This is a genomic window from Microbacterium sp. BG28, from assembly GCF_034044005.1.
In the GTDB taxonomy this organism is placed as follows: Bacteria; Actinomycetota; Actinomycetes; order Actinomycetales; family Microbacteriaceae; genus Microbacterium.
Genome location: NZ_JAXCHA010000003.1, coordinates 338,326 through 395,996 on the forward strand (window position 1 = coordinate 338,326; position 57,671 = coordinate 395,996).

At 69.5% G+C, this 57,671-nt stretch carries 47 protein-coding genes and 2 tRNA genes (2 of these 49 only partly in view); 25 read left to right on the forward strand and 24 right to left on the reverse strand.

What is annotated here, in order from left to right; genetic code table 11:
* The 4 genes from SK224_RS12745 to SK224_RS12760 all read right to left on the reverse strand — a co-directional run.
* Positions 1-574: the 5' portion of an alpha-N-arabinofuranosidase gene (locus SK224_RS12745; protein WP_320435044.1), read on the reverse strand. 944 nt of this gene lie to the left of the window's left edge; the window shows 574 of its 1,518 coding nt (coding positions 1-574); its start codon is at positions 572-574; the stop codon falls past the left edge of the window.
* Between the two features lie 75 nt (positions 575-649).
* Positions 650-1,999: a sugar ABC transporter substrate-binding protein gene (locus tag SK224_RS12750; RefSeq protein WP_320435045.1), complete on the reverse strand. Its 1,350-nt coding sequence runs from the start codon at positions 1,997-1,999 to the stop codon at positions 650-652.
* A gap of 87 nt (positions 2,000-2,086) precedes the next feature.
* Positions 2,087-2,965 (reverse strand): carbohydrate ABC transporter permease, encoded by an 879-nt coding sequence (locus SK224_RS12755; protein WP_192900654.1) that lies wholly within the window; start codon positions 2,963-2,965, stop codon positions 2,087-2,089.
* Positions 2,962-3,882 carry a sugar ABC transporter permease gene (locus SK224_RS12760; RefSeq protein ID WP_320435046.1) on the reverse strand — a complete coding sequence of 307 codons (921 nt, stop codon included), beginning with the start codon at positions 3,880-3,882 and terminating at the stop codon, positions 2,962-2,964. The genes SK224_RS12755 and SK224_RS12760 overlap by 4 nt, the downstream gene beginning before the upstream one ends.
* A gap of 120 nt (positions 3,883-4,002) precedes the next feature.
* Here SK224_RS12760 and SK224_RS12765 point away from each other — a divergent pair, with 120 nt between their 5' ends.
* Both SK224_RS12765 and SK224_RS12770 read left to right on the forward strand, forming a co-directional pair.
* Entirely contained in the window at positions 4,003-5,046 is a 1,044-nt protein-coding gene (locus tag SK224_RS12765; RefSeq protein ID WP_320435047.1) for a LacI family DNA-binding transcriptional regulator, read from the forward strand.
* A gap of 147 nt (positions 5,047-5,193) precedes the next feature.
* Complete coding sequence (locus SK224_RS12770; RefSeq protein WP_320435048.1) at positions 5,194-9,252, forward strand: glycoside hydrolase; 4,059 nt, start codon at positions 5,194-5,196, stop codon at positions 9,250-9,252.
* Positions 9,253-9,439: 187 nt separating this feature from the next.
* On the opposite strand, the gene pgm is transcribed toward SK224_RS12770, so the two are convergent.
* The gene (gene pgm, locus SK224_RS12775) at positions 9,440-11,083 is read right to left on the reverse strand and encodes a phosphoglucomutase (alpha-D-glucose-1,6-bisphosphate-dependent) (protein WP_320435049.1); all 1,644 of its coding nucleotides are present in this window, start codon (positions 11,081-11,083) and stop codon (positions 9,440-9,442) included.
* A 97-nt stretch (positions 11,084-11,180) separates the two neighbouring features.
* Between pgm and SK224_RS12780 the strand changes: the two genes are divergently transcribed.
* Positions 11,181-11,828, forward strand: a complete 648-nt coding sequence (locus tag SK224_RS12780) for a response regulator transcription factor (RefSeq protein ID WP_320435050.1) — start codon at positions 11,181-11,183, stop codon at positions 11,826-11,828.
* On the forward strand, positions 11,821-13,965 hold the full coding sequence (locus tag SK224_RS12785) for a sensor histidine kinase (protein ID WP_320435051.1): 2,145 nt from the start codon (positions 11,821-11,823) through the stop codon (positions 13,963-13,965). Before SK224_RS12780 ends, SK224_RS12785 begins: the two co-directional genes overlap by 8 nt.
* On the opposite strand, the gene SK224_RS12790 is transcribed toward SK224_RS12785, so the two are convergent.
* Together SK224_RS12790 and SK224_RS12795 are read right to left on the reverse strand one after the other, a co-directional pair.
* On the reverse strand, positions 13,929-15,473 hold the full coding sequence (locus tag SK224_RS12790; RefSeq protein ID WP_320435052.1) for a chitinase: 1,545 nt from the start codon (positions 15,471-15,473) through the stop codon (positions 13,929-13,931). The two genes, SK224_RS12785 and SK224_RS12790, sit on opposite strands and share 37 nt — an antisense overlap.
* Positions 15,470-17,701 carry a glycosyltransferase family 2 protein gene (locus SK224_RS12795; protein ID WP_320435053.1) on the reverse strand — a complete coding sequence of 744 codons (2,232 nt, stop codon included), beginning with the start codon at positions 17,699-17,701 and terminating at the stop codon, positions 15,470-15,472. The genes SK224_RS12790 and SK224_RS12795 overlap by 4 nt, the downstream gene beginning before the upstream one ends.
* Positions 17,702-17,907: 206 nt before the next feature.
* Here SK224_RS12795 and pheA point away from each other — a divergent pair, with 206 nt between their 5' ends.
* Positions 17,908-18,861, forward strand: coding sequence for a prephenate dehydratase (pheA, locus tag SK224_RS12800; protein ID WP_320435054.1), 954 nt, complete (start codon positions 17,908-17,910; stop codon positions 18,859-18,861).
* A 10-nt stretch (positions 18,862-18,871) separates the two neighbouring features.
* Here the strand turns inward: pheA and SK224_RS12805 are convergent, their stop codons facing one another.
* From SK224_RS12805 to SK224_RS12820, 4 genes are read right to left on the reverse strand one after another with little or no spacing between them, the layout of a single operon-like run.
* Entirely contained in the window at positions 18,872-19,951 is a 1,080-nt protein-coding gene (locus SK224_RS12805) for an LLM class flavin-dependent oxidoreductase (protein ID WP_413816791.1), read from the reverse strand.
* A gap of 27 nt (positions 19,952-19,978) precedes the next feature.
* Positions 19,979-20,596 (reverse strand): hypothetical protein, encoded by a 618-nt coding sequence (locus SK224_RS12810; protein WP_320435056.1) that lies wholly within the window; start codon positions 20,594-20,596, stop codon positions 19,979-19,981.
* A 22-nt stretch (positions 20,597-20,618) separates the two neighbouring features.
* Positions 20,619-21,965: a deoxyribodipyrimidine photo-lyase gene (locus SK224_RS12815; RefSeq protein WP_320435057.1), complete on the reverse strand. Its 1,347-nt coding sequence runs from the start codon at positions 21,963-21,965 to the stop codon at positions 20,619-20,621.
* Positions 21,966-22,013: 48 nt separating this feature from the next.
* Positions 22,014-23,012: a diacylglycerol/lipid kinase family protein gene (locus SK224_RS12820; protein WP_320435058.1), complete on the reverse strand. Its 999-nt coding sequence runs from the start codon at positions 23,010-23,012 to the stop codon at positions 22,014-22,016.
* Between the two features lie 213 nt (positions 23,013-23,225).
* Between SK224_RS12820 and serS the strand changes: the two genes are divergently transcribed.
* The 3 genes from serS (at position 23,226) to SK224_RS12835 (ending at position 25,527) form a co-directional block, all read left to right on the forward strand.
* Positions 23,226-24,491 (forward strand): serine--tRNA ligase, encoded by a 1,266-nt coding sequence (gene serS / locus SK224_RS12825; protein ID WP_320435059.1) that lies wholly within the window; start codon positions 23,226-23,228, stop codon positions 24,489-24,491.
* Complete coding sequence (locus tag SK224_RS12830) at positions 24,488-25,387, forward strand: HAD-IIB family hydrolase (protein WP_320435060.1); 900 nt, start codon at positions 24,488-24,490, stop codon at positions 25,385-25,387. The genes serS and SK224_RS12830 overlap by 4 nt, the downstream gene beginning before the upstream one ends.
* 55 nt (positions 25,388-25,442) lie before the next feature.
* Positions 25,443-25,527: transfer RNA gene (locus SK224_RS12835), tRNA-Ser, on the forward strand.
* 382 nt (positions 25,528-25,909) lie between these two features.
* Here SK224_RS12835 and SK224_RS12840 read toward each other — a convergent pair.
* On the reverse strand, positions 25,910-26,809 hold the full coding sequence (locus SK224_RS12840; RefSeq protein ID WP_320435061.1) for an esterase/lipase family protein: 900 nt from the start codon (positions 26,807-26,809) through the stop codon (positions 25,910-25,912).
* Entirely contained in the window at positions 26,802-27,005 is a 204-nt protein-coding gene (locus SK224_RS12845) for a hypothetical protein (protein WP_320435062.1), read from the reverse strand. Before SK224_RS12845 ends, SK224_RS12840 begins: the two co-directional genes overlap by 8 nt.
* A 120-nt stretch (positions 27,006-27,125) precedes the next feature.
* Here SK224_RS12845 and SK224_RS12850 point away from each other — a divergent pair, with 120 nt between their 5' ends.
* From SK224_RS12850 to SK224_RS12860, 3 genes are all read left to right on the forward strand, one after another.
* On the forward strand, positions 27,126-27,599 hold the full coding sequence (locus tag SK224_RS12850) for an Lsr2 family protein (protein WP_320435063.1): 474 nt from the start codon (positions 27,126-27,128) through the stop codon (positions 27,597-27,599).
* Between the two features lie 190 nt (positions 27,600-27,789).
* Positions 27,790-27,972, forward strand: a complete 183-nt coding sequence (locus tag SK224_RS12855) for a hypothetical protein (protein WP_320435064.1) — start codon at positions 27,790-27,792, stop codon at positions 27,970-27,972.
* Positions 27,973-28,016: 44 nt separating this feature from the next.
* On the forward strand, positions 28,017-28,376 hold the full coding sequence (locus tag SK224_RS12860; protein WP_320435065.1) for a hypothetical protein: 360 nt from the start codon (positions 28,017-28,019) through the stop codon (positions 28,374-28,376).
* A 308-nt stretch (positions 28,377-28,684) separates the two neighbouring features.
* Here the strand turns inward: SK224_RS12860 and SK224_RS12865 are convergent, their stop codons facing one another.
* The 5 genes from SK224_RS12865 to SK224_RS12885 form a co-directional block, all read right to left on the reverse strand.
* Positions 28,685-29,080, reverse strand: coding sequence for a nuclear transport factor 2 family protein (locus tag SK224_RS12865; protein WP_320435066.1), 396 nt, complete (start codon positions 29,078-29,080; stop codon positions 28,685-28,687).
* The gene (locus SK224_RS12870) at positions 29,077-30,066 is read right to left on the reverse strand and encodes an acetamidase/formamidase family protein (protein ID WP_320435067.1); all 990 of its coding nucleotides are present in this window, start codon (positions 30,064-30,066) and stop codon (positions 29,077-29,079) included. The genes SK224_RS12865 and SK224_RS12870 overlap by 4 nt, the downstream gene beginning before the upstream one ends.
* A gap of 287 nt (positions 30,067-30,353) precedes the next feature.
* Entirely contained in the window at positions 30,354-33,626 is a 3,273-nt protein-coding gene (locus SK224_RS12875) for a glycoside hydrolase family 9 protein (protein WP_320435068.1), read from the reverse strand.
* 100 nt (positions 33,627-33,726) lie between these two features.
* Positions 33,727-35,094, reverse strand: a complete 1,368-nt coding sequence (locus SK224_RS12880) for an FtsX-like permease family protein (protein WP_320435069.1) — start codon at positions 35,092-35,094, stop codon at positions 33,727-33,729.
* Positions 35,091-35,807 carry an ABC transporter ATP-binding protein gene (locus SK224_RS12885; protein ID WP_320435639.1) on the reverse strand — a complete coding sequence of 239 codons (717 nt, stop codon included), beginning with the start codon at positions 35,805-35,807 and terminating at the stop codon, positions 35,091-35,093. Before SK224_RS12885 ends, SK224_RS12880 begins: the two co-directional genes overlap by 4 nt.
* A gap of 153 nt (positions 35,808-35,960) precedes the next feature.
* Between SK224_RS12885 and SK224_RS12890 the strand changes: the two genes are divergently transcribed.
* The 7 genes from SK224_RS12890 (at position 35,961) to SK224_RS12920 (ending at position 42,212) form a co-directional block, all read left to right on the forward strand.
* Positions 35,961-37,133 carry an OmpA family protein gene (locus SK224_RS12890; protein ID WP_320435070.1) on the forward strand — a complete coding sequence of 391 codons (1,173 nt, stop codon included), beginning with the start codon at positions 35,961-35,963 and terminating at the stop codon, positions 37,131-37,133.
* Positions 37,134-37,145: 12 nt separating this feature from the next.
* On the forward strand, positions 37,146-37,649 hold the full coding sequence (locus SK224_RS12895) for a DUF3060 domain-containing protein (RefSeq protein ID WP_320435071.1): 504 nt from the start codon (positions 37,146-37,148) through the stop codon (positions 37,647-37,649).
* A 5-nt stretch (positions 37,650-37,654) separates the two neighbouring features.
* Entirely contained in the window at positions 37,655-37,921 is a 267-nt protein-coding gene (locus SK224_RS12900) for a DUF4190 domain-containing protein (protein ID WP_320435072.1), read from the forward strand.
* Positions 37,918-38,637, forward strand: a complete 720-nt coding sequence (locus tag SK224_RS12905) for a response regulator transcription factor (RefSeq protein ID WP_320435073.1) — start codon at positions 37,918-37,920, stop codon at positions 38,635-38,637. Before SK224_RS12900 ends, SK224_RS12905 begins: the two co-directional genes overlap by 4 nt.
* Complete coding sequence (locus SK224_RS12910; RefSeq protein WP_320435074.1) at positions 38,634-39,551, forward strand: HAMP domain-containing sensor histidine kinase; 918 nt, start codon at positions 38,634-38,636, stop codon at positions 39,549-39,551. The genes SK224_RS12905 and SK224_RS12910 overlap by 4 nt, the downstream gene beginning before the upstream one ends.
* A gap of 121 nt (positions 39,552-39,672) precedes the next feature.
* On the forward strand, positions 39,673-40,938 hold the full coding sequence (locus SK224_RS12915; protein ID WP_320435075.1) for an LCP family protein: 1,266 nt from the start codon (positions 39,673-39,675) through the stop codon (positions 40,936-40,938).
* A 29-nt stretch (positions 40,939-40,967) separates the two neighbouring features.
* Entirely contained in the window at positions 40,968-42,212 is a 1,245-nt protein-coding gene (locus tag SK224_RS12920; protein WP_320435076.1) for an LCP family protein, read from the forward strand.
* An 8-nt stretch (positions 42,213-42,220) separates the two neighbouring features.
* Here the strand turns inward: SK224_RS12920 and SK224_RS12925 are convergent, their stop codons facing one another.
* Positions 42,221-42,400 (reverse strand): hypothetical protein, encoded by a 180-nt coding sequence (locus SK224_RS12925; protein WP_320435077.1) that lies wholly within the window; start codon positions 42,398-42,400, stop codon positions 42,221-42,223.
* Between the two features lie 16 nt (positions 42,401-42,416).
* Positions 42,417-43,058, reverse strand: a complete 642-nt coding sequence (locus tag SK224_RS12930) for a YoaK family protein (protein ID WP_320435078.1) — start codon at positions 43,056-43,058, stop codon at positions 42,417-42,419.
* A 117-nt stretch (positions 43,059-43,175) separates the two neighbouring features.
* Between SK224_RS12930 and SK224_RS12935 the strand changes: the two genes are divergently transcribed.
* Positions 43,176-43,267, forward strand: a tRNA-Ser gene (locus SK224_RS12935).
* 67 nt (positions 43,268-43,334) lie between these two features.
* Here SK224_RS12935 and SK224_RS12940 read toward each other — a convergent pair.
* Complete coding sequence (locus tag SK224_RS12940; protein WP_320435079.1) at positions 43,335-44,909, reverse strand: MFS transporter; 1,575 nt, start codon at positions 44,907-44,909, stop codon at positions 43,335-43,337.
* A 64-nt stretch (positions 44,910-44,973) separates the two neighbouring features.
* On the opposite strand from SK224_RS12940, the gene SK224_RS12945 reads away from it, so the two are divergent.
* From SK224_RS12945 to SK224_RS12955, 3 genes are all read left to right on the forward strand, one after another.
* Positions 44,974-45,561, forward strand: coding sequence for a CGNR zinc finger domain-containing protein (locus tag SK224_RS12945; protein ID WP_320435080.1), 588 nt, complete (start codon positions 44,974-44,976; stop codon positions 45,559-45,561).
* A 272-nt stretch (positions 45,562-45,833) separates the two neighbouring features.
* On the forward strand, positions 45,834-47,135 hold the full coding sequence (locus tag SK224_RS12950; protein WP_320435081.1) for a sugar ABC transporter substrate-binding protein: 1,302 nt from the start codon (positions 45,834-45,836) through the stop codon (positions 47,133-47,135).
* Positions 47,136-47,275: 140 nt separating this feature from the next.
* A complete protein-coding gene (locus tag SK224_RS12955; RefSeq protein ID WP_320435082.1) occupies positions 47,276-51,829 on the forward strand; it encodes a discoidin domain-containing protein in 4,554 nt (1,517 codons plus the stop codon).
* A 226-nt stretch (positions 51,830-52,055) separates the two neighbouring features.
* On the opposite strand, the gene SK224_RS12960 is transcribed toward SK224_RS12955, so the two are convergent.
* The 3 genes from SK224_RS12960 to SK224_RS12970 are packed head-to-tail and all read right to left on the reverse strand — an operon-like array spanning position 52,056 to position 55,010.
* Complete coding sequence (locus tag SK224_RS12960) at positions 52,056-53,144, reverse strand: glycosidase (RefSeq protein ID WP_320435083.1); 1,089 nt, start codon at positions 53,142-53,144, stop codon at positions 52,056-52,058.
* Between the two features lie 49 nt (positions 53,145-53,193).
* Positions 53,194-54,084 (reverse strand): carbohydrate ABC transporter permease, encoded by an 891-nt coding sequence (locus tag SK224_RS12965; RefSeq protein ID WP_320435084.1) that lies wholly within the window; start codon positions 54,082-54,084, stop codon positions 53,194-53,196.
* On the reverse strand, positions 54,084-55,010 hold the full coding sequence (locus tag SK224_RS12970; RefSeq protein WP_320435085.1) for a sugar ABC transporter permease: 927 nt from the start codon (positions 55,008-55,010) through the stop codon (positions 54,084-54,086). Before SK224_RS12970 ends, SK224_RS12965 begins: the two co-directional genes overlap by 1 nt.
* A gap of 226 nt (positions 55,011-55,236) precedes the next feature.
* On the opposite strand from SK224_RS12970, the gene SK224_RS12975 reads away from it, so the two are divergent.
* From SK224_RS12975 to SK224_RS12985, 3 genes are all read left to right on the forward strand, one after another.
* Entirely contained in the window at positions 55,237-56,337 is a 1,101-nt protein-coding gene (locus SK224_RS12975) for a LacI family DNA-binding transcriptional regulator (RefSeq protein ID WP_320435086.1), read from the forward strand.
* Between the two features lie 117 nt (positions 56,338-56,454).
* Positions 56,455-57,351 (forward strand): DUF808 domain-containing protein, encoded by an 897-nt coding sequence (locus SK224_RS12980; RefSeq protein ID WP_320435087.1) that lies wholly within the window; start codon positions 56,455-56,457, stop codon positions 57,349-57,351.
* 6 nt (positions 57,352-57,357) lie between these two features.
* Positions 57,358-57,671, forward strand: the 5' portion of a protein-coding gene (locus tag SK224_RS12985; RefSeq protein ID WP_320435088.1) for a hypothetical protein. It continues 142 nt past the right edge of the window; the window shows 314 of its 456 coding nt (coding positions 1-314); it begins with the start codon at positions 57,358-57,360; its stop codon lies beyond the right edge, outside the window.

Genomic DNA, 57,671 nt, shown 5'->3' on the forward strand with positions numbered 1-57,671 from the left:
GGCGGCCGTATTCTTCGGCCGTCTTGTGGCCGATCTGCCACGGACCGTCCATCTCGTTGCCGAGGCACCACAGGCGGATGTCGAAGGGCTCGTCGCGGCCGTTGGCGCGGCGCCGCTCGCTGAGAGCGGTGCCGCCGGGGTGGTTGGTGTACTCGAGCAGGTCGGCGGCCTCGGCGACGCCGCGGGTGCCGAGGTTCACCGCCTCCATGAGTTCGAGGCCCGCGGACTCGGCCCAGTCGGCGAACTCGTGCAGGCCGACCTGGTTGGTCTCGGTGGAGTGCCAGGCCGCATCCAGGCGCACGGGACGCTCCTCGCGGGGCCCGACGCCGTCCTCCCAGCGGTAGCCCGACACGAAGTTGCCGCCCGGGTAGCGCACGACGGTCGCACCGAGTTCGCGCACGAGCTCGAGCACGTCGGCGCGGAAGCCGTTCGCATCGGCGGTGGGGTGTGCACTCTCGTGGATGCCGTCGTACACGCAGCGGCCCATGTGCTCGACGAAGGTGCCGAAGACGCGGCGGGGGACGGCAGGGCCGTCGGCGTTCGTCGCGACGGCGATGCGGGTGGCGGAGGTCATGATCGCTTTCCGGTCGGGGATGCGGCAAGGGGTGGGTCGGATCGGCAAGCGATGCGACCCACCCCTCGTCGGTGATTACTTGTTGACGCTGAAGCCCTGCTCGTTGCCGTAGCTGACGAGCTGGTCCTGCCAGGTCATGAGGCCCTCGTTGAGGTCGCTCTTGTTGGCGTAGGACTGGCCGACGGTGTCGCTGAAGATGCTGTTCGCGTAGACCTGGAAGGGCAGGTACTGCCATCCCTTACGCACGTCGGATGCGGCCTGCACGAGCACCTGGTTGATCTGCTGTCCGCCGAAGTAGTCGCTCTTGGCGTTCAGGAAGGCGTCCGACTGCAGGTCGGCCGTGGTGGAGGGGAAGCCGCCCGACTTCGCGAAGATGTCGATGCTCTCCTGGTCGTTGTTCAGCCACTTGAGGAAGGCCGCGGCCAGCGCCGGGTTCTTGCTCTGCTTGGTGACCGCCTGGCCGCCGCCGCCGTTCTCGGCCGACACGGGGGTGCCGTCGTAGGTCGGCATGGGCGCGACGCGCCAGTTGCCGGCGGCGCTGGGCACCGAGGACTCGAGGTTGCCGGGCATCCACGCGCCGATGATGAGCGTCGCGATCGAGCCGTCACCGAGGCCCTTGAACCACTCGTCGCTCCAGCTGGAGGCGTCCGAGAGCAGGTTCTGGTCGACGAGCTGGTTCCAGGTGTCGGCCCACAGCTTCGAGCCCTTGTCGGAGAGGTCGATCTTGACGTCGGTGCCGTCGACCTTGAACGGCTGACCGCCGGCCTGCCAGATCATCGAGGTCGCGAAGCCGGCGTCGCCGGTGTCGTTCGTGATCTTCTTGGTCGGGTCGGCGGCGGTGAGCTTCTTCGCGGTCTCGATGTACTCGTCCCAGGTGGTGGGAACGGTCAGGCCGTACTGGTCGAAGACGGCCTTGTTGTAGAACATGGCCATGGGGCCGGAGTCCTGCGGCAGACCGTAGATCTTGCCGTCGAAGTCGACCGAGCCCCACGTCGAGGCGGTGTAGTCGTTCTCGAGGTCGCCGAAGCCGTACGACGAGAGGTCGAGCAGGCCGTCGGTGAGGGCGAACTGCGGCATGGCGTAGTACTCGATCTGCACGACGTCGGGGGCGCCGGAGCCGGCCTTGATCGCGTTCTGCAGCTTGGTGTACTCGTCCTTGTTGGTGCCCGCGTTGACGACGTTCACCTTGACGTTCGGGTACTTCTTCATGAACGCGGCCGCCTGGTCCTCGGCGGAGGGCGTCCACGACCAGTACGTGATCTCGCCGCCGGCCTCGAGGGCCTTGTCGAGGTCGGCGGCGCTTCCGCCGCCGGAGGCTGCACCGCCGCCGCCGGCGCAGGCAGCCAGCGCGATGCCCGCGATGGTGGTCATGGCCACGACGGATGCGGCGCGACGCAGCACCGAACCCTTGCGCATGTGTGACATGGGACTTTCCTTCACTTCGTTGTTGTGGATGCCGGAGCAGGACGCGCCGGTGGTGAGGGGGAATCGGGTGTCAGACAGTGCCCCTCGTCACTGCTTGACGCTTCCGGCGCTCAGCCCCGACTGCCAGAACCGCTGCAGCATGAGGAAGGCGACGACGATGGGGATGATCGACAGGAGCGAGCCCGTGATCACCAGGTTGTAGATCGGCTCGGCGGCGGCGCCCGTCGCCTGTGCGTTCCACTGGTTGAGACCGACCGTGAGCGGGTACCAGGCGGGGTCGCTCAGCATGATCAGGGGCAGGAAGTAGTTGTTCCAGGTGGCGACGACCGTGAAGAGCACGACCGTGACGATGCCGGGGGTGAGCAGCTTCACCGAGATCGTGAAGAAGGTGCGGAACTCGCCCGCGCCGTCCATGCGGGCCGCCTCCAACAGCTCGGTGGGCACCGCGTCGCTGGCGAAGACCCACATGAGGTAGAGGCCGAACGGGCTGATGAGCGAGGGGATGATGATCGACCATGGGGTGTTGGTGAGCCCCATCTGGCTGAACATGAGGAACGTGGGGACGGCGAGGGCGGTGCCGGGCACGGCGACCGCGCCGATGACGACCGCGAACACCGCCTTGCGACCGCGGAAGTTGTACTTCGCCAGGCCGTATCCGGCGAGGGTCGCGAGCAGCGTCGCGCCGCCGGCGCCGACCACGACGTAGAGCAGGGTGTTGCCCAGCCACCGCAGGAAGATCCCGTCACGGTAGGTGAAGGTCTCCACGATGTTGTCCCACAGGTGGAATCCATTGCCGAACCACAGACCGAAGGTCGTGAACAGGTCGCCCTGCTCTTTCGTGGCGTTGATCAGCAGCCAGAACAGCGGCAGCAACGTGTAGAGGATGAACAGGCTCATCACGATGGTGAGGATGAGCGACTTCCGCCGCATGAACGGCGAGGTACGGGCGAAGGCGGGGGCGGTCATCGCATCTCCTGACGGGATCCGCGCAGCTGCACGACGTAGGCGACGATCGCGGTGATGAGGCCCATGATGATCGCGACGGTGGCGGCGTAGTTGTACTGCTGGCCGGCGAACGACAGGTTGTACGCGTACATGTTGGGCGTGTAGAACGTCGTGATCGTGTTGGGGGCCAGCGGCTTGAGGATGTTCGGCTCGTTGAAGAGCTGGAAGCTGCCGATGATCGAGAAGATCGTGGCGATGACGATCGAGCCGCGCAGCGCCGGCAGCTTGATCGAGAAGATCGTGCGCCAGGTTCCGGCGCCGTCGAGGGATGCGGCCTCGTACAGCTCGCCCGGGATGGTCTTGAGTGACGAGTAGAAGATCAGCATGTTGTACCCGACGAACTGCCAGGTCACGATGTTGCCGATCGAGACCATCATCCATTCGGGCACGAAGGGCGTGATCACCTGGGCGCCGAACAGGTCGTTGATGTTGCCCGCGAGACCGAACTGGTCGCCGTAGATGTAGCCCCACATGAGGACCGCGACGACGGCAGGCACCGCGTAGGGCAGGAAGATCACGATCCGGTAGAGGCCGGAGGCGTGCAGTCGGGCGCTGTCGATCGCCAGGGCCGCGGCGAGTGCCAGCACGAGCATGATCGGCACCTGGATGATCAGGAACAGCAGGACGCGCAGGAAGCCGTCCCACAGCTTGGTGTCGGTGAACGCGGTGAAGTAGTTGTCGAGTCCGACGAACGCGTTGCCGCCCACGATCTGCTCGCGGAAGAAGCTGAGGTACAGCGAGTAGGCGAGCGGCGCCAGGAACACGAGTGCGAACACGATCGCGAAGGGGGCGACGAACAACCAGCCCTTCTGGTCGACCGCGAAGCGCCGCCGCTTGGGGGTGCGGAGCGCGGGTGGGGGAGCCGCTGTGGTCGTCATCGTCCGATGCCTCTTCTGTGAACGCAATGCTCCGCAGAATTCGGGTTCCGCGGTATGTTGACGTAAACATAACTCCGCTCTCGCTAACATGTCAACGTCAACATCGAGGAGGATCCGGGCATGAGCCACGTCACGGCAGCAACACCGGGCGAACCTCGTGCGCGCCGACGCGAAACCTCGATGGCGGACGTGGCGGCTCTCGCCGGTGTCTCCGGCCAGACCGTGTCACGTGTCGCGAACGGGCGAGCCAACGTCGATCCCGACACCCGGGCCCGCGTCCTGGCCGCCATGGACGAGCTGGGCTACCGGCCCAACAGCGCCGCGCGCGCTCTGCGCTCGGGCAAGTTCCGCTCCATTGGCGTGATCATGTTCTCGCTCTCCAGCTACGGCAACACCCGGACCCTGGATGCGGTCGCTTCCGTCGCGGCATCCGCCGGGTACTCGCTGACGCTCATCACGGTCGAGACGGCGTCGCAGTCCGACGTCTCCGGCGCCTTCGTGCGGCTGCGCGAGCACGCGGTCGACGGCGTCATCATCCTGATCGAGTCGCACCGTCTCGACGAGTCGGAGATCGCACTGCCCACGGGACTGCCGGTCGTGGTCCTCGACTCGCACGCGGCCTACGCCTACCCGGTCGTCGACAACGATCAGGCGCAGGGCGCCCGCCTGGCCACGGAGCACCTGCTGGATCTCGGGCACGAGACCGTGTGGCACGTGTCGGGTCCGCTCGAGTCGTATGCGGCCGAGCGTCGGCGTGACGCCTGGCGCGAGACCCTCGAGCGTCGGGGCGCATCCGTGCCCGCGGTGGAGGTCGGCGACTGGACGGCCGATTCGGGGTACGAGATCGGCACGCGGCTCGCGCAGGACGCGTCGGTCACCGCGGTGTTCGTCTCCAACGACCAGATGGCACTCGGGCTCGTGCGCGCCCTGCACGAGGCCGGTCGTGCCGTTCCCGGAGACGTCAGCGTCGTGGGTTTCGACGACATGCCCGACTCCGCCAACTACTGGCCCCCGCTCACGACGGTGCGGCAGCACTTCGATCGCCTCGGCTCCGGCGCGATCCGAGCGCTGCTCGCCGAGATCGAGGGTGAGAGCGTCGACGACCGCACGCTCGTGCCGACCGAACTCGTCGTGCGCCAGAGCTCCGGTCCCCGCATCCGCTGACCCGCCGGCCTCCTCGGCCCGACCCGCGCCGGCGGCGTTGTGCGGGCGACTGGGAATCCGCTATGTTTCGTGTTGACGTCAACATGTTTACGTCAACACGAAACACCATCCCCCAGGGCTGCGAGGACGCGGCCGGAAGGATCGACGATGAAGTCCCTCAGATTCCTGTCGCTGTTGTGCGTCGGAACCCTCAGCGCCGGTGCGCTCGTCGCGGGAGCCGCGGTCTCACCACCGCAGGCCCAGGCCGCGAGCAGCGTGCGCATCACGCCGAATCCCGCGATCGCATCGGACCCGTTCGAAGGATGGGGCACGAGCCTCGTCTGGTTCGCCAACGCGACCGGCGGCTACCCCACGGAGGTGCGGCAGAAGCTGTTCGACGCCGTCTTCGGCGAGGACGGCCTGAACCTCAACATCGCGCGCTACAACATCGGCGGCGGCAACGCGACGGATGTTCCGTCGTACCTGCGTCCCGGCGGCGCGGTGCCCGGATGGTGGAATCCCGAGCTCGGCGAGAGCGACGACGACGGCGAGATCACCTCCACCTATGCCGACCGTGACCGCTACGCGGCCGCATGGGACGGCGAGAACCCCGACCACTACAACTGGGATGCGGACCAGGGACAGCGCTGGTGGCTCGACGCGCTGAAGGACAAGATCACCCACTGGGAGGCCTTCAGCAACTCCCCGCCGTACTTCCTCACGCAGAGCGGCTACGTCTCGGGCGGCATCAACAACGCCACGAGCGAGCAGCTCGCCCCCGAGGACATGGCGGCGTTCTCGAGCTATCTCGTGAACGTGGTCGAAGAGCTCGAGAAGGCCCACGGCATCACCTTCGACACCCTCGACCCGTTCAACGAGCCCAACACGGACTACTGGCAGACCCGCATCCCGAACGGCGCCACGTGGCCCACGAGCGCCAGCCGTCAGGAGGGCGCCCACATCGGTCCGACGCGGCAGGACCAGATGATCAAGGCGCTCGCCGCCCGTCTGGCCGAGCCCGGCACGACCACCGACGTGAGCATCTCGGCGATGGACGAGACGAACCCGTCGAAGTTCGTGCAGAACTGGAACGGGTGGAGCGCCGAGTCCAAGGGGCTCGTCGACCAGCTCAACGTGCACACCTACGGCACCGGCGACCGGCTCATCGTGCGCGACATCGCCAAGGCCTCCGACAAACCGCTGTGGATGAGCGAGGTCGAGGGTGACTGGAACGGCGGCAGCGGCTTCAACCAGACCAACATCGAGAACGGCATCGGCATGGCGACGCGCATCGTCGACGACCTGCGCGAGCTCGAGCCGACCGCCTGGGTGTTCTGGCAGCCCGTCGAGGACCTCTACAACATGGAGAAAGTCGAGAAGCTGAACTGGGGCAGCGTCTTCATCGACTTCGACTGCAACGCCGACGGCAACTCGGAGCGACGCATCGCCGACGGCGACGCGGACCCGTCCTGCCAGGTGCTGACGAACTCGAAGTTCAACACGGTGCGCAACTTCACGCACTACATCGAGCCGGGCGACCGACTCATCCCCACCGACGACACGCAGACCACCGCGGCCCTGACGGCCGAGGGCGACGGCGTGACCCTCGTGCACATCAACTCCGAGGCGTCCGAGCGCACGGTGCAGGTCGACCTGTCCCGCTTCGCGACCATCGCGCCCGGTGCCTCGGTGACCCCCATCGTGACGACCGAGTCGTCTGCCGGCGATGTCACCGACCACGCGCTCGTGACGGGCACGGCCGTCCCCGTCGACGCGGCATCCAAGTCGGCGACGGTGACGCTGCCGGCGAAGTCGGTGACCACGCTCGTCGTCTCGGGTGTCTCGGGCGTCGCGGCGGATGCGGCTGTCTTCGAAGACGGCGAGACGTACCAGCTCTTCGGAGTCCAGAGCGGCAAGGCCCTTGCGGCCGACCCGAACGGCCTCGCGATCCGCACCGGTGCGACGACCGCCGATGCGGCCCCCGCTCAGGCGTGGACCGTGCACTCGATCTCGGGCGAGGGAACGAACCGCCACCGCATCGCGCTCGAGGCGGGTGACGGGCGCTTCCTCGCGGTGAACGGTACGAGCACGACGCTCGTGTCGACGGATGCGGCCGCCGCCGCATCCGATCCGGCGCTGCAGTGGATCCCCTCCACCACCGACGGACGCACCTATTCGCTGCTGAGCGCGTCTGCCGAGCGCGTGCTGGATGTGAACGGGCAGGGCACGGCCGACGGTACGACGGTGGGAACCTGGACCTCGAACAACGGCGGCAACCAGCGCTGGACGATCGCGTCCACGCGGGTGACGAGCGTCGCCCCCGTCACCGCGGCGACGGCCGTCGGCGAGACGCCCGAGCTGCCCGCGACTGTCACCCTGAACTACCGCGGTGGCGTGCAGCGCACGGCCCCCGTCGCGTGGGACCCGACCGGGGTGGACTTCTCGGTCGCCGGTACCGTGCAGGTGCCGGGCTCCGGGACGGACGTCTTCGGCGCGGGCTTCGAGGTCGCGGCCACGGTTGAGATCGGTGCGTACACCGCGACGCGTCCCGTCTCGATCACGACGTACGCCGGTGCGACGCTCGAGCGCGTCGCGGCGGCCGCGCCCGCGACGGTGCCCGCCGAGGTGCGCCTGGGAGGGACGGCCTACGACGCTGCGGTGAGCTGGGACTTCAGCGGCGTCGGCGACGCCGACTTCGCGCAGCCTGGCACCGTCACGGTTCCGGGCGCGATCACCGTGCCGGGCGGCGCCACGATCGAGGCGCGCCTGAGCGTCATCGTGACGACGCCGGGCACGCGGAACGTCGCCGGCGACAGCAAGGCGTCGGCGACCTTCACCGAGAGCCCGAGCTACAGCGTCGACCGCACGAAGAACGGCATCACGACGGACAAAGGGTGGTCCAACTGGCGCTCCGGCACCAAGAACACGCAGGACACCCTGACGTACGTGCTCAGCTCGCGCCAGCAGGTGTCCAACGTGAAGGTGTACTTCTATCGCGACGGCACGGCCAGCTGGGCCCAGTCCCTCCGCGTGGAGCACCGCACCGCGGGCGGCGGCTGGATCGCCGGCGAGGACATCGCGGTTCCGGTTCCCGAGTCCGGCGCGCCGACCGTCGAGGTCCCGCTGGGCGGCGTCGTCGCCGACGAGGTACGCGTGGTGATGCAGGCCCGTGAGAACATGCACATGATCGTGTCCGAGGTCGAGATCAACGCGCTCGCGGCATCCCCGTCGAACGTGACGGACCTCGCGCGCGTCACGGTCGGCGATGCGCTGCTCGACGGATTCGATCCGGCTCGCGACGCGTACACGATCGACACGAACGGGGCGGCCTGGCCGAGGATCGGGGCCGTGGCGGTCGACGACGAGGCTGCGGTGGAGATCGTTCAGCCCGCGGATGCGGGTGGCGCGGGATCCATCACGGTCACGGCCGTCGACGGCACCTCGCGCACCGTGACGATCGCGGTGACGCGTCACGTCGTCGTCGGTGCCGTGTCGCTCGCGGGCGCTGCCGAGGTGGGTGCGACCCTGACCGCCCAGGTCGAGGACAGCGACCCCGCCGGTGCCGCCCTCGCCTACGCGTGGACGCGTGACGGTCAGCCGATCGAGTCCGCGAACGCGGCCGCATACACGGCGACCGAGGCCGACCTCGGCCACGAGCTGCGCGCGGTCGTCACCGCATCCGCCGACGGCTTCGCCGCGGGCACGGCCACGTCGGCCGCTGTCGTGGTCGTCGCGGCTCCCAGCAACCCCGGAAACCCCGGGGGTCCGGGAGAGCCCGGCAACCCCGGCGAGCCGGGCGCCGGTGGTACGCAGGCGCCCGCGGAGTCGGCCCTGACCGATGCGACGCGCGGCGGCATCACGGCTCCGAGCGTGGTGACGGCCGGATCGTCGATCACGATCGGCGTCGGCGCCACGCGCGCCGGTTCGTCGGTCGACGCGTGGCTGTTCTCGACGCCCGTCCACCTCGGAACGAAGGTCGTGTCGGCCGCGGGGGAGATCGCGGTCTCGATCCCGGCGGATGCACCCACGGGCCAGCACCGGTTGGTCGTGACGGATGCGTCCGGCGCCGTCATCGGCTGGGCGCCGCTGGAGGTGCGCGCCGCATCCGGTCCGCTGGCCGTGACGGGGCTCGACCTCGGCCCGACCCTGCCGTTCGCCCTCGGGGCGCTGCTGCTGGGCTCGCTGCTGGTCGGCATCACCACGCGTCGACGCTCCGCCGCGGAGTAAGCGCGGAAGAAGGGGGCGGAGTCGAACACCGGCTCCGCCCCCTTCTTCGCGCCCACCAAACGCCCCACTGACCGCGAGACTGCATCTTCGGCACGAGATCACTGTGTTTACCCGTGATCTCGTGAAGGAAATGCAGTCTCGCGAAGAGGAGGGGGCGAGCCCCGGATGCGGGAGGCCCCGCCGAGGCTCAGGCGCCGGAGAGGGCCTCGGACACGACGGCGCGGGCCTCGTCCTGCACGTCGTGCAGGTGGGCTTCACCGCGCAGCGATTCCGCATAGAGCTTGTAGACGTCCTCGGTACCGGACGGGCGTGCGGCGAACCACGCGTCCGCCGTCACCACCTTGAGGCCGCCGATCGCCGCTCCGTTGCCGGGGGCGTGCGAGAGCTTGGCGGTGATGGGCTCGCCGGCGAGCTCGGTGGCGGTGACCGCATCCGGCGACAGCTTCGCGAGCGCCGCCTTCTGCTCCGGGGTCGCCGGGGCGTCGACGCGCTGGTACACGGATGCGCCGTAGGTGTCTTCGAGCTCCGCGTAGCGCTGCGAGGGGGTCTTACCGGTCACCGCGAGGATCTCCGCGGCGAGCAGGCACAGCAGGATGCCGTCCTTGTCGGTGGTCCAGACCGTGCCGTCCTGGCGGAGGAAGGATGCGCCGGCGGACTCCTCGCCGCCGAAAGCGACCGATCCGTCCAGCAGCCCGGGGACGAACCACTTGAAGCCGACGGGAACCTCGTAGAGCGTGCGGCCGAGAGCCTCGACGACGCGGTCGATGATCATCGACGACACCAGGGTCTTGCCCACGGCGGCCTCGGCCGGCCAGCCGGGCCGGTGCGAGAACAGGTAGTCGATCGCGACCGCGAGATAGTGGTTCGGGTTCATCAGCCCCGCATCGGGGGTGACGATGCCGTGGCGATCCGCGTCCGCGTCGTTCCCGGTGAGGATGTCGTACTCGTCGCGACGGGCGACGAGCGCCGCCATGGCGTTGGGTGAAGACGGATCCATGCGGATCTTCTCGTCCCAGTCGAGGGTCATGAACTTCCACGTCGGGTCGACGTCGGGGTTCACGACGGTGAGGTCGAGACCGTAGTGCTCGGCGATCAGCGCCCAGTAATCCACCGAGGCGCCGCCCAGCGGGTCGGCGCCGATGCGGATGCCCGCCCTCTTGATCGCCTCGATGTCGATGATCGCGTCGAGGTCGCGCACGTACACCTCGCGGAAGTCGTACTGGGCGAGGGTGTCGCCGTCGATGTCGGCGTAGGGGGTGCGCTTCACGCCCGTCAGGCCCGCCGCGATGAGCTCGTTGGCGCGGTCGGCGATCCACGAGGTCGCGTCGGTGTCGGCGGGGCCTCCGTGGGGCGGGTTGTACTTGAAGCCGCCGTCGCGCGGCGGGTTGTGCGACGGCGTCACGACGATGCCGTCCGCACGCCCCGCGTCGTCGGCGGTGCGATCACGGTTGTAGGTGAGGATCGCGTGGCTGAGCGCCGGGGTGGGAACCCACGAGTCTCGGGCGTCGACGCGAACGTCCACGCCGTTGGCGACGAGCACCTCGATGGCCGTGCGCTCGGCCGGCAGCGACAGACCATGGGTGTCGCGGCCGAGGAAGAGCGGTCCGGTGATGCCCTGGTCCGCTCGGTAGTCGACGATCGCCTGGGTGGTGGCGAGGATGTGGTTCTCGTTGAAGCTGGTCGACAGGCTCGATCCGCGGTGTCCGCTCGTGCCGAACACGACCCGCTGCGCGGGCACCGAGGCGTCGGGCTTCAGGTCGTAGTAGGCGGCGATCAACTCGTCGATGTCGATCAGATCAGAAGGCTCAGCAGGCTGTCCGGCACGGCTCATGCCCCTAGTCTGCCGTGCTGAGCGGTTCACCGTCACTTTCACGTCGGAAGGGACGGTGTGCGGGATACTCAACTCGTTCGTGATCGGGAGGGACGACATGGCGGAAGCGGTCCGGATCGCCGTCGTCGACGATCATGAGCTCGTCGGCGTCGCGGTGCGCAGCATGGTCGATTCCTCCCCGGATCTCGTGTTCGCACGCCATGCCCTCAGCGTCGCCCAGCTCATCGTCCGCATGCGTGACGCCGATCTCGTGCTCCTGGATCTGAGCCTGCGTGACGGCACGGACCCCGCGGAGAACGTCGGGCGAATCAGGGAGTGGGGAGCCGAGGTGCTCGTGCTGACCTCCGGCGAGGATCCGTTCCTCGTACGAGCGGCCTCGCGCGCGGAGGTGCTCGGAGTCGTGCGCAAGTCCGTGCCACAGGCGGCGCTCGCCGCCGCGGTGCTCGCCGCGGGGCGGGGCGAGCACGTGCCCACGACCGAGTGGGCGTCCGCGCTCGATACGGATCCGCTCATGGATGCGGCTCCGCTGAGCGCGCGTGAGCGGGAGGTGCTCGCACTGTACGCATCGGGGATGGGGGCACGTGATGTCGCCCGCCGATTGTTTATCTCTGAGAACACCGTCAACGATCACCTGCGCCGCATCCGTGCGGTATACCACCAGCTCGGCCGCCGCGCGGCGACGAAGGTGGAGCTGTACCAACGCGGGGTCGAGGACGGCTACGTGCCCGCTCCCCGCCGTGGCTGAGTTCGGCGTCGGCGAACGGTCGGCGCGGCGGATCCTGATGGCCTCCGCGGCGCCGCTGATCGTGGTCGTGGCCGCGGTCAACGTCGCCCTTCAGTGGCAGGCGCCCACGACGGCCTTCCCCGCCTGGTACGGCGCCGCGGCGTGGTCGTCGGCGGGTGCGACGTTCGTGACCGGTGTGCTCGCGCACTGGCTCCCCGATATCCTGCTGCGCTGCGGAGCGGCGACGGCAGTGGCCGGATACGGCGTCGTCCTCGTCGGGTTCCCCGTGGCTGCGCCCGCGGGTCTTGACCGCATGCCGTGGTTGCTGACCGCCACCGGTGCCGCGGTCGCCGCCGCGCTCGTGGCGGGCGGCCCTCGTCTCGCCTGGACGGTCACCGCGGCGGGTGCGACCGGTGGGGTGGCTTACCGCATCCTCTACGGCGGGCTGGATCTGGACGGCATCGCGAACGACGCACACGCGCTGCTGACCTCCGCCATGATCTGCGTGATCGGCGGACACGTTCTCTCGATCGGCCGTGGGCTGGACGCGGCGGCGGCAGACACGGCTGCCGCCGCGTCGCGCGAGGCGACCGAGCGCGGCCGCCTCGCCGCGCGCACCCGGGCGGCCGCCCTCGTGCACGACGAAGTCCTGGCCACGCTGGCTCTCGCCGCATCCGATCTCCCCCTTCCGAGAGGCCGCCTCGCCGAACAGGCGGATGCGGCCTCCCGGATGGTCGTGCAGCTCGCCGACGAGCGATCGGGGGAGCCGCAGTCGCTCGCCGCCGCGCTCGCGGAGATCGCGCAGCAGGCGGGCGCGACATTCTCGCTGCCCGACGGCGACGTCGCGCATCTGGGCGACGTCGCATCCGAGGCGCTGATCGGCGCGACCCGGCAGGCGCTGGGCAACAGCGTGCGTCATGCGACAGCCGCGGCCCGCCATCTGGTGCTCGCCCGCGAGGGAGACCTCGTGCGCGTCGAGGTCAGCGATGACGGACCGGGGTTCGACCCCGACAGGATCGCGGACGACAGGCTTGGCATCCGCCAGAGCATCATCGGTCGCATGGCGCGGGTGGACGGCGGTCGGGCGCGGGTGATCTCGGCACCGGGGCGCGGCACGACCGTGGTGCTGGAGTGCACGGCACCTGCCGCCCGTGAGTGGGACGCATCGGGGGACGAGCGGGCACTGCGCCGGGGCATCGGTGTCGTCGTCGCGGCGTTCGTGGTGCTGCAGAGCGCTTGCGTCGCGATGGCCGCGGCGATCGAGCCGTCGACGGCGGTGTGGCAGATCCTGCTCCTCGTGCTCGTCTTCGTCGCGGGCGCGACGCTGCGTCGGTCTCCGACGCGTAAGCCCGCGCCGCGGCGCGCCGCCACGGTGGTCGCGCTCTCGTTGCTCGGCGCCCTGGTCGGGGTGAGCGTGGTGCCCTACGCGTACGGCACGCTGTGGTTCGCCGTCGCCTATGCCTTCCTCTTCGTCGCGTTGGCATTGCGGGGCAGCATCCCTCTCGCCGTCGGGGCCACCGTGATCACCATCATCGTGCTCATCGGCGCCGGTGTGCTCCGCGAGGCGCCGGCCGGCCAGATCGTGCTGGTGGCCATGCGGCCGGTGACGCTGGTGGCGGTGGCCGCGTTCCTCCTGGTGGTCGTCGACCGGATGAGAAGACGCATCACAGCGCTGCACGCCGAGGCAGTGGCATCGGCCGAGCGTCAGAGCTGGTCGCTCGCCGCACGGATCGAGCTCGCCGCACGCGTCTCCGAGCTGGCGCAGGGCGTGCTGCCCGCGCTGCGCGACATCGCGGGCGGCGCACCCCCCTCGGCCGCGGCCCGTCGCTCGTACGCCACTCTCGAGGGGGAACTGCGCGACAGCCTGCGTGCCGGATCCCTCGCACGCGAACCCCTCGTGAGCGCCGTCGCTGCTGCGCGTGAGCGAGGCGTGGACGTCGTGCTGCTCGACGACAGCTCTGGAGACGTGGGGGAGGACGATCTGGCCCCGCTCGTCACATGGATGACGGCGGCCGTGCGTACCGCGAGGTCGTCGGCCGTGGGCAGGCTGCTCCCGCCCGGCCGCCCCGGACGCGCGTCGATGACGATCGATGGCCGACTCACGATCTACGACCGCGTCGATCAGGGGCCGTCGGTCAGCAGCTTCCAGGGCGAGTAGTCGTGATCGAGCACGGCGCGCGCCGGGCTCTGGCCCTGCGACCACCATCGCGCTTCATAACCGGCACCGTCGAGCATCACCCGATCGCCCTGGTTGTACAGGGTGGTCGGTGACCAATCCGGATAGGTGCCGGCGGGCAGTTGCGGCAGGGTGAAGGGTTCATCCCCGCTCAGGACCGGGCCGATGTAGGTCCAGGCCGACCCGTTGGCGTCGAGGGTGGGGTCGTCTGGTTGCGCGCCGCCTTCGTTCCACCACTTCGCCATATAGACGGAGCCCTTCCACACCACGCTCACGCCGGCCGAGTAGAACGCCTCCGAAGACCAGACCGGGTAGGGGCTCGTCGACGGGTCGTCGGCGATGACCTCGGCCTCATCGGCGGGCGCCGAGACGCCGGACGGTGCGCCGTCATAGCCCGACGACAGGATCGTCGCGAAACTCTCCCCGCCCTGCTCGATTCCGCTGCAGGAGGGGGACACGACATCCAGGTGCGGGTAGTTGCTCCCGCAGGTGCGGTCGCGATTGAGTGACCACATCGACACGCGGGCCATGCCCTGCGCAGAAGCGAACTCCTGCAATGCCCGCGCATCGTCGAGAGTGAAGACCTCCCCTGGCACGTCGTTCCTGCCGATCATGGGGGTCGCGCCCATCAGAGCCCAGACCCCACCGACCGGCAGGGCGAGATCGCGCGCGTCCCAGGTGCGTGAGAGCTGATCGGCGACGGCTCGGAGCGCATCGATGCTCAGGGCGGACATCGAATCGGCGGCACCGTCGGCGCCGTAGTTCATCGTCATCGCGTTGACGCCCGACAGATGCACGCCCGCATCCAACAGCTCGACGATCTGCGCGAGGCCCTGTCCGGTCAGGCCGTTCGGTGCCACGGGCAGCGTCAGCCAGACATCGAGCGACCCGCCCGCGTCCTGCCGCTCCTGCTGCAGGCGTGCGACGGCCTGGGCTCGGCGCGCGGCCGCCTCCGCATCCTCGAGATCGTCGCCCTCGATGTCGAGATCCATCACGTCGATCCCGTATCGGTCCATGACGGTGCGGTAGGCATCCGTGAGATCGGTCACCGTGGCACAGGCCCCAGCCAGCTCGGTGTTGATCGCGCCGCCGAACGACACCGAGAGGGGCCGGCCTTCGCGGCGCATCCGTTCCACGCGGCGGTCCAGTTGGAACAGCGTGGATGCCGCATCCAGGCTGTACGTCTTGCCCCAGGTGGGTGTGCACTCGCCGTCGTCGGCGGCGACGACGAAGGCGAGCGCGACGCCACCGGGCGCGGTGCCGAGCGCGCTTCGCGCGAGTTCCTCGCCGGTCTCGATCGTGACGTCGTAGTAGCTGGCGAACCAGCGCTGGCTCATCGGCGTCCCCGGGATCTGAGGCGGAAGCTGCGGCAGCACGACGGCGGCCACAGCCGAGGCCGACACGATGGCGAAGGCCGCGACACTCACCAGGAGCCGCGTCAGTGAGAGGCGTCGCCCCGCGAAGCGGGAGCGGATGCGTGTCCGCGTCATCGCACGGCCCCGCTCGTCGTCAGCGGGCCGTCGTCGAGGACCGAGACCCATCGGGCGGCGTGAGCGGGCGCCGGGGATGAAGCGGGGCGTGCTTCCACCCAGATCCACTCGAGCCATCCGAACCACAGATCCGAGAGCGCGGCGCGCACCCCGACGAGGGCGCAGAGCGCCCACAGTGCGGCGGCGGCCGTGAAGGCGGCGAACGCTGTCGTGCCCCAGGCCTGGGACATTCCCGCCCGCACGGCGACCACTGCCGCGCCGATGATGAGGACGATCGGTGCGAGGACCAACAGTGCGGGGGCGACCGTGCGGGTCGCCACCTTGGGAGTGCGCACGAAACGGGCCTTGCGACCCGTGAACAGTTGCGCGAGCGAGGCCGCTGTGCCTGCCAGGTTCACGGGCAGAAGCAGGAGATTCAGGCCGTACACTCCGACGATGTCGCGGCGTCGATAACCGATCGCTCGAAGATCGGAGGCCATTTCGATGAAGTAAGGCGCCGCGATCAGCAGAAGCAAGAGGGTCACGAGCTGGCCGTCCATCGGGTACAACGTGAGCACCGCGAGCAGTCCCAGGGTGACCCAGGTGATAGAGCCGAGGTAGTTGGTTCGCAGCAGGATCTCGGCGAGTCGCGGGGGGTGACCGGCGCGTCTCCGGCGCAGCCAGAGCTCACGCAGCGCGGGCAGGATCAGCAACCCGCCGTTCGCCCATCGGCGGCGTTGGATCACGAGCGCGCCGAAGTCCGGGGGAGTGGCGCTATAACTGAGCCGCTCGGGATAGTTCAGCAGCGTCCACCCGTGCGCGGCGATGTCGATGCTGGACTCGGTGTCCTCGATCACCGTGCGATCCGAGATGAAGCGCACGATGATCGAGCCGTCCTCGTTGGTCTCGCGGCGGATGTCCTCCAGTGCCCGCCAGCGCAGCACGGCATTGGCGCCCACCCAGAATGTCGCGCCGAAGGCCGTCATGCCCTGATGGACGATGTGCTGCAGGTCGGTGGTGGCTCCTGCGAGGCGCTCGAGGCGGGTCGGAGCGCCCCGATAGGCGGAGTACGGTGTCTGCGCGACCGCGACCCGCGCGTTCTCCGGCTGTTCCAGGTTGTCGACGAGTCGCAGGCAGTACTCCGGCAAGAGCATGGAGTCGGCATCCAGTGTGAGTACGTAGTCGGTGGGCGGAATCTCGAGCACGCCGTCGTCCGCAGGCCCGTCGTATCGTTCCAGCGTCAGACCACCTGCGACCGCCGTCTCGCGGTAGCGGCCGCCGATGAGCCCGAGATAGCTGTTGAGGTTCATCGCCTTGTTGGGGGTGTGCGACAGCGAGGCATAGCGCTTGCGTTCGAACGTGGTGGCATCGACGCGGAAGATACGCACGAGTCGATCCATCACCTGCGCGGCGCGCGCGTGCGGAAGCGGCTCTGCGTCGTTCTCTGCCGCGTCCATGAGAGCGGATGCGGTCGCCTCCAGGTCGGAGGCGAGCGCGCGGAGAACCTGATCGGCGAAGAACTTCTCGACGTGGGTGCGCGTCGCGGCGGCATCCGCTTTCGCGCGCAGCCATCGAGCGGCAGCCGCGTGCTCACGCATCACGATCTCCATCGCGTCGGCGGAGGTGGTCGCCGCGGCCAGGGCGGCTGCCGCCGCCGCGGTGCGTTCGCGTATCGGTGCGAGCTCGGCCATGAGCTCTTCGGTCAGAGCGCGGCTGCGGCGCAGCATCTCGCGGTCTGCGGAGCGGGTGGGTGCGGGATCGTCATCGAGCAGGAGCACGACGCGCAGGCGCGGGAACTCCTGCAGAGCGACCGACCACAGCGACATGCGCACGAGGTCCGGGTCCTCCGATCTCGAAGGCAGGAGTGCGGTGAGCGTCACCTCCTCGCCGGCGAATCGGGCGTCGAGGTCGACGCGTCGTGCGCGGCGGTGCGCGGCGAAGCGCGGCAACGCGCCGGCCCGAGCCAACAGATACAAACCGGCCGAGAGTGTCAGCAGGGTCACGGACACGAGGAAGATGAGCGTCGCGAGCAGCTGTCCCGCATCCGTCACCGCGCCGCCGCGCGAGAGGGTGACCACCACGGTGAGCAGGTAGAGCGCCCACACCACCGCGGTGATCGTCACCGCGAGCCGCGCGCGAGCGATGCGTGCGGGGGAGGGGATGGCGTGCAGCGCCGGCTGGGGGGTGGTGTCGCGGTCGGTGCCGCGCTGACGGCGGGGGACCGCAGCGACGGCGTCGTCGGTGCTCATGGCGGGTCGTTCCCTTCGGGGCACGGTGCGTTCACGGGTCGGGATCCCGTGAGCGGGATGCGGGCGCCGATCGTGGCGCCCGTGTCCCGGCGGACCATTGTGTCGAGCCTGTCGCGCGTGCCGGGGCGCAGGAACCACCGATTCTGGTGGATTTGCCATCGGCACGGTGACGGCATCGAGTCGGGCGCGGTCTAGGCTGAGTGCCCGTGAGCACCGCACCCGTCGTCCGTCGTACCTACAGCTATCTGGGTCCGGCAGGCACCTTTACGGAAGCGGCCCTCGCGCAGGTGCCCGAAGCGCGCGGTCAGATCTGGCGTTCGGTGCGCAATGTGGGCGAGGCGCTCGCGGACGTCGTCGAGGGGCGATCGGATGCGGCGATGATCGCGATCGAGAACTCGGTCGACGGCGGCGTCTCCACGGCGCAGGACGCGCTGGCCACGATGCCGGGACTGCGCATCATCGGCGAGTACCTCGTACCGGTCAGCTTCGTGCTCGTCGGCCGTCCCGGGCAGCGTCTCGAAGACGTCTCGCTCGTGGCCGCGCACCCCGTCGCCTACGCGCAGTGCCTGCAGTGGCTGAGTCGTGAGCTTCCCGCTCACGCGCACCTGCCCGCATCCAGCAACGTCGCGGCCGCCCTCGGCCTGCTCGACGGGACCAGCGACGCGGATGCGGCCATCGCCCCTCCCGGGATCCTGGAGCACCACGAGCTCGATCTGCTCGCCGAAGGCGTCGGTGACAAGAAGGACGCCGTCACCCGCTTCGTGCTCGTGGCCCGCACCGTGGCGCCGCCGGCGCCCACCGGAGCCGACAAGACCTCGCTGATCGTGGAGTTGCCGGAGGAGTACCCCGGCGCGCTCATGGAGATGCTGGAGCAGTTCGCGACCCGCGGGATCAACCTGTCGCTGCTGGCGTCGCGTCCGATCGGCGACGCCCTCGGTCGCTACCGTTTCGTGATCGACGCCGACGGCCACGTGCTCGACGAACGGGTCGCCGACGCCCTCATGGGACTGCGGCGTTTCAGCCCGAAGGTGATCTTCCTCGGCTCGTACCCGCGGGCCGACCGCGCGATCAACCGGTATCCGCAGCGCTACTCGGACGACGTGTTCGTCGAGGCCCGCGACTGGCTGCGCGCTCTCGTCAGCGGCGAGCCCGAGGCCTGACCCGCCCGCCTCAGGCGGCGAGCAGCGGCGTCAGCAGTTCCAGCGTCTGAACGCGCCCGCCCGCGGCGTCCAGGGGCTCGGCGTCGTAGGCGCCGGCGACGGGGGAGACCATGATCTCGTCCACGCCGTAGCGCTTCGAGAACGCGCGGAGGGCATCCGCGGCCTGCTCCGGCGCGCCGACGAACCATGTGCGTCGGGCGTTGTCGATGATGTGCGCGCCGAGGTTGTCTTGCGCCTCTGCATCCCGCGCCTGCTCGACGGTCTCCATCGGTACGAGCGGGCGTCCGGACCGGATACGGGACATCATGCGCACCTGCGGCAGCGCACGCTCCCACGCCTCGGCCTCCGTCGGCGCGACGACCGCGTTGGCCGTCACGAAGGTGCGCGGGCTCGGGTGGGCTTCGGAAGGCTGGTACTGGTCGCGGTAGAGCGTCAGGGCGCGCTCGAGCCCGTCGCCGGCGAAGTGGTTCGCGAAGACGTAGGGCAGGCCGGATGCGGCGGCCAGCTGCGCGGAGTAGTCGCTCGATCCGAGCAGCCACACTTCGGGGAGGGTCGTCGCGGCCGGCGTCGCGTGCACGCTGTAGGTGTCGCCGGAGGTGAAGCGCACCGTGGCGCCCGCGTCGCTCGTGAGCGAGAGGATGTCGGAGATGTGCTGCGGGAACTGCTCCACATCGCTCGTGGTGCCGCTGCGGCGCAGCAGCTGCGTGATGACCGGGTCGCTGCCGGGGGCTCGGCCGATGCCGAGGTCGATGCGACCGGGCGCCAGCGCCTCGAGCGCGGCGAACTGCTCGGCCACGATGAGCGGCGAGTGGTTGGGAAGCATCACGCCGCCCGAGCCGACCCGCATCCGCTTCGTCCGTGCCGCAGCGGCCGCGATGAGCACGGGCGGGCTGGTCGATGCCACCGCGGGCATGTTGTGGTGCTCGGCGAACCAGTAGCGACCGACACCCAGCTCATCGGCACGCTCGGCGAGGTCGAGCGACGCGGCGACAGCCTGGGCGCTGGTCTGGCCGGTGCGCACGGGAACGAGGTCGAGGACGGAAACGGTGATGCTCATCGCAGAGGGCAACCCCGATGCGGGTCCCCGCATTCCGCGGCGCGCCGGAGATGGCCCGTGTCAGGGCTTCCAGGTGACGGGCTGCCCCGCGTAGGGGTGCTCCTCGTCGGGGAAGGTGTCATTGCGGCTGGTGCCGTTGAACTCCACTCCGCCCAGGTCGGGTCCCGTCGTCAGGGCCACCCAGCATTCCAGGGCGGTGCCGTCCTTCGGCTCCGGAAGAGAGAGCCCGCACGCGTCCGCGTCGCCCATCCCGACGTTTCCGATGTCGTTGGCGAGCCACCCGGCGAACGAGCCGTCCGCCTCGATCGGGATGAGCGGCACGCTGCGCGTCGTGCTGTCGTACTCGCTCACCGGTGTCCACGTGTACTGCACCACGATCGCGAACGGATGCCGGCTGCTCAGCTCCGCCTTGTCCATGTAGCCGTCGATGCTCTCGGGATCCAGAGGATCCATCGAGAGCACCGTCGCGCCCACGAGCTCCGTGTCGTCGCTGGCGCCGGGTACCTTCACCCAGGCGGTGTCGCCGACCGACAGTGTCGTGCCGGGTGCGGTCGCTTCCGCCGGGGCGTCGCCGACCTCGACGGGGGAGACGTCGGGGGCGGCAGCCGCGCACCCGGCGAGTGCGAGTGCGGCGGCGGCGGCGAGCGGCAGCAGGAGTCGGCGGGTGGTTCGGAGCATGTCGGTGTCCTTTCAGGAGCGCTCAACGCGCGGCGGCTTTGACGTTCTCGTACGCGTCCAGCGCGCGCTTGCGCGATGCCCCCAAGTCGACGAGAGGGTCCAGGGATGCGGAATCCGGGGCCCACTGCGAGACGTACAGTCCATCCTTGTCGAACTTCTCTGCTTGGGTCCGGGGGTTGAAAATCCGGAAGTACGGTGCTGCGTCGGCGCCTGAACCCGCCACCCATTGCCAGTTGAAGGGGTTGGAGGCCGCATCCGCGTCGACGAGGGTGTCCCAGAACCACTGCTCGCCGTGGCGCCAGTCGATCATGAGGTTCTTGATCAGATACGAGGCGGTGACCATGCGCACGCGGTTGTGCATGATTCCGGTGTGCCAGAGTTCGCGCATGCCCGCGTCCACGAGGGGAACGCCCGTGCGTCCCCGTTGCCACGCCTCGAGCTGCGAGGGCTGCAGCCGGGGCCACGGGAAGGCGTCGAAGGCCGAACGCAGGTTCTTCCGGGCGAGATCGGGGAAGTGGAACAGGGTGTGCCACGCGAACTCGCGCCAGCCGAGCTCGGAGAGGAAGCGTCCCGCATCCGCGCCGGTCGCGAGGGTGTCATGCCAGACGGTGAACGGACTCAGCTCGCCCCAGCGCAGGCGCGGCGACAGCTGGGAGGTGACGCCGGCTGCGGGCTCGTCGCGCGCCGTGCCGTACCCCGGAAGATCGTCCTGCAGGAAGCGGCTGAGGCGCGCCCGGGCGGCAGGCTCTCCCGGCTCCCACATCTCGCGCAGGCCCCCGGACCAGTCGGGGCGCGTCGGCAGCAGTTCCCAGTCCTCGAGGGCATCGGATGCGGGGGGCCTGTCGACCCCCGCGATCTCGCGCGGCTCGGGCAGCGGCGCTCGTGGCGCGGGCAGATGCAGGCACGCACGCCAGAACGGGGTGAACACGGAGAAGTGGGTGTCGGAGCCGGTGCGCACCGTCCACGGCTCGAACAGGAGCGAGGCCTGGAACGAACGCACCTCGAGCCCACCGTCGCGCAGGCTCCGTTTGAGGCCGGCGTCGATCTCGCGTTCCGGGGCGCCGTAGCGGCGGTTCCAGAAGACGGCACCGGCGCCCGCATCCGAGACCAGCTCGGGCAGGACGGAGGCGGCGGCGCCCCGGCGGAGCACCAGAGTGCCGCCGCGTTCGCGCAGGCGCTCGCCGAGGGAGGCGAGCGTGTGGTGCAACCACCAGCGGGCCGCGCCGCCGAGCGCGCGGAGGCCGGGCGACTCCTCGTCCAGCAGGTACACGCCCACGACCGGCTCGTCGCGCTCGATCGCCGCCCGCAGGGCCGGGTTGTCGGCCAGGCGCAGATCGTCGCGGAACCAGACGAGGGTGGGGCTGCTCACCCGACCATCCTTGCGAACGCGATCGAATCGGCGTCGAAGGGTTGACAGTCAGAGCCGGCTGAGGTCGTGCCCGGCCGGCACGGTCACACGCAGCGCGGCCGCGTCGATGCGGCTCACGATCCGCACCGCCTCGCCGAACTCGTCGCCGTCGAGCTGCACCGGATGCGGCTCGGCCGCGGCGACTTCCATCGTGCGCCCGCGCATGTAGCGCACGGCGTTGTCGCTGGTGCGCAGTTGCAGCACACGGCGGCCGGCGCGGAATCGGCGCAGCACGCTGTTGTCCCAGGCGACGCGCCGCCAGACGAACAGCCACCCCCACCAGGCTTTCGGCTGGAACAGGACGACGTCCATCGTGCCGTCGGTCACCGAGGCCTCCGGGATGAGGGAGAGTCCCGCCGGCAGTGACCCGCAGTTGGCGTAGAGGACGCTCTGCACGCGGGCCGAGTGCAGACGCTGATCGCCCACCTGGTAGACGATGCGGAACGGCGCCGCCCCTACCAAGGAACGTGCCGCCCCGTCGACGTAGGCGACCCAGCCGACGCTCTTCTTCAGCGACGGGCGGGTGTTGGCGATCATCGCCGCATCCAATCCGATACCACCCATCACCACGTACGCGTGGGTCTGTGTCGTTCCGTCGACGCGGTGCAGCTCGGCGAAGCCGACGTCGATCAGCGCCGTCTCGCCGGTGAAGGCCGTCGTGATCACGCGGTCGGGATCGTCCAGCGGAAGCCGCAGGTTGCGCGCGAGGAGGTTCCCGGTGCCGCTGGGCACGATCGTCAGGGGCACACCCGTGTGCGCGAGGGCCTCGGCGACCGCGCGCACCGTGCCGTCGCCGCCGGCGACGAGCACCGCATCCGCTCCCTGCGCGAGGGCTGTGCGCGTCTGACCCTGACCGAGGTCGTCGGGGGTCGTCTCGAAGAAGAGCGGCGCCCCCCATCCGGAGGCCACCGCGGCATGCAGGACCTGCGCCCGCAGGCGACGGACGTCGACCTTCACGGGGTTGTAGACCAGAGCCGCGCGCCGAACGGCGGCAGCATCCGAGGTCATGCTCACAGAGTAGGGCCGCGTGCGGGCCGGCACTGCCGGAGACTGTCTCCTCCGCATGTCCCACTTGCCGCAGGTTTCGGGCGGTCTCCGCATCCGTGTCCCACTTGCCGCAGTTTCTGGGGTCGATTTCTGCCGGAAGTGGGACATGCATTGCGGGAAGTGGGACACCGCGGGCGGAATCCGGGGCGCACACACCACGTCTAGACTTCACGGGTGATCGATCTGGCCCTCCTTCGCGATAACCCCGACCTCGTCAAGCGCTCTCAGCAAGCCCGCGGCGAATCCGCCGAGACGGTGGATGCGGCGCTCGCCGCAGATCGTGATCGACGCTCGGCCATCACGACGTTCGAAGAGCTGCGCGCCGCGCAGAACGCGCACGGCAAGCGGGTGGCCGCCGCTCCCAAGGAGGAGAAGGCCGCGCTCGTCGCCGAGGCGAAGGATCTGAGCGCCCGGGTCAAGGCCGCGCAGGCCGCCGTGACCCAGGCGGAAGAGGCCGCCGCCGATGCTCTGGCGAAGATCGAGAACATCGTCATCGAGGGTGTGCCCGTCGGCGGCGAGGACGACTTCGTGACGCTGCGCACGCACGGCGAGATCCCATCGTTCGATTTCGCCCCGCGCGACCACCTCGAGATCGGCGAGCTGCTCGGCGCGATCGACATGGAGCGGGGAACCAAGGTCTCCGGCAGTCGCTTCTACTTCCTCACCGGTGTCGGTGCGCGTCTCGAGATCGCGCTGATGAACCTCGCGCTCGATCGTGCCCTGCAGGCCGGGTTCACGCCCATCATCCCGCCGACGCTCGTGCGCCCCGAGGTCATGCGCGGCACCGGATTCCTCGGCAAGCACGCCGCAGAGGTGTACCACCTCGACGACGAGGACCTCTATCTCGTGGGAACGAGCGAAGTGCCTCTGGCCGGCTACCACATGGACGAGATCCTCGACCTCGGCCGCGGCCCGAAGCGCTACGCGGGTTGGTCCACCTGCTACCGCAGCGAGGCGGGCTCGTACGGCAAGGACACCCGCGGCATCATCCGCGTGCACCAGTTCAACAAGCTCGAGATGTTCGTCTACGTCGACCCGGCGGAGGCCGAGGCCGAGCACCTTCGTCTCGTCGGGATGCAGGAGCGGATGCTGCAGGATCTCGGCCTGTCCTACCGCGTCATCGATGTGGCCGCGGGGGATCTCGGCTCGTCCGCGGCGCGCAAGTACGACATCGAGGCGTGGGTCCCCACCCAGGGTGCGTACCGCGAGCTCACGAGCACGAGCAACTGCACGACCTACCAGGCCCGGCGCCTGTCGATCCGGTACCGCGCGGACGAGGGCAAGACCCAGCCGGTCGCGACGCTGAACGGCACGCTCGCGACCACGCGCTGGATCGTGGCTCTTCTCGAGACGCATCAGCGTGCCGACGGCTCGGTCACCGTGCCGGAGGTGCTGCGTCCGTTCCTCGGCGGCCTCGAGGTTCTGGAGCCGATCGCGTGAGCGAGGCGCGGCTGCCGGAGACCGGAGGGATCGAGATCGAGACGCCGGCGGAGGCCGCCGCTCTCGTCGAGCAGATCGCGTCCGCCCACGCGGGCGGCATGCTCATCGTGCTCGACATCGATGGCACGGTGTTGCTGGAGGATGAGTCGCCGAGCCCCGGCATCATCGAGGCCGTGGCGGATGCGCGACGCTCCGGGCACGAGGTGATGCTCGCGACGGGGCGCAGCTGGGAGGCGACGCGCGGCATCCAGGAGCTGCTGCAGATCGCGCCGGACTACGCCGTGTGCTCGAACGGCGCCGTGATCATGGCGCGCGTGGGTGAGGCGGATCCCGCATCCCTCGTCTACGAACGCAGGCACGTCGAGACGTTCGATGCAGCGGAGGTGCTGACGCTGTTGCGCGAGCACCTGCCCGACGCGCATTACCTTGTCGAGTTGCCCGACGGGCGTCGCGAGTACACCGACTACATGGACGACTGGAACCTCGACCGCGCGTCGAAGGTGACGTTCGAGGAACTCGCGCGCCAGCCGGTGACGCGCGTCGTCGTGGTCTCTCCGGAGCACGACGAGGCCGACTTCGTCGAACTCGTCGATCGGGTGGGTCTCAATCAGGTGTCGTATGCCGTCGGCTGGACGGCGTGGCTCGACATCGCCCCGAAGGGCGTTGACAAGGGCACCGCGCTCGCGCTCGTGCGCGACTGGCTCGATGTGGCGCCCGAGAATGTGCTCGTCATGGGCGACGGCCGCAACGACGTCGGCATGTTCGCGTGGGCGAGGCAGCACGGCGGCCGTGCGGTCGCGATGGGGCAGGGGCCGCAGGAGGTGCAGGATGCGGCGGGCGAGGTCACCGCATCCGTGCTCGACGGCGGCGTCGCCGAGGTGCTGCGCCGCCTCTGAGCCGTCACCGCGTCGACTAGACTCGGCCCGTTCGGCGCGTGCGTTGTGCGCGTCGGGAGGGTTGTCCGAGCGGCCGAAGGACCCGGTCTTGAAAACCGGTGGGCAGCAATGTCCCGTGGGTTCGAATCCCACACCCTCCGCAACGAAGGAGCGCGGGCCCCGTAGAGGTCCGCGCTCCTTCGTTATGACGAGTTGAGCGGGTTCGAACGGAGTGGGGCCCACGCCGCCCGAGGCTCCGCGCGACGAGCAGCGGCGCGTGGAGGGGCGGTGGGGAGAATCCCACACCCTCCGTCCTGCAAGAGAGAGCGGCCCCCGTGGGGGTCGCTCTCTCTTGCATTTCCGGTTGAGCAGGTTTCCAATCCCATTTCGGGCGCGGGGCGCGATCCGGACTTTCGGGGCATGGTTATTGCGCTGAAAAGCTCCGCGACGTGGTGCGCGTCACGGCAATTCTCATAAGGCGTCGGTGCTCGTGAGGATGGGGCACTCCGCAACCGCGCGGCTGAGCCGTAACGACCGGAACGTTCACCTGCCGTCGAGAGCCTCGCTGACGTAAGCGTGGACGTCCGGGTTCCAGGTAAGTGCGCGTTCCCAAGGCAATTCGAAGGCGTCGGCGAAGAAGATGCTGTGGACATCGTCATCAAAGCTCTGGCGGGCGATGGTCGGTGCGACCTCGTGTGGAACGTGCTCCGCTCGTGCGCTCTCCAGTGAAACCAGCCCATCGTGCGGCCAGAGCTGCCGTGGGTCGGCAGCGTCGTGAAAGTGTGCACCGCCGATCGCCGTCACGCGCACCTGGTCGAGCACACCCGGCTGTGCCTGGTTCCAGTTGCGCAGGAACCGCCGTGAGACCTGTTCCGCGGCGCCCTGCGAGTTCGCGGCCGCGTAGGCGTGGGAGCGTTGAAGGATCTGCGTCGTCGGCTCGTCGCCGTGGGCGTCGCCCAGAGTGATCTCACCGTCGATGACGTCCCCGAGAAGCGAACCGTCCCACGGCGTGCCGAGCGTGACGAGCCTCGACACGATCGGGCCGTTGCCCTGCAGTTCGCGCAGCGCCGCGCGCGAGAACAAACCACCCATGGAGTGCGCCACCAGGTCGAGGGATGTCACGCCGTGAGCCTCAGCAAGCCACCGTACAAAGGCGGCGAGCGCAACTCCCGCCGCATCGATCGTGCCGACCGCGTTGATCGTCAATTGCGCGGGCAGCACGATCGGCACGTCGGAGAACCCCTGCCAGCCCGAATCCTCGCGAGCCTCGCCCACGCCTATCCGGGCGGGGGCGGTGAAGACCCTGGCACCCGCATCGAGAAGATGCCGGCGCAGCGCGGTCAGCGTGTTGCCTGCCGGCAGCCCTTCTGCGGCGTGATGGTCGACGTCGGTGTAGGGCGTCACTGCTGCACCACCGGATACGAGGACGACAGTGTCAGCCATGACGCACGCTCCTTGCCTGAGGTACTTCGTGATCGTCGCCGTGCCGGTGGTTGACGCGGCGGGCGGACACCACGCCGTCCTTGTTCACGGACCGCGCGACGGTGATGCCCACGATGCGAGCGGTCGGGTTGTCGATCGCAATCGAGTCGGCGGTTGTCTCGCCCTCCCGCGCACGGAACGTGACAGAGCGGTTCATGACCTCAGCGTACTGACGCGACGGTGTGGTGATGAAGCCCGAGTCGGTCACCGTGGGAACTCCCCTCCGCGACGTCACGGCCGCGACCCGATACCGCACCGGCAATCGCCGCATATCCACGTGGGGATTGAATCATTCCCCTATCGCAGCTCGAAAGATGACGGTGAGAGTCCGGGAAGCGGCGGGAAAGCATGCCATGAGAATTCCGGCGCGAACGTCGCGGAAAGGCAAAAGGTTGATGTGCCATACTCCCTGGCTATGGCCAAACAGCATTTCACCCGACTCATTGACGACCTCGATGGCGAAGTTCTCGAAGAGGGAAAGACGCTTCACTTCTCTCTCGAGGGGCGCTCGTACGAAATCGACCTCTCCGAGAAGAACGCCGAAAAGCTCCGCGAAGCTCTCGCGCCGTTCATCAAGGCGGGCCGCGCCATCGGCAGCGCATCGCGCACCACCGCCCGCGGCCGAACCGCGAAGAAGGACACGCGTGACCTCGGCGCTGTGCGCGAATGGGCCGCAGCGAACGGTCACGAAGTGAGCGCGCGCGGACGTGTTCCCGCCGCTGTTCTCGAGGCATACGACGCCGCGCACTGACCCGCGCGAGAGAAGCACCCGGCCTCGGCCCTTGCGGGTCGATGGCCGGGTGCATCTTCCACACGCAGCATCCGGATGCGGGTGGGAGCGCCTACCCCGCTTCCATGTCCGCGTACATCATCGATCCAGGAACGCCTCGCGCTGCGTCGACGTTGGTGGAGCAGTCGCCGCATGCCTCGACTGGCAGTCCGTGATCGATGCGGAGGAGATCGCCCGAGGGGCACGGCTGAAGCGCAGCCGCGTCGACGGCGTGTTCGCCGTCTCGGTCGATTCGGCTTCGACCGTCATCGACGGCGCATGGTGTCATCGCGAACTGCCGCTCGACCCCTCTCGTGTCGCCACCGAACACGCGCGTCTCGCGCGGGTGCGATAGCTCACGCCATCCGGGTAGTCCGCGCTCACCGATGGGCGGAGCGGTTGGCCGCCGATTTCACCGTCGGGCGGTTCTTCGCGAAAGTCGCCCGCAAGAAGAAGACGCGGTACTTCGTGACGAACCAGCGTGCGATCGTCCTCGACCCCGCGGGCATCCACCAGGCGGAGATCACTTCTCCGGGACGGGCGACGCGGATTCATCCTGACTCCACGCACATGGACGTCGTGTTCGGGCACGAGATCGGGCCCGTGGCGGCCTTTCGTAGCTCGGCATCTGGGCGTCGGTACGCGAACACGGGTCTCGACGGCCTCGCGGCGGCCGGCCCCGGGTTGCCCATCGCTTTCTACGATGTCGCCGATGTGGAAGGGCTCGAGGCTGCGCTGCACACCTTCGCGGGCACATGATCGGATGAGTGCCAGACGGCTCACATCTGCGGCGACGATCCGCGGGGGCGTGCTCGCTCGCGCGATTCTGCCCGCCTCCTGCAGCACACTCCGGCGCGGGGATGCGTTGTCGCCGGCCGTCGGATCGATCTCGGCGATGAGCGTGGCGTCCGAGTCATGGCCGGTGGGCGTCGCGCCGGCGAGCGCCATCTCGCGGGCGATGCGCGCCAGGTTGAAGATCCCTCACTAACCGATGATCTGGCCACCCATGGGGAGCCAGGCTTCCAGAGTGGCGTGGGAGAGGTCGATGTGGATGGCCGGTTCCTGCGTCATGGTGTCATCTCCACTCGTCTCTGTGTGAACAGCCAGGCGCCTTCGCGATTGACGAGGTGATGCTGCACCCGCGCGACGCCCGAGATCGTCCCCGTCGTCGGGTCGACCAGAAGCAGATGCGAGGTCGCGACCGCAGTACCCGGCGCGTCGCCCGCATCCGCGAAGGCGCCGGAGGTGAGGTGCACGGTGGAGGCGGGTTCGCGGGACCAGACCAGCGCGAGCTGCGCGCGGAGCGCGTCGGGGCCCGCCGCCTCGCCCTGATCTCCTGAAAGTGCCGCATCCGTCGTGAACAGGGCGAGGTAGGCCTCGGTGTCGCGCCTGCTGGCACAGTCGTCCGCCCGCGCGATCGCCTCGAGGATCAGGACGCGGTCGCGCGGCGATAGTGCCGTCATGCCCCGGCGAGCCAGGTCGCGACTCTGTCCCGGGTGTCTTCGGTGAAGACCGACTTCGGGATGACGGCATGCACGGCCCGAGGGGGGATCGAGCTGTACGCGGAGCCGGTCTGGTTCGAGAACTGGGTGATGCGGAAGCTCACGAGCATGCTGCACAGGGCGTATGCGTCTCGCTCCGTCAGCCCAGCCGCCGTGTGGAGCCAGCGGATACAGGAGCGCAGACAGGTCACAAGCGCGTCGTCGAGGTTGTCCGCGAAGCCGATCAGGGTCCACGCATCCGCTGTCTCCAGCAACGGGCCCTCCAGCGGCACACGCTTTCGGAGGCCGAGCTGCAGGGTGATGAGCTCTGCCGCCGTTTCGATGGCCGTCTGATCCACGACGCCGTCTCCCTGCGCGGCGTGGACGTCGCCGGTCCAGAGCCGCGCACCCTGCTTCGCCACAGGCAGGTAGAGCGAGGCGCCCACGGTGAAGTCTCGGAGCACGAGATTGCCGCCGTACGAGCCGGAGAGGATGGCGCTGGTGTGCGCTTCGCCGACGGGTTCGACTGCTACGACGCCCAGGAACGGACGCAGGGGGACGGTGACCCCGTCGACGAAGTCGGCGCGTGTCCGGTCCTCGGAGAAGCGGAAGTAGTGGACGTACGGTTCGGCGAAGTCGCTGGGAAGGGCGCCGACGCCCAGGGGAAACGAGTTCCAGCCCCAGTCGATCGTGCGCAACTGCTCGAGGGTGCAGCACACGACGTCGCCGGGTTCGGCATCCGCCACCTCGACAGGCCCGATCATCGAGTACGGCCCGTCCGGATACTTGTGACGCAGTGGCTCCCGGTCCGCGAAGGTCATTCCGTATACGGCTTCGTTGCCCCAATGCGTCCACGTGTTCGGATAGCTCACCGTGTCGCCGGAGAGCACCGTGGCCACAGCCGGAGCGGCCGGATCGAGGTAACCGGAGCGCACGGTGGATGCGGAGGAAGTGACCACATGATCCATGGCGGGGCTCCGTTTTCTGTCGATGCCTCACGACGCTAGGCGCCTCCCGTGGCGCCGGCGGCGGACGGACGTCGCAACACGGTTCGACACCGGACCGAACTCCTGCAATTCGCCGACGGTAGGGACTTACGCACACCAGGGGGTGCGGATCTGCAGGAGTTCGGGCAGGTGCAGGTGCAGGTGCAGGTGCAGGTTCCGGATCCATACGGCGAGCCCGGCCCGCGCGGCGGCAAGGGCTGCACGACGAGGCCCCGGCGGGGAATGCCCGCCGGGGCCTCGTCATGTGCTCAGGCCGCGCGGCGGCGACGTCGCACGAGGTAGGCTCCCGCGCCCAGCAGCGCGAGCGCGGCTGCCCCGATCGCCCACAGCGGCGAGGTGTCGACGCCGGTCTGCGGCAGGGATCCCCGCCCCGCCGCAGCGGGCGCAGCGGTCGACGGATCGGATGCGGCAGCCGCTCGCACGGTGGGTGTGAACGTCGCCGTCACCTCGGTGCCGCGGGTGTCCGCCACGCGGTACGTGACCGGGGTCGCGGTGCCGATGAAGCCTGCCTCGGGGGTGAAGACGATGCGCTCACCGTCGAGGTCGTACCGGCCTTGGCCCGCGATCGTCACCGAGCTCACGGGCGTCGCGGCGGCCCGGACCGAGGCGTCACCGGCACCATCCAGCAGCGTCAGCGTCGCGGCATCCAACGGGATGTCGGCGTCTCCGGCGCGGTCGTTGGCGAGCGGCTCGACGGAGATCGGCTCGCCCGGCGCACCGGATACGGTGTCGTCGACCGCGACCGGGGTCACCGCGACGAAGCCGTCACCGAGGTCAGCGACGAAGGAGGCCACCCACGCGAGCGCGGAGTTCCAGTTGACCGTGATCTCGTTCACCGACCACGCGCCGATGTCGTCGACGTAGCAGGCCTGCGGTGCGCAACCCGCGAGCCAGGCGCTCGCGACCGGATCCTGGATCGACGAGTTCGGCCCGCCCGCCACCGTGCCGACAGGCGGATGCGGCAGCTGCGGGTCGAGTGCGTTCGCGTACCACCGGCTGTGCTGGTTGCGCGAGTCGTTCGTGCCGTATCCCGTGACGTACGACTGTCCCAGCACGTTGCGGCCGAATAGGTAGTCGTACGCCTCGATGACCGCGTCCGCGTAGCGCGGGCGCTGCGTCAGGTCGAACGCCGTCGCCAGCACCACCTGGTTGTTCAGTACTGCCGAGTTCGAGCCCCAGTCGTAGAGGCCCTCCTTCGGCGCGTAGGGCTGCCCGAAGGGCTGCGCCTTCTGGTCGGCGATGAGCTTCTCCGCCGCATCCACGACCGACTGACGGATGCGGTCGATGTCGGGAAGGTCCGTGCCGAACCGTGCGAGCTGCATGCGCCCGAGAGCCGCGACGTCGCCCCAGTAGAAGCCGCCCGCCGTGAAGATGTCGGCGGTGTGCAGCGGGTTGTTCTCGACCTCGTCGCGGTAGCGGTCGCTGCCGGTCGTGAGGTAGAGCTCTGCCGCCGCCCAGTAGAACTCGTCGGTGACGGTGTCGTCGGCGTATGTGCCGCCGCCCACCCCGTCCTCCTCGGGTGCGAGCAGGTCGGGGTGTGCGAGAGCCGCGTCGTAGGCGGTTTCGGCCGCTTCGCGCAGGCGCGAAGCGAAGGCCGCGTCGTACGGCTCGAACAGGCGCGACGCCTGCGCGGCCGTCGCGGCGAGGTTCAGCGTGGCTGCCGTCGACGGCCGGTGCAGCAGTCGCTCCTGCGGGTCGTCGTGCGGCATCAGCGGCAGGCCCGTCCATGCGCGATCGGTGACCTTGTGCCAGGCCATCCCCGCCAGCGGGTCGCCCGCGGGAACCTGCATCTTGAGCAGGAACTCCAGCTCCCAGCGCGCCTCGTCGAGGATGTCGGGCGTCCCGTTGCCCCGCTCCGGGACGGCCAGGGTCGAGTCGCCGAGAGCGGCCTCGGTGCCGGCGGGAAGCGAGCGCTCGTACGCCGAGAGCAGCTGGGCGACGGCGATGCCACCGTTGACCACGTACTTGCCGTGATCTCCCGCGTCGTACCATCCGCCCGTGACGTCGTGACGGTCGGCGCACGACCAACCGTCGGACCACGTCTGCGGCTCGAGGCAGCCCACGTTGCTGTCGCCCTGGTTCGCGCCCTCGTTCACGTGCCCGGCGGGACGCGCGTACTCGGCGCCCGCGATGTCGCCGTCGATCGCGATGCCGGACCGGTTCGTGTAGAAGAAGCGCAGCGAGTCGGTGCGCAGCGACTGGAACACGTCGGCGGCGATGCGGAACGGATGGCTCACCTCGGCGCCGACACGCAGCCGCATCCCGTCGCCGGTCGCGGTGACGTCGGAGAAGTCGATCGTGTGCACGTCGACACCGGCGCTCGCGTCGAACCCGGTCGGTGTCGTGGTACCCGTCGCGACGGCGGTGCCGTTCGCGTCCTCGAGCGTCCAGGCGAGCGGCTCGGCCGCAGCCGTCACGACCGTCGCGCGCTTCGGCCCGCGCGGGAGGTAGCCGACCTGATTGACCTTCACTGCCGGGCCGGTATCGGCCTGGTACGTGTACTTCGTGCCCGTGAGCGTCACGTCGTCGAAGCAGATGACGGTTCCTTCCGGCACGCCTCCGACGCGGAACTGCACCTGCGAGAGGTGGAACGTGTCGGCGGGCGTGGTCTCGAACGTGTACGAGTAGGTCTTCGCCGTGGTGCCCACGGCGAAGGTGCGCTCGACGAAGTCCTCCGTCGACGCGCCCGAGTAGGTTCCGACCTTGGTCGAGGCCGTCACCGGAGCCGAGGCGGATGCGGTGACGTCGAGCCGGAAGGCCGTCGCGCCGGGGAGGGGGATGTCGTTGTGTCCGACGAGCACGTCCCAGAGGTTGGCGGTCGCGCCGGTCACGGTGGCGCAGAGGTTGCTGTCGGGGTTCGACAGCACCACCGGGCCGGCCGTCCACCACGGGCTCGTGCCACTGTCGAACGTCGGGTTCGGCAGCAGCTGGTCCGTGCCGACGACCGGGTCCACGGGGTCCGGATCGACGGGCGGCACGGAGTCCTCCTCGATGAGAGAGACGTTGTCGAGACAGAAGGTGGTGGGGGTGCTGTTCGCGCCGAGGCGGAACTGCAGATCGGAGACCGTGCCCTGGCCGAAGTCGCGGGCGGTGAAGGTGTAGCTGAGGGGTTGCCACGCATCCGTGAGCGAGGCGGTCTGGCTCGTGTAGGTGCTGAACGACGCATCGGCGACCTTCGGAGCCACCTGGGTCACGAGCGTAGCGGGGTCGCTCGCGCGCACGTCGGCTGTGAGGATGTAGTCGACGCCCGCCGTCAGCGGCAGGTCGCTCTGCCCCACCAGGACGTCCCACGGGTTGGCGGTGGCGGGCACGTCGGCGCAGAAGACGCCGCCGTCGGTGCGAAACGCGCTCACTCCGGCGGACCACCACGGTTCATGCCCGGAGGTGAACGCGCCGTTCTGCACGTAGTCGATGGGTGCCGCGCTCGCGGCGGTGGGCAGGGACACGGCGCCGGCCGTCGCCAGCGCTCCGATCATCAAGACGGCAAGGTTGCGTCTCACGTGTCGCGTCGTCGCGCGCATTCAAGCTCCTTCGCTCTGGGAGCGCTCTCAGAGAGCGCTCCCACGGAACCTAGCAGAACGCATGCGGGCGTATCGAAAGATTTCGACCGTTTGTGGATCGCTACGCGACCGCCCGCCGGATCGCCCGCACGAGAGGTTCGGTCGAGGCGAGCGAGGCCAGCACGAGAGCGACGCCCACCGCGAAGGTTCCGCCGATGATCAGCAGCGACGTCGGAGCCAGCACGAGGGTGATGCCGATGACCGGCAGGCTCAGCGCGATGCCCGCGAGCGCGCCGCCGAGCGCGGCCCAGCGCAGCGGAAGCAGCACGGTGATGCGACGGGCGCGGGCGAGGTCGGCGGCGGGCACGCCGAGGCGGTCGAGACCGACGATCAGCTCGCGGTCCTCGAGCACGGATGCGGCCTGCGTCACCCCGATGGAGCACGCCAGGAGCAGGAAGGCCGAGACGAGGGTGACGAGCACGCCGGTGCGGATGTCGGCGAACACCGTTCCACTGTCGGCCGTGTCCCCGCCGGCGAGCGCGACCAGGCTCATCCCCGCCCCGCCGACCACCGCGATGAAGGAGACCATCGCGATCGCGGAGACGCGTCGCCAGGCGACGGAGGCGTGCGCGGCGAGCTCGCGTCCGGCGATGAGGTGCGCCGCATCCCCGGCGCGGCGAGCCATCGCACGACCGCGCGCGGCGACGATCGGGGTGCCGATGAGGTTCAGCAGGCCGAGGGATCCGGCGAACAGGCCCAGCAGCAGAGCGATCGAGACGGCGGGGCCGACCAACTGACCGATGCTCGAGAGGTTGAGGACGATCAGGGTGACAGTCGCGGCGCCGACCACGCCCACGACCACGGCGGCGCGGCGACGAGGCGCGGGTTCCGAACGTCGACGCACGCCGAGCGGCGTGAGCGCGACACGGCGCAGCCCGAGGGTGGCGCTGACGGTCGCGAGCGCCACGACCCCCGCGAGCACGAGGGTGAGCACGTCGAAGCCGGCCCACGCCGCCGCCGCTCCGATCGGGCCGCCGAAGAACGGCAGGAGACCCACAAGAGGCAGGGCGGCGATGTAGACGAGCGCACCCGCGGCGGCGCCGACGGCGGCCGTCGCGGCGGCCTCGACCACCGTCATGGCCGCGACCTCCCCCGAGGTGGCGCCCAGCAGTCGCAGAGTCGCCAGGCGGTCGTCGCGTCTCCGGCTCGACAGACGTGCGGCGGCGGCGCCGAGCGTGGCCAGCGGAACGGCGAGCAGGACGAGGGCGAGCACCGCCAGGATGCCGTACATCCCGGTGAACGCCCCGCCGCGATCGTCGGTGAGGAACATGCGCGTGCCCCCGGCGACGATGAGCAACAGCGTCGTCGTGGCCGCGAAGGCGACGATCGGCAGCACGAGGGCCGCACGCGACTGCCGGGATGGTCGAGCGAGTAAGCGCGACAGGGTGAGCGTGCGTCGCATCGCGCCCTGCGTGGCGAGCGCGCTCACCGCTGTACCTCCCTCATCGACACGGCGTCCAGGATGCGGCCGTCCCGCATCCGGACGATGCGATGGCAGCGCGCCGCGACGTCGGCGTCGTGGGTGACGACGACGAGGCTGCGTCCTTGCCCGACCGTGGCGTGCAGGAGCGCCGACATCACCTCGGCGGACGTGGCCGAGTCGAGAGCGCCGGTGGGCTCGTCCGCGAAGACGAGCGGTGCGCCCGTCACCTGGGCGCGGGCGATCGCCACCCGTTGCGCCTGTCCGCCGGAGAGCTGGCCGATGCGGCGGTCCTCCATGCCGGCGAGCCCCAGAGCGTGCAGCCATCCGGCGGCGTGCTGTTCTGCGTCTCGCCGTGCCACGCCCTGCACCAGCAACGGGAGGGCTGCGTTCTCCAGGGCGGTCAGCTCGGGCAGCAGCAGGTGCTCCTGGAACACGAATCCGAGCTGACTGCGCCGGATGGCGGAGCGCCCCGCTTCATCCATGCCGACGAGCTCGACCGGATCGTCCTGGCCGAGCCGCACGGAGCCGCCGTCGGGAGCGATGACCGCGGCCAGGCAGTGGAGCAGTGTGGTCTTCCCCGACCCCGAGGCGCCCATGACGGCCACGGACTCGCCCGCGGCGATCGTCACATCGACGCCCGCGAGGGCGGTGAGCGCGCCGTAGCGTTTGACGAGACCGCGCGCGACGAGAACAGGGCGAGAAGCTGAGGGAGCGTGCATGCCTTCAGCCTCGTCGGCGGATGCGGCGATGTCGTCGGCCGGGAGCACCATCCGCGTCATCCTCCGGGATGATCGCGGCCGTGTCGCGGGATTGATACACAGGTGCGACGACCCTGCCACCGGGCGACGGGGCCCGCTCGGTACGGTCGTTGCATGAGCAGCACCGTGCCCCGCATCCTGGCCCTCGTCGCGACCGTCGGCGCCCTGGTCGCAGGCTGCGCCGCCGACCCGCGGCCCGCCGCCCCGGTGGCGGCGACGACGCCGGGCTCGCCGTCAGCACCGGCCGTCCCCGCCGTCGCGGGCTTCGCGCCCGGCGAGGTTCCGCCTGTTCCGCTGTTCACGATGCCCGACCTGTCGCTGCTCGACGCCTCGCTCGGGGGATTCGCGATCCAGGTGGACCGCGAGATCGCGCCGCGGCCCGGCATCGAGGTGCGCCCCGCCGCGTGCGGCGACGTGACCGAGCGGGCGACCGCCCAGGGCTCCGTGCTGCTGTACGGCGACGGGTCGGGAACCTTCACCGGCCCCGACGGCACGGTGCGCAACTACGGCGACGGTTCGGGCAGCTTCACCGTCAACGGGGTGACGGCGAACGTCTACGGCGACGGTTCGGGCTCCTACATCGCCGACGGGATCGAGATCCACAACTACGGCGACGGCTCCGGCTCGGTGACGACGACCGACGGCGCGACGTGGGTCTACGGCGACGGCTCCGCTTCGCGCACCGGCAACGGCGTCGAGCACTGGAACTACGGCGACGGATCCGCGATGTACCGCGATGCGGACGTCGAGATCCACAACTACGGCGATGGGTCGGGTTCCTACGTCGCGGCCGGCCTGGACATCCGCAACCACGGCGACGGCACGGGCGCGGTGAACGGGGAGCCCATCGAGGTCGACGCCCTGCCCGCGGTCGCGCCGGTCGGCGTGTTCCCGCCCCTCGGCACGCTCGCGCCCCTCACGTCCTGCGGCACGACCATCACGCTCAGCGACGGCGTGCTCTTCGACTTCGACCGCTCCGAGATCCGGGCGGATGCGACGGGCGTGCTCGATGAGCTGGCGGCCGCGATGACGGAACTCGACGTGCCGACGGCCGAGATCGGCGGGCACACGGACGCGATCGGGTCCGACGAATACAACCAGGAGCTGTCCGAGCGCCGTGCCGCATCCGTGGTCGCGGCCCTCACGGACCGCGGCGTCACGTCGTCGCTCAGCGCGGTCGGATACGGCGAGAGCGCGCCCGTCGCCGCGAACGAGGTCGACGGCGTCGACAACCCCGCCGGACGCCAGCTCAATCGCCGCGTCGAGATCTTCATCCCGGCCTTCTGAGCGGACGAGATGATGAAGAAGACGCTCCCGATCACGCTCGCCGCCCTCGCCGTGCTTCTGACCGGATGTTCCGTCGCCTATGAGGCGCCCGGCGCGCCCGCGGCTGATCCCGCTCCGTCGTCGACGCCGGCCCCGGCGGCATCCGCTTCGAAGGAGCAGGAGCCCAACGCCTCGACGCCTCCGTCCGCCGCATCCACCGATCTGCGTGCGCGCTATGCCGACGTGGCGCAGCAGACCTCGTGCGTCTCGGGGGAGGTCGTCGTCTCGCAGGCGGGCGCGACCGTGTCGATCGCGGGGGAATGTGCCCTCGTGACCGTCACGGCGAGCGGTGCCGTCGTGCTGGCCGAGGGCATCGGCACGCTCGAGATCACCGGAGCAGCCAACCAGGTGCAGGCCGCATCCGTCGATATCGCCCGGGTGGGCGGCAGCGGCAACGACCTGCGGTGGGAGAGCGGCACCCCAGACGTGACCGATACCGGCGTCGCCAACACGGCACGCGCCACGACCAGAGGATGACCACCATGTCCCAGGCCCCGCAGCAGTACGTCTACGTCACCCGACCCACCGACGGACTCGCCATCACATCCTTCGTGCTGGCGCTGCTCGGCTTCAACCTACTCGCGGTGATCTTCGGGCACGTCGCGCTCTCCCGCATCCGGCGTAGCAACGCCGCAGGAGCGGGGTTCGCGGTCGCGGGCCTGGTGATCGGCTATCTCACGATCGCCGCCATCGCCCTTCTCGTGCTCGCGGCGTTCGGCATCGGCATCTGGGCGGTGAACGCCTCGTGAGTGACGAGGCGCGTACCCGCGTGCTGCTCGTGGATGACGAAGAGGCCATCACCTCCACGCTCGCCCCCTTCCTCGAACGCAGCGGATTCGACGTACGGGTGGAGGCCGACGGGCGGAGCGCCCTCGCCGCGCACGCCGCCTTCGCCCCCCACATCGTCGTCTCCGACGTGCTCATGCCGCGCATGGACGGCCGCGAACTCGTGCGGAGCCTTCGCCGCGCGGACGCGTGGACCCCGGTCATCATGCTGACGAAGGTGGATGCATCGTTCGAGCGCACCGCGGCGCTGGAGGAGGGCGCCGACGACTATCTCGGCAAGCCCTTCGATCCGCCGGAGCTCGTCGCCCGCATCCGTGCGGTCCTGCGGCGCACGGCGGGCGGAGGCAAGCCCCTGACCGCATCGTCGCAGCTGGTCAGCGCGGGGCTCCGGTTGGACCGGGTGGCTCGTCGGCTGCAGAGCGACGGCGTGACGCTCGAGCTGACGCCGAAGGCGTTCACGCTGCTCGAGTACCTCATGTCGCACCCGGACGAGGTGCACACGAGGGAGCACCTGCTCGAGACCCTCTGGGGGTTCGAGTTCGCCGTCACCACGCGGGCCGTCGACCACCGCATCGCAGAACTGCGACGCGCGCTGGGCGACGACGCCCAGCAGCCGCGCTGGATCGAGACGCTGCCGGGTGCGGGCTACCGTTTCTGTGCGCCCGTGAGTGCGTCGTGAAACCCGTGCGCCTGGTGCTCGTCGCCGCCCCGCTCGCCCTGGCCGCACTCATCGCCGTCGTGGTCGCACTCGCCGGCGGCAACGGGTCGATCGTGCTGCGGATGCCGCTGGCCACCGTCCTGGTCGCGGTGGGGGTGTTCGTGTCGATCGTGCTGGCACTCCTGCTGATCATCCGCCCGGCCCGGGTGCGCCGACGCGACGCGGCGCTGGCAGCGGCGCGCGCCGAGGGTGCCGTGGCGGAACGCGATGCGCACCGCCGCTTCCTTCGCCGCCTCGATCACGAACTCAAGAACCCGGTGACCGCCATCCGCTCGGCGCTGGCGGCCGGAGAACAGACACCGCCGGGGAATCTGGTGATCGCGTCGGCACAGGCCACGCGGCTGAGCGGTGTCGTCATGCAGCTGCGAGCCCTGTCGTCTCTGGAGACCCGACCGATCGAGGCGTCCCAGGTGGATCTGACGGTCATCGTGGAAGAAGAGGCGGCGGCGCTGCGTGACGAACTCGCCGCTCGCGGCATACGCCGGAGCGTCGAGACGGTGCTGCCCACCGTTCCCTGGCCGCTACCGCCCGTGATCGGCGACCCGGACCTGCTCGCCGTCGCCGTGCGCAACCTGCTGCTGAACGCCGCGAAGTACTCCGCCGAAGGAGCGCGCATCGAGGTGCGCGGCACGGAGGAGCCGGACGCCGTCGTCATCGAGGTCGCCGACACCGGGTGGGGGATCCGCGCCGAGGACCTCCCGTTCGTCTGGGAGGAGCTCTGGCGTGCCCAGGATGCGCGGGGCGTCGAGGGCACGGGCCTCGGTCTCTCGCTCGTCCGGGTCGTCGTGCACCGGCATCACGGCGACGTGTCGTTGCGCTCGCAGTTCGGGCGCGGGACCAGTGTGCGCCTGACGCTGCCGCGCGCGACCCGCTGAGCGTGCCCAGGCGATCCGCACGTCGTTCTCAGGTCTCGACTCGTAGGATGGGCGACGATCTATGGGGGCAGGGCGTGTGCATCGCGCCGCGCCTGCAGCTTGTGCATACGAGAGGACCCGCGTGAGCCCGACCCGAAGCGGGCGCCGCCAGACGGTGGCGCGCCACGGCCGATTGCGCTCGCCGCATCCCGTCGCACAGTTCTTCAAGCTCGTCGCCGTGTCGCTCGCGGTGGTGCTCGTCGCCGGCATCGGCGTCATCGGCTACAACATCTGGAGCCTGACGACCAACCTCACACAGGACGCGGTCGCGCTCGAGGGGCAGAGCGCCGTGCCCCCCGACATCGGGGCGATCGAGGGCGGCGTGAACCTCTTCCTGGCCGGTACCGACGCGTGCGAGCCGGAGTACGCCGCACTCTTCGGCGACCGGTGCACCGGTGCCGACTCCGAGGGCGACCTCAACGACGTCAACCTGCTGCTGCACATCTCGGACAATCCGCGCCGCGTGACGGTGATCTCGTTTCCGCGCGACCTGATGATCCCGATCCCCTCCTGCACACGACCGGACGGCTCGGCGGGTTCCGCGATGAGCAAGCAGCAGTTGAACTCGACCTTCTCCTACGGCGGCCTCAGCTGCGCGGTGAAAACCATCTCGCAGCTGACGGGCCAGAACATTCCGTTCGCGGCATCCGTGACCTTCGGCGGCGTCATCCAGATCACCGACGCCATCGGCGGCGTGGACGTGTGTATCGCCAACGGCATCCGCGACCCTTACACGGGCATCGACTGGCCCGCCGGCACGCGCAACGTGCAGGGCCTGGACGCTCTCCAGTTCCTCCGCACGCGGCACGGCGTCGGCAACGGCGGCGACCTGGGCCGCATCTCGAACCAGCAGCAGTACATGTCGCGTCTCGCGCGCAAGCTCGTCGGAGAGGGCGTGCTCAGCGATCCCGCCACGCTCTACAAGCTGGCGACCGTCGGCGTCGAGAACGTCACGCCGAGTCAGAGCCTCACGAATCCGATGACGCTCGTGCAGATCGCGCTCGCCGTCAAGGAAGTGCCGTTCGACGAGATCGTCTTCGTGCAGTACCCCACGCTCACCGACCCGGACGATCCCAACCGGGTCGTGCCGAACAAGAACGCCGCCGAAGCCCTGTTCGCCGCGCTCGAGGCCAACCAGCAGCTCGTGCTGACCGGCTCGACGAGCCAGGGCGATGGCACGATCGTCGCCGATCCGACCGAGGCTCCGACGGACCCGACGACCCCCGCGCCGACCCAGTCCGCTGACGTGGCGCAGCCCACGACCCCGACCGACAGCGTCGAGCTGCCGTCCTCCATCGCGGGGCAGACCGCCGCCGAGGAGACGTGTTCGAACGGAAACCTGCGCTGATGCCGAGGCGGCGCGGCCAGAGGGCTCCGGTGGCCCGGCACGGCCGATTGCGTTCCCCGCATCCGCTCGTGCAGGCGCTGTCGATCGTGGCCGTCGCCGTGGTGGTCGGCATCGTCTCGGCCGCCGGCGTCGTCGGTTTCCACGTGTGGGATGCCGCCGCCACCATCCAGGACACCGCGGTCGACATCGGCAACGAGGGCGACCCTGCTCTGCCGCCGGGCCTCGGTGAGATCGAGGGCGGCGTGAACGTGCTGCTCGTGGGCACCGACTCGTGTGAGGGGCAAGACCTCGCCCTGTTCCCGCGGTGCGGGATCGACGACGACGGCGGCGAGCGCAACGACGTGACCATGCTGGTACACATCAGCGACGAGCCGCGGCGGGTGACGGTCGTTTCGATCCCGCGCGACACCTTCGTGCCGATCGCGGAATGCCAGGACGCCGACGGCAACACGGTGGGCGGCGGCACCGAGAAGATCAACGCGTCGTACATGTACGGCGGGCTGCCGTGCACCGTGCGCACCGTCGAGGAGCTCACCGGCGAAGACATCCAGTTCGCCGCCGCCATCCGATGGACCGGCGTGATCAACCTCTCCGACGCCGTCGGCGGTGTCGACGTCTGTGTACAGGGCGACATCTCGGACCGTCACACGGGCCTGGCCCTTTCGGCCGGAACGCATACGTTGCAGGGTCAGCAGGCGCTGCAGTTCCTGCGTATCCGTCACGGCATCGGCGACGGTTCGGATCTCGGCCGCATCTCGAACCAGCAGCAGTTCATGTCCTCGCTCGTGCGCAAGCTGAAGGGCGACGCCGTGTTCGGGGATGCCGGCAAGCTGCTGAACTTCGCGAACGTCGCGATGACGCAGGTGCGTGAGAAGCAGCTCGTGCTCGACAAGCAGCTCGCCAATCCGACGCGCATGGCGCAGATCGCGATGGCGTTGAAGGACGTGCCTTTCGAGGACATCGTCTTCGTGCAGTACCCTGCCGCGTATTCCGGCAGCGGTCTCGTGCCGATCTCGAGCGCCGCGGACGCGTTGTTCGCCGCGCTGCGCGAGAACCGGCCGCTGCAGCTCACCGGTGACGCGAGCGGCGGCTTCGGCGTCGAGGTGACGGGCGAGGCGCCCGAGACGACTGCTCCTGACCCGGCCGCGACCGCTCCCGCTCCCGCGGCGACGGAAGGCGGCGAAGCGCTGCCGTCGGATACGGCCGTCGAGCTGCCGTCGTCGATCCCGGGGCAGACCGCGAAGCAGGTGACGTGCACCGTTCCGCAGAGCTAGAGCTAGAGCTAGAGCTCAGAGGTCGACGCGATGCGGGATGACGCGATCCGGTGTTCGGGGTCGAGGTAGCGGTCCTGAACGAAGGCGATGTCGACCGGGTTGGCGCGAAGACCGGCGCGGTGGATGGCGTTCTGCACCTCGGCCATGCTCGCCGCATCCGTCGGTTCGGCGGGGCGGAGTTCGATCATGGACTGATCGGCTTGTTCACTCTGATGACGTCGCTGGTGGGGTTCGCCGGCGCAGGATGAGGGTTGCCGCCGTGGCGGCTGCGGCGACGGCGGGAAGCCAGAGCGCGGCGGGGCCGACGAGGCGAGCGGCGGCGGCGCCTCCGATGGCCCCGAGTGCGATCGCGATCCACAGGGCGAGGTGCCGCATCCAGGCGCGTCGATCGCCGCCGCGGAAGGCGGCGACGATGTTCTCGGCCAGCTTCATGAGCTGGCCCGTCATGTAGGTGATGCCGAAGGGGGCCGTGCCATTGCGGGAGTGCACGGCGTTGGTGGCGCCCATCGCGGCCGCGAGCACCGGGCCGGCGGCGAGCACGACACCGATCCCCGCCAGAGCCGCGGCCCCGAGCAGCGTGAGCGCCACGAGCGTCATGACGCCGCGCGCCCGGGCGCGGATCGACACGGCCGTTCCCGTCACGCCGCCGGCGACGAAGGCCGCGACGAGCAGACCCGCGTATCCCGCGGCGCCCCACGCGCCGCCCGTCAGCTCCGCGGACGCCTGCGTGGTGTTGCCGCTCATGAACGACACGAAGAAGCCGCCGAGCATCACGAACGCGAAGCCGTCGACGAAGCCGGCGAGCAGCGCGAGCGCCGCCGAACTGACGAGGTGTTTCGGGTCCACCGCATGCCCTTCCGGATGCGGTGCGCACCGCATCCGCTATCGAGTATCCGGGACCTGTTCGGTGGGGGCGAACCGACCCGTTATGATGGACGGGTGTGTTCGGCGCAAGCCGCCACTGGAGACGTCGCATAGTCAGGCCTAGTGCACCACCCTGCTAAGGTGGAGTCCCCGTAAGGGGACCGAGGGTTCAAATCCCTCCGTCTCCGCCATGAGCCCCGGTCTTTCCGGGGCTTTTGTGTTTCCTGCGGGCCCCGCCCCGCATAATGGGCACGTGTCCTACACCGTCGAACGTCGCCGCAACCCGAGCGCCTGGGCCGGATTCTGGTTCGGCCTCGCCGGCCTCGTGCTCATGCCCATCCCGCTGTTCATCGGGCTCATCCTGGGCGGTGGGCTCTCCATCGTCGCGGCCGTGTTCACGGTGATCGGCCTGTTGAAGGGGCTCGCGCGCAGCGGACAGGGCATCGCGCCCGTGGTGTTCGCGATCATCTTCATCCTTCTCACCTGGGGTGGCATCTCCGTCGGCGGCGGCACCATCTGGTGACGAACCCGCTGCAGGAGGTCACGGCGATCAGGCGGACGCTGTCGCCTCGGTGACGCCACGAGCGAGCGAACGCGGATGCGGCGAAGCGGTGATGCGCCCACCCAGATCACCGTGAGCAGCACCCCCGCGCAGCCGATCGCCATGCCCCATCGTGTGCCGATGATCTCGCCCACCGCACCCCCGGCCGCCGCGCCGATCGCTACGACGCCGTACGAGATCCACCGCATCGTGGCGTTGACGCGGCCCAGCAGGTGGTCCGGCGTGCGCAGCTGACGCAGCGTCACCGCCACGACGCTCGACAGCGACGTGCCCGCGCCGTTGACAGCGAACACGACGACGAGGGCTGCGACCAGTGCGGTCCCGCCCCACGCGCCGGGGAGGAACGGAAGCGCAGCGAGCACGGCGCTCTCCGCGGCAGCGCATGCCACCAGCACGGGGCCGGCTCCGAATCGCGCCACGCTCGCCGGTGCACAGGCGGCGCCGATCACGGCCCCGATCGCGCCGAGTCCGAACACCAGGCCGAGGTGGCCGGCCTCGAGCCCGAGCTCACGCACTGCGTGCACGGTGAAGAGCACCATGACCCACTGCGCGAAGAGGTTGTAGATCGCCGAGAAGCCGAGCAGGGCGACGAGGTAGCCGTCGCGGCGGACGAACGCGAGTCCCTCGCGCAGGTCGGCCATGGCGCTGCGCCCGGATGAGGCGGGGATGGCCTCGGGCGTGCGGATGCGGAGGAGTGCGGCGGCGGAGACGACGTACGCAACGGCGTGCACCGCGAGCGCCCACGCGGCCGAGAGGGCTTGGATCAGCAAGCCCGCCAGCCCCGGTCCGCCGATCTCGGTGGCGGCGACCGTCGCCTGGAGCCTGCCGTTCGCCCGCTCGAGCTGGTCGCGCCCGGCGACCGTCGGCAGGAACGACTGATAGGCCACTTCGAAGGCGACGGTGAAGGCGCCGAGCACCCCGACGAGCACGACGAGGACAGGCAGAGTCAGCACCTCCGCGAGAGCGAGCGCGACGATCACCGCGGTCACCGCCGCACGCGCAAGGTCTGACGTGATCAGGATGCGGCGTCGACGGGAGCGATCGACCAGCACCCCGAGCGGCAGCGCGAGCAGCAGAAAGGGCACCCACCGTGCCGCTCCGAGAAGCCCCGCTTCGCCGGCGGAGGCGTGGAGCGCCAGCACCGCCAGCATCGGAACCGCCAGCTCGCTGATCTGCGCGCCGACCGACGAGGCGCCCTGCGCCAGCCAGAACCGACCGAAGTCGCGGCCGAGACCCGCGCGATGTAGCCTAATGGATAAGCGGCTGAACATGCATTAGACCCTGGCATGAACTCGACTAACGGCACAACCTGGGACCGCGCATTAAGCTCGGACCATGAGTGAGTCGCGGGAGAGGTCGCCGTTTCCCGCGGTGGGCGGTCACCCGGGCTTCGACCTCGTCGACACGGTTCACTGGCGGCTCGACTCGAGCCGGGCGATCGACACCCTCGCCGACTTTGACGACGTCGTGGCGTGGTGCGCCCAGATGGGGGTCGTGGATGACGGCGCTCTCGCTGCCGTGACTGCGGCGGATCCGGATGCGGCGGCACGCGAGTTCCGAGCGATCGTCGCGCTGCGCGAGGCGATCTACGAGGCGGTCTTCACCTCATCCGAGTCGGCGGCGGACCTCATCGCCGAGGAGTACGTCGCCGCCCGTGGCCGCTCGACGCTCCAGCGCGACGCGGGATCTGCGTCCTGGCGGTGGCGGGTACCGGGAGACGTCTCGGCGCCCCGGGCGGCGATCGCCGTTCTCGCCCACGACCTGATCACCTCGGACCTGCACGCCGCCCGTCAATGCGCCGACGATGCATGTGGCTGGGTCTATCTGGACACTTCGCCGCGACACAACCGGATCTGGTGCACGGCTGCGGGGTGCGGCAACCGCAACCGCGTCGCGCGCCATGCGGCCCGCAAGGGCGCGTGACTCGTTCTGCGTGTCTGCGCGCGTCAGTCCGCGCATCATTGAGATATACCGATTTAGTAACGCGCGACTGGTGACAGCTTCATGTATTGACGCGGTGGGCAAGAACCGGTTTACTAAGGCTGCAACCACTCGACGAGACGACTGAGAGCGCCACCCGCGGGCGTGGATCAGTGCGACCACGCGCGACCCGTGCGTGTGGACGTTCTCCGAAGGTCCGAATCACAGAAACGCAATGGCTGGCGTGGGCAGTATTGCGAGAAGGAGTCCGCGCAATGAAGCGTTCCATCAGCGCTGCTGTCGCCCTCGTCGCCGTTGCCGTTCCGTTGGCAGCGTGCAGCTCAGGAGGCGGCGACGCAGCGAGCACAGAGCTCACGTCCGGTCCGATCACGATCTGGTACTCGACGAACGAGCAGGAGATCGCCTGGGGCAAGGCCGTCGTCGAGGCGTGGAACGCCGACCACCCGGACGAGCAGGTGACGGCGGAGGCGATCCCGGCCGGCAAGTCCTCCGAGGATGCGATCTCGGCCGCGATCACCGCGGGCAACACCGCCTGCCTCGTCTACAACACCGCACCTGCCGCGGTGCCCTCGTTCCAGAAACAGGGCGGCCTGGTCAACATCTCGAAGACGTTCGACGACGGCGAGTCGTTCATCACCGAGCGCTCGGGCGACGCGGCGGACGGCTTCCGTTCGCCCGACGGTGACCTGTACCAGGTGCCGTGGAAGGCGAACCCCTTCATGCTGTACTACAACAAGACCGCCTTCGCCGAGGCAGGACTCGACGCCGAAGCCCCCAAGCTGTCGACTTACGACGACGTGCTCGCCGCCGCGAAGGCGATCAAGGATGCGGGCGCCGCCGACTACGCGCTGTATCCGCCGGCATCCGGTGACTACACGAACGCGCTGTTCGACTTCTACCCGTTCTACCTCGCCAACTCCGACGGTACGCAGCTGGTCGCCGACGGTGCGGCGACGTTCACGAGCGAGGCGGGCATGCAGACGCTCGAGTTCTGGAAGACGCTCTACGCCGACGGCTACTCGTCGGCCGAGGCGTACAGCGGCGACGCATGGGCGGGCCCGTTCGCCGACGGTGTCGCTGCGATGGGCATCGCCGGCCCGTGGGGTGCCGCGCAGTTCGACGGCAAGGTCGAGTACGGCGTCGTGCCGCTTCCGACCGCCGACGGCAAGTCACTCGAGGAGACGTACACGTTCGGGGACTCGAAGAACGTGGGCCTGTACACCTCGTGCCAGAACAAGCAGACCGCGTGGGACTTCGCGAAGTTCTCGATGGACGCCGACAACGACCTCGCTCTGCTCGAGACCACCGGTCAGTTCCCGATCCGCACCGACCTCACCGAGGTGGCAGGCGACTACCTCGCCGCGAACCCGCTGCTCGCGACCTTCGCCCAGGCTGTCCCGCTGACGGTCGATGTGCCGAACATCGCCAACGCGACGGAGATCTGGCAGACCTTCCGCGACACCTGGGGGGCCGCGGTGCAGTCCGGTCAGGGCGATCTCGCCGACCAGATGAAGAGCGCCGCCGACAAGATCGACTCGCTCGCAGCCCAGGGCTGATCACGCGGGGTCGGGGGGCGAGCTGCTCCCCGGCCCTTCTGTTCTCGTCCGCGTCGACGCACGGCGCGCCGGGCTCCGCGCCCGCATCCTCTCTTCGCGCACGCATGCGCGCATCTCTCACCCGGCCGAAGGAGCCCGTCATGAGAAGAATCAGGGCCTCGCTGGCTCTCGTCGTCGCCCTGGTGCTCGCCTTCACGGGGCTCGCCACCGTGCCGGCGACGGCAGCCACCCCTGACGACGACGTGAACACGATCGTGTCGCGTCTGCAGGAGTACTACCTGGCGCAGGGCGATGAGGTGATCATCGCCAATGGCATCTACCTGGCGCGGGTCTCCGAAGCGCAGGAGTACGCCGCCTCCCAGAACCCCGACGGTTCCTGGTCCGACGTGAACTACGCCGACCGTACGAGCTCGGCGAACGGCGCCACCTGGTCCGCCTACATCGCGCTGTACCGCATGCTCGCGATGGCCTACGCGTACCGCGACTCCGACGCGGAGGGCTTCGAAGATCCCGCCCTGGTCACCGCGGTCGACCGCGCCCTGACGTACTGGGATGCGGTCGATCCCGGCAACCAGAACTGGTGGGAGACCGAGATCGGCGAGTCCATGGCCATGGGGCGCATCTCGATCTTCCTCGGCGGAGTCCTCAGCGACGAGGCGTTCGCCGCCAGCCTGAAACACAACACCGGAAAGCTCGACCCGGTGGGCGCCAACGGTGCCTGGCGTACGACGAACTACCTGTTCGAGGCGGTCGCCTCGCGCAACTTCGCGGACATCGCCTCCGGGTTCGACACGATGGCCGCGACGGTCGCCGTCGACAACTCCGGGAACGTCAACGAGGCCGTGCAGCCCGACGCCAGCTTCTGGGCCCATGAAGCGCAGCTCTACAGCGAGGGCTACGGCATGGCTCTGTTCACCAACGTCGCGCTGTGGGCGGATGCGGCGCGGGGCACCAGCCTCGGCTTCACCCGCGCGCAACTCGACGACATCGCGTTCTACATCATCAACGGCACGCGCTGGATGATCCGCGGCGAGGTGGGGATGCTGTACCTCGGCTACCGACCGCCCAAGACGATCGACGGCGTCACGAGCTACGCATCGGAGTTCCTCGAACCGCTCGACGAGATGGCGCGCACCGACGCCCTCTACGCCACGCAGTACCGCGCGCTCGCCGACAACATCCGCGGCAAGACCGCCGGCAACGGCGTCACGGGCGACAAGTACTTCTGGCGGTCCGAGTTCTCCTCCCACATCCGCGACGAGTACGCCATCTTCACGCGCCTGAACTCCAGCCGCACCGTCGGCGCGGAGTATCGTTCCACGTTCCGTCCCGAGGTCGGCAACGAGGTCTTCTGGAACTCGGCGGCGGCCACCGCCATCCAGGTGAACAATCGCGAGTACCTCGACCTCGGTCCCGCCTTCGACTGGTTCCACTACCCGGGTGTCACGGCTCCCTACCTGAAGGAGCAGACGCGGGGAACGAACGGCCGCGTCGGCAACGGCGGCAGCTTCACGGGCGGCGTCTCCGACGGGCGCTACGGCGCGAACGTCTACACGCTCGACCGCGCGAAGACGAAGGGTCTGAAGAGCACCTTCCTCTTCGACGACGAGATGGTGGCGCTGGGAACGGGCATCGGTTCGACGGCGGATGCGGCCGTGCACAGCGTCGTCAACCAGGCCGCTGCCAAGGACAACGCGACGGTCGACGGTCAGCCCGTCGCCGACGGCGCGGACGGTGTCGTCGTGGCGGATCCGGCATGGGCCTACAACGACGAGGTCGGATACGTCTTCCCGTCCGATGCACCGATCACCGTCTCCAACAAGGCGCAGACCGGCAGCTGGGTCGGCGAGGATGCGGTGAGCCGCGACGCCTTCACCCTGTACTTCGACCACGGCACGAAGCCGACGGAAGCGGGTTACGAGTACATCGTGCTGCCCGCCGCATCCCCGGCTGAGGTCGAGCGCTATGCCGCCGCCCCGGCGGTACGCATCCTGCAGAACGACGCGAATGTGCAGGCCGTGCAGCATGCGGGCCTTCAGCGCACGATGGCGACGTTCTTCCAGGCCGGTGCCCTCGATCTCGGCGACGGACGCACACTCGAGGTCAATCAGCCCGCCATCGTCATCCTCGACGAGTCGGGAGCGGAGCCCGTCGTCAGCATCGCGAACCCCGACAAGCCCGGTCTCGTCGTGGCCGTCACCCTTCGGGCGCCGGACGCGGCGCACGCCGGAACCTTCGCTCTGGGGTCCGGACCGAACCTCGGCAAGACCGTCACGGCGTCCTTGACGCCGACCGATGGTGCCCAGACCTCGGCCTACTCGGCGAGCTCCTCCGCCGAGGGGCGCGGTGCCGCACTCGCCGGCGACGGCGACGCCGCCACCTCCTGGGCGTCCGCCGACGGCGGGGTGCAGTGGGTGGCCAAGGATCTGGGCGCCGGCGCCTTCGTGACGGGACTGACGCTCGAGTGGGGTGCCCAGGCAGCCACGCGCTACCTCGTGCAGACCTCGCAGGACGGTGCCAACTGGAGCGATCTGCGCTTCGTGCAGGATGCGGAAGGGCGAACCGAGACGCTCGAGTTCCCGCCCACGGCGGCGACCTACCTACGGGTGCTGCTGCTCGAGAGCGTCGGAGGCAACGGCTATTCGATCGCTCAGATGTCCGTCGAGGCCAGTCGCAACCTCGCGCTCGGCCGATCGGTGACGGCGTCGGGCGGGTCCGCGGCCGGCAGCATCACCGACGGGAACATGGCCGGCCGCTGGAGCGCCAACCTCTCCGACACGGCGTGGACCCAGGTGGACCTCGGCTCAGTCCAGCCGATCGGCACCGTCCGGCTGTGGTGGGAGGCCTCGTACGCGAAGCAGTACCGCATCCAGGTGTCCGACGATCAGAACAACTGGCGCGACGCATATGTGACGCCCTCGGGCGGCAGCGACGGCGGACTCGACGTGATCGCGGTGCAGGAGAACGCGCGCTACGTGCGCATGCAGTCGATCCAGCGCAGCACGACGCAGTACGGCGTCTCGATCTGGGAGATGGAGGTGTTCGAGGGCGACGCGATCGCCTCGGCGCCCACGACGCCCGTCGGGCGGGAGAACCTCGCGCTCGGTCGGCCCACGACCGCAGAGTCGTCGTACAACGCCACGCTCGAGCCGCGCTTCGCCACCGACGGGATCGGGACGACCCGCTGGGCGTCGCGCCGCGAGGACGCGCCGTACAAGACGGAGCGCTGGCTGCAGGTCGACCTGGAAGGGCCGAGGACAGTCAACCAGGCGGTGCTGACGTGGGAGTCGGCGACCTCGAACGACTTCCGGCTGGAGGGCTCGCTCGACGGTCAGACCTGGCAGGAGCTGGCCCGAGTGCAGAAGACTTCGGCGGAGCTGAAGAACACGGTGGACTTCGCCGACGCCGAGGTGCGCTACGTGCGGGTCGCCGGTCTGCCGGTGACGAAGTACGGCATCTCACTGTTCGAGTTCGAGCTGTACGGCGGCTACAACTTCTCGTGCACCTCGCCGGACGTGAGCGCGTCCCACGGCGACATCGCCACCGTGACCGCATCCATCGCCCCGCTCGACGCCGACGACGCCTTCACCGCCTATCCGGTGGATGCGGCCGTCGCCCGCGTCGAGGGCGTGCCGCGCGTCGGTGCGGACGGCTCGGTCGCCTTCGACCTGCGGGCGGGGGAGTCGGGCTCGACGCGAGTGCTTCTCACTCACGCGAAGGGCGACGAGATCAGCTGGTGCACGGTCAACGTCGCCGTCGACACCGCCGCGCTGCAGGAACTCGTCGACCGCGGCAACGCGCTCGACAGCAACATCTACACCGCTGAGAGCTGGCGCCCGGTGCTGCCCGCACTGGAGGCGGCCAAGGATGCGCTGCGCACGAGCGGGATCGGACAGTCGGTGATCGACCAGCGGGCCGAGGCTCTTCGCGCCGCGCTGGACGGCCTCGTCGAGATCGGTCAGGAGCCCGAGGTGACGGTGCCTTCGGCGCCCGCCTCGCTGACGGCGGCTGCCGAAGGCTCCGCGGTCATCGCGACGTGGCTGGCGCCGGAGGACGACGGCGGGGCTGCGGTCTCGGCGTACGAGCTCACGATCGGTGGCCGCGTGATCCCCGTCGTCGGCGACGTGCTGACCGGGCGTGCCGACGGGCTCGCTCCCGGTACGTACGCGGTGTCGGTGCGTGCGCAGAACGAGGCCGGTTGGTCGCCGGCGACCGCGCCGGTGTCGGTGGAGGTCGTCGAGCAGTCGGATCGGACGCCGACCGTGACCGCCTCGGACGGTCTGCGGGCCGGAGGCACGGTGACGGTGACGGGCGCGGAGTTCACGCCCGGCGCGCAGTACCTCGTGCAGCTGCGCTCGAGTCCGCGGGACCTCGGCACCGTCACGGCGGATGCGGCCGGAGCGTTCACGCTCACCGCGGACATCCCCGCCGACGTCCCCGGTGGTGCGCACGCGATCGTCGTGATGCGCGACGGCGTCGACATCGCCTCCGTGGCGGTGCAGATCGAGGCCGCGGCCGGTGGTGCAACGGATCCGCAGAACCCGCAGAACCCGCAGAACCCGGCGGACGGAGCGCTGCCGAGCACGGGCGCCGACCTCGCCTGGGTGCCGTGGACTGCAGCGGCGGCACTGCTCATGCTCACCCTGGGCGGTGCGCTCGTGCTCGACCGGCGCCGGCGCCGCGCGGCCGACTGACGTCAGGGCGCACGCGCGGATGGCCGGGTCTTCGGGCCCGGCCATCCGTCGTCCGCGCCATGCGGATGTCGGCGCGGCGCCAGCAGCCTTCGGGCCCTGTCGCTCCGATGAGCGGCAGGGCCCACGCCGGCTTCCGCGATCGTGGCGGCCGCTCGGCGCTGGCGACGAGAACACGGATGCGGCGAGGCCGAAGCCCCGCCGCATCCGTGCGAACGCTCCGTCGCGCTCAGCCTTCGACGCGCTCCAACTCGGCGACGCCGATCGAGGAGTCGGCCATGCCGTAGAACACGAACCAGCGCTCGCCGATCTTCTCGATCGCCGTGGGGAAGACGACGTTGCCGAGCGTGCCGGAGAGCTCCTCGGCGGTCTCGGGCGCGAGCAGCGGCTCCGGTGTGCGCGCGAGCACGCGGCGCGGGTCGGCCGCATCCAGGAGGATCGCGCCCGCGCTGTACTTCGACCCGTGCGCCAGCTCGAATCCGCGCGGCGTCGCACCGGAGACGCCGTGGTGCAGGAGCAGCCAGCCCTCGGGGACACGCAGGGGAGAGGGGCCGGCGCCGATCTTCGCCGACTCGTACGCGGCCTCGGGCGTGACGATCTGCGACGAGTTCTCGACCAGGGTGAGTGCGGCGATATCGCGCGTCGCGGCGTCGAGATCCACGTAGCCGATCCAGATGGACGGGCGATCGTCGGTGATGCCGGCCGGCGGCCGCGCACCCTCACCCGGTCGCAGCCAATCGAGATCCCACATGGGGCGGTGCAGGAGCGCCAGCGACGGGCGTCCGTCAGACCCCGGCACGGCCTCCGGGAAGAAGACGATGTCCTTGTTCGGGTAGAGATTCAGATCCGCGTCGAGCTCGGGCTGATATGCGAATCGGATGGGGCCGAGGCGCCGCCAATGGACGGTGTCCGTCGACACGGCGATCGCGGATTTGGGGCCGAGCGGGCCGTACGCCACATACGTCATCACGTGGATGCCCAGCGGTTCGACGAAGGTGATCCGGGGGTCTTCGACTCCCGCGTTCTGACGCCCGTGCTCCCAGCCCTCATCGGGGGAGAGCACCACTCCGAGGCGTTCGACCCCGGTGGGCACGCCGTCCTCGATCACCACGCGGGCGCGGGCGATGCGCGAGACGTTGCCTTCCGCCACGATGCGCGGATAGAGGTAGAGCTCGCCGTCGGGGCCCCACGCCGTTCCGGGGTTGAGCACGCCCTCCACTTCGTGGGGGTCGTTCGTGTCGGCTTCCATGAGGTTGCCGACCCGGCGCAGTGCGTACGCGATGGTGGCGTCGGGTTCGAGGTCGTCGGTCTGGGTCATCTGCCTTGCCTTGTCGAGGGACGGGTCGGGGAAGCGGCTGCCGGGGCGATCAGCCCTTCACGGCCGAACCGAGGTTGGCCGAAGTGAAGTGCCGCTGGAAGACGAGGAAGAGCACGACGACGGGAACGGCGAGCACGCACGCACCGGCGAGCACCGCTCCCATGGGGTTCGCGAGGAAGGAGCCGTTCGACTGCGAGAAGTTCGCAAGGCTCACTGCCAGGGTCTGCAGGTTGGCGTCCTTCGTGACCAGGAACGGCCACAGGAACTCGTTCCACGGGCCGATGAAGGTGACGAGCATCGCGGTCAGCACAGCGGGACGAACCAGCGGCACCGCGATCGAGCGGAGGATTCGCAGCTCACCGGCTCCGTCGATGCGCGCCGCGTCGAAGATCTCCTTCGGGATCTGCAGGAAGTACTGCCGGAAGATCAGCACGGCGACGGAGTTGATCGCGAATGGGAGGATCATGCCGAGGTAGCTGTCGGCCAGGTTGAAGTAGCGTACGACCATCACGTACAGCGGGATCATCAGTAGCTGGAACGGGATAGCCTGCACGAGGAGGACGAGAGCGAACACCAATCCCTGGCCGCGGAACTGCAGCACGGACAGCGCATAGCCCACGAGCAGCCCGAACACGAGCGTGCACCCTACGACGCCCGCGGTCATGATCAGCGAGTTCAGCAGCGAACGGACGAGATTGATCGACTCGTTGACCTCGACGAAGTTGTCGAGCGTCAGGTTGCCGGGTAGGGGGAGCAGCCCGAACAGGGTCGTGTCGCGCTGGCGCTGAAGCGCGCCGAGCACCATGTAGTAGAAGGGCACGAGGGCGGCGAGGGCGCCCAGGCCCAGCGCGGCGAAGCGCAGCGCCGCGAGGGCGCGGGAGGCGCCCACCGAGCGGGGTCGTTCCTTCGCGCGACGGCTGCGCGGAGCGATCGAGGCCATCAGTTCTTCCTCTCGGTGAGGCGACGAGACGCGAGCGACACGATCATCACGAGCAGCACGAGGATCATGCCGATCGCAGCCGCGATGTCCGGCTGCCCCTGCTGGATGCCCTTCTGGTACATCAACAGCGCGGGGGTGAGGGAGGCGCCGTTGGGTCCTCCTCCGGTGAGCAGGTAGGGCTCCGTGAAGATCTGCCCCGTCGTGATGATCGACAACAGGATGACGAGCGAGGTCACCGGCGCCACGCCGGGCAGGGTCACCGAGCGGAAGCGCTGCCACCGACCGGCACCGTCGAGCTGAGCCGCCTCGTACTGCTCCTGCGGCACATTCTGGAGAGCGGCGAGGTAGAGCAGGATATAGAAACCGAGGTTCTTCCAGGTCACGTAGACCGCGATCAGCGGCATGATGATCGCCGGGTTGGCGAGCCAGGTCGGATCGGGTGCGAGCTCGCCCAGCAGTGTGTTGACCACGCCGTTGCCGTTGAAGAGGAAGATCCACACGGCGATGGTCGCGACGGATGCCGTCACGTAGGGGATGTAGTACGCGACGCGGAAGAAGCCCTTCCAATGCACGACGGCGTTCAGGCCGGTGGACAGGAGCAGGCCGAGCACGACGGTGAGCGGCACGTTGATCACGAGGAAGACGAGCAGGTTCAGGAACGCCTGGTGCACCTGCGGGTCGGCCAGCACCTGCGCGAAGTTGTCGAAACCGACGAACGGCTGGGGGACCTGCACACCGGGCGCCGTGAAGAAGAAGTCGTGGAACGACATCCAGACACCGAAGCCGAAGGGCACGAGGAAGACCACCACGACGAACGCGATGTACGGCGCGCTCAGCAGCATCCCGAGGGGATTCTCGCCCAGCCAGCGCTGGAGTCGGCGGCGTCGGCGCGGTGACCCGTCGCGTTGGCTGATGAGCGCAGTCACTGCTGTCCGGCCTTTCGCCCTGGTCGCGGCATCTCGCGTACTCCCTCGTCTCGCTTCGGGGACGGCAACATCGTGACCCCGGGCGTGCTGTGCACGTTCCACGAGTAAACCGGTTTTTGTTCGCGAGATCAACTCGTGGTGGTGTCGCGCATGATTCCGCGGTATGGCGAGGTTCGGGCGGCGGCGCATGCAACTAAATCGGACTAAACGACGCTATGATTCTGGGGTGCAGAACGAGCCTTCCCTTCCCGGCGGTGCGAATGCCGGCGCCGCCCCCGCTCGGGGTAAGCGCAAGGGCGAGACCCGCAAGGCCACCATCGGAGACGTCGCGGCGATGGCCCGGGTCTCCAAGAGCGCCGTCTCCTTCGTCTTCAATGGTCGCGGCGGTGTGGGTGAGGAAGCGCGGGCGCGGATCCTGGACGCGGCCGCAGCCCTGAACTGGAAGCCGGATGCCCGCGCCCGAGCGCTTTCGCGCAGCCGGGCGCAGGCGCTGGGCTACATCGTGCGTCGTGAGCCGGAGCTCTTCAGCACCGACCCGTTCTTTCCGCAGTTCATCGCCGGTGTCGAGAGCACGCTGTCCGGCGAGGGCTACGCTCTCGTGCTGCAGGTCGTCGACAGTGAGGAGACCGAGCGCGCGGCATACGCGAGCTTTGCCAACGAAGCGCGGGTGGACGGGGTCTTCCTCGGTGATCTCCGGATCGGGGACCAGCGGCCTGCGGAACTGTCCGAGCTCGGTCTTCCCTACGTTCTCGTCGGGCCGGACGCGCCCTCCGGTGCGGGGCCGGATCCCATCGGCCTCGACGACGCCGCCGGTGTCCGTCGCGCCGTGCGTCACCTTCATGCGCTCGGGCATCGGCGCATCGCCCACGTCGGGGGCTCCGATCGATACGTCCACTCCGCGGTGCGTCGCCGCGCATGGGAAGACGAGATGGCCGAGCTCGGGCTGGAGCCGGGCCCCACGGTCATCGCCGACTTCACCGGAGCCGCAGGTGCGAAGGCCACTCATGAGCTGCTCGATCTGGCGGCTGCGCCCACCGCGATCATCTACGCGAACGACTTGATGGCGATCGCGGGGATGTCCGCCGCGATCGATCGCGGTCTGAGAGTGCCCGCGGACCTGTCCGTCGTGGGCTTCGACGACATCCCGCTCGCGCCCTACGTGGTGCCCCCGTTGACCACGGTGCGGCAAGACGTCATCCAGTGGGGCCGGGCGAGTGCCCGGGTGCTCATCTCCCTCGTGGAAGGGCGGGAGCCCGCTCCGATCGAACTGCCGCCCGTCGAGTTCATCATGCGGGGCAGCACGGGTCCGGTGCGCGCCGGCGCGTGAGTCGGCGCCGCGAGTCGCACAACCCGCGATCCTGCTCCTCGCCGGGCCGATATCCTCGCTGAGGGCATCCGCCCCTGCAGCCGTTCGGCTGCGGCCCTCGCATCCGGGAGAGTGCGTATGTCGGTCGGCCTGCTCGCCGTCGTCGATGACATCCTGACCGCCGCCATCAAGGCGAGCGCGAAGACCGCGGGCGTCGTCATCGACGACGCCGCCGTGACCCCGCAGTACGTGCAGGGCATCACGCCGGCCCGCGAGCTGCCAGTGGTGTGGAAGATCGCGCTCGGCAGCCTCGTCAACAAGTTCGTGATCATCATCCCGATCGCGCTGCTGCTGACCGCTTTCGCGCCGTGGGTCCTGCCGTTCCTGCTGATCCTGGGCGGCGGCTTCCTCTGCTTCGAGGGCGCCGAGAAGGTGCTCGAGTGGTTCGGCGCGCACCACGAGGATGCGGACGACGACGCCCCCCGCGACGAGAAGAAGCTCGTATTCGGCGCCGTCCGCACCGATCTCATCCTCAGCACAGAGATCATGCTCATCGCGCTCTCGAGCCTCGACCCCGACTTCGGCATCTGGATGACGCTCGGTGCGCTGCTGATCATCGGTCTCGCCATGACCGCGTTGGTCTACGGCGCGGTCGCGCTGCTCGTGAAGATCGACGACATCGGCCTGCGTCTCATGAAGAGCGACACGCGCCGCATCCGTCGTTTCGGCGTGCGCGTCGTCGCGTCGATGCCCGCCGTGTTCCGGGTCATCAGCATCGTCGGCACGGTCGCGATGCTCTGGGTCGGCGGTCACCTCGTCGTGGGCAACCTCGCCGAGACGCTCTGGGACGGACCCGAGCACCTGGTCCACGCCGTCACGCACCTCGTGGAGGCCGCCGGTCCCGTCGTGGTGTGGATCATCGAGACGGCCCTCTCCGCCGTTTTCGGTCTCGTGCTCGGCCTCGTGATCGTGGCCGTCGTGACCGGAATCTCGCGTGTGACGAGACGCGGTGCGCGCGCGGATGCGGCCCACTGAGGCCTGATGACGATCGACCTGCGCCCAGCGGCCGACATCGCCCGCGAGGTGTTCGGCGCCGCGGGGTCGCTCGGCGCCGTCCCCGCGCGCGAGTGGCTGCACACGGAGCTGGCGGGAGACTTCGTGTTCCTTTCGCTGCCGGAAGCCGAGCGCGAGACCGCCGGTCGCGACGCACCGCTGGCCGGACTCGGCGACACACACCGGGTCTTCGCCGTGTCGGGTGCGGGCGACGCATGGCTGATCGACGAAGAGGGCCACGTGTCGTTCCTCGATCATGACCGCGGCGCGGATGCGGTCCCCCAGAACATGGGGGTCGGCTT

Excerpts from the sequence above, each read along its gene's own strand:
- SK224_RS12750 (WP_320435045.1), bottom strand. The coding sequence starts at position 1,999 with ATGTCACACATGCGCAAGGGTTCGGTGCTGCGTCGCGCCGCATCCGTC.
- SK224_RS12755 (WP_192900654.1), bottom strand. The coding sequence starts at position 2,965 with ATGACCGCCCCCGCCTTCGCCCGTACCTCGCCGTTCATGCGGCGGAAG.
- SK224_RS12760 (WP_320435046.1), bottom strand. The coding sequence starts at position 3,882 with ATGACGACCACAGCGGCTCCCCCACCCGCGCTCCGCACCCCCAAGCGG.
- SK224_RS12765 (WP_320435047.1), top strand. The coding sequence starts at position 4,003 with ATGAGCCACGTCACGGCAGCAACACCGGGCGAACCTCGTGCGCGCCGA.
- SK224_RS12770 (WP_320435048.1), top strand. The coding sequence starts at position 5,194 with ATGAAGTCCCTCAGATTCCTGTCGCTGTTGTGCGTCGGAACCCTCAGC.
- pgm (WP_320435049.1), bottom strand. The coding sequence starts at position 11,083 with ATGAGCCGTGCCGGACAGCCTGCTGAGCCTTCTGATCTGATCGACATC.
- SK224_RS12780 (WP_320435050.1), top strand. The coding sequence starts at position 11,181 with ATGGCGGAAGCGGTCCGGATCGCCGTCGTCGACGATCATGAGCTCGTC.
- SK224_RS12790 (WP_320435052.1), bottom strand. The coding sequence starts at position 15,473 with ATGACGCGGACACGCATCCGCTCCCGCTTCGCGGGGCGACGCCTCTCA.
- SK224_RS12795 (WP_320435053.1), bottom strand. The coding sequence starts at position 17,701 with ATGAGCACCGACGACGCCGTCGCTGCGGTCCCCCGCCGTCAGCGCGGC.
- SK224_RS12805 (WP_413816791.1), bottom strand. The coding sequence starts at position 19,951 with ATGCGGGGACCCGCATCGGGGTTGCCCTCTGCGATGAGCATCACCGTT.
- SK224_RS12810 (WP_320435056.1), bottom strand. The coding sequence starts at position 20,596 with ATGCTCCGAACCACCCGCCGACTCCTGCTGCCGCTCGCCGCCGCCGCC.
- SK224_RS12820 (WP_320435058.1), bottom strand. The coding sequence starts at position 23,012 with ATGACCTCGGATGCTGCCGCCGTTCGGCGCGCGGCTCTGGTCTACAAC.
- SK224_RS12840 (WP_320435061.1), bottom strand. The coding sequence starts at position 26,809 with ATGGCTGACACTGTCGTCCTCGTATCCGGTGGTGCAGCAGTGACGCCC.
- SK224_RS12845 (WP_320435062.1), bottom strand. The coding sequence starts at position 27,005 with ATGAACCGCTCTGTCACGTTCCGTGCGCGGGAGGGCGAGACAACCGCC.
- SK224_RS12865 (WP_320435066.1), bottom strand. The coding sequence starts at position 29,080 with ATGACGGCACTATCGCCGCGCGACCGCGTCCTGATCCTCGAGGCGATC.
- SK224_RS12870 (WP_320435067.1), bottom strand. The coding sequence starts at position 30,066 with ATGGATCATGTGGTCACTTCCTCCGCATCCACCGTGCGCTCCGGTTAC.
- SK224_RS12875 (WP_320435068.1), bottom strand. The coding sequence starts at position 33,626 with ATGCGCGCGACGACGCGACACGTGAGACGCAACCTTGCCGTCTTGATG.
- SK224_RS12885 (WP_320435639.1), bottom strand. The coding sequence starts at position 35,807 with ATGCACGCTCCCTCAGCTTCTCGCCCTGTTCTCGTCGCGCGCGGTCTC.
- SK224_RS12890 (WP_320435070.1), top strand. The coding sequence starts at position 35,961 with ATGAGCAGCACCGTGCCCCGCATCCTGGCCCTCGTCGCGACCGTCGGC.
- SK224_RS12895 (WP_320435071.1), top strand. The coding sequence starts at position 37,146 with ATGAAGAAGACGCTCCCGATCACGCTCGCCGCCCTCGCCGTGCTTCTG.
- SK224_RS12900 (WP_320435072.1), top strand. The coding sequence starts at position 37,655 with ATGTCCCAGGCCCCGCAGCAGTACGTCTACGTCACCCGACCCACCGAC.
- SK224_RS12925 (WP_320435077.1), bottom strand. The coding sequence starts at position 42,400 with ATGATCGAACTCCGCCCCGCCGAACCGACGGATGCGGCGAGCATGGCC.
- SK224_RS12940 (WP_320435079.1), bottom strand. The coding sequence starts at position 44,909 with ATGTTCAGCCGCTTATCCATTAGGCTACATCGCGCGGGTCTCGGCCGC.
- SK224_RS12945 (WP_320435080.1), top strand. The coding sequence starts at position 44,974 with ATGAGTGAGTCGCGGGAGAGGTCGCCGTTTCCCGCGGTGGGCGGTCAC.
- SK224_RS12950 (WP_320435081.1), top strand. The coding sequence starts at position 45,834 with ATGAAGCGTTCCATCAGCGCTGCTGTCGCCCTCGTCGCCGTTGCCGTT.
- SK224_RS12955 (WP_320435082.1), top strand. The coding sequence starts at position 47,276 with ATGAGAAGAATCAGGGCCTCGCTGGCTCTCGTCGTCGCCCTGGTGCTC.
- SK224_RS12960 (WP_320435083.1), bottom strand. The coding sequence starts at position 53,144 with ATGACCCAGACCGACGACCTCGAACCCGACGCCACCATCGCGTACGCA.
- SK224_RS12965 (WP_320435084.1), bottom strand. The coding sequence starts at position 54,084 with ATGGCCTCGATCGCTCCGCGCAGCCGTCGCGCGAAGGAACGACCCCGC.
- SK224_RS12980 (WP_320435087.1), top strand. The coding sequence starts at position 56,455 with ATGTCGGTCGGCCTGCTCGCCGTCGTCGATGACATCCTGACCGCCGCC.